The organism is Bradyrhizobium sp. UFLA06-06 (assembly GCF_054820065.1).
Genome location: NZ_JADFUD010000026.1, coordinates 1 through 56,370 on the forward strand (window position 1 = coordinate 1; position 56,370 = coordinate 56,370).

A 56,370-nucleotide genomic window follows, 5' to 3' on the forward strand; every position below is an offset into this window, starting at 1 on the left:
CGGACGGGCCCATTTCCGCGATATTGAGGTAGATTTCCAGGATCCGCTGCTTGGGCAGCACGAGATCGATCCAGAGCGCCAGCGGCAGTTCCAGCCCCTTGCGGACAACGCTGCGGCCGGACCACAGGAACAGGTTCTTGGCGACCTGCTGGGTGATGGTCGAGCCGCCGCGGGCCACCTCGCCATCCTCGGCGTCGTCGAGCACCTCGCGCAGCGCGCCCCAATCGATGCCCCGATGCTTGCAGAAATGAGCATCCTCCGAGCCGACCACGGACCGCGCCAGGTAGGGCGACATGGCGCCGAAATCGATCCAGTGCCGCGTGACCGGAGCCCCGCGCAGGGTCCGCCAGGCCATCAGCGCCGAAACCGGATGGCCGGTGCGATAGAACGGCGCCACCAGATACGGCAGCAACAGCAGGGCCAGCAAAAGCAGCAATAAAATTCGGACGATGCGCAAAACAGGGGTTTCCGGGGAGGACCATTCCAGGAAGGATTTGGGACCCGCCCGCCAGAACACGGCCGGCGCCGTCGACGTCTGCGGGATAATTCACGGTTTTTCCAGCACTTTTAAGGCGCATTCCGTCGCAGGGCAGGAATTGACGAAGCCGATGCCATCAACGATTGTCCGGCCGAAAATCGATCTGGAGCAATTCTTAATGACGACCGGTACTGCAGAGTTTTCCAAGCGGCTGGACCAGACCGCGGAGGATACCGAAGCCCTGCTCGCCAAACTGCTGTCCGACGCGACCGAAAGCGACGAAATCGTGCGCCCGAAGCGGCTGATCGAGGCGATGCGCTATTCGAGCCTCGGCGGCGGCAAGCGGCTGCGGCCGTTCCTCGTGGTCGAGAGCGCGGCGGTGTTCGGCATCCCGCGCGAAGCCGCCCTGCTGGTCGGCGCCGCGCTCGAATGCATCCACTGCTATTCGCTGATCCACGACGACCTGCCGGCGATGGACAATTCCGATCTGCGTCGCGGCCGCCCGACCCTGCACAAGGCCTATGACGACGCCACCGCGATCCTCGCCGGCGACGCGCTGCTCACCATCGCCTTCGACATCATCACCCGCGATGCGATCCACAAGGACGCCCAGGTCCGCCTGCTGTTGACCCGCGCGCTGGCGCGCGCCTCCGGCATCGGCGGCATGGCCGGCGGCCAGATCCTCGACCTCGCAGGCGAAGGCCGCTTCGGCGACCGAGAGCCGGTCGACGTCGCGCGCTTGCAGCAGATGAAGACCGGCGCGCTACTCCGCTTCGGCTGCATCGCCGGCGCGATCCTCGGCCAGTCCTCGCAGAAGGAATATCAGGCGCTCGACGATTACGGCAAAGCGCTCGGCGAAGCCTTCCAGATCGCCGACGATTTGCTCGACGTCGAGGGCGACGCTGCCGCGCTCGGCAAGCCGGCCGGCGCTGACGCCGCGCTCGGCAAGACCACCTTCGTCACCCAGCTCGGCATCGATGGCGCCAAGCAGCGCGTCCGCGATCTCCTGGCGCGCGCCGATGCCGCGCTGTCGGTGTTCGGCGACCGCGGCGACGTGCTGCGCGCGGCCGCCCGTTTCGTCGCCGAGCGCAAGAACTAGCCGAGAGCAACGCGGGAAATGAACAGGGAGATCGACGACCGCCTTGTTCGCTTCCGCAAGCTGCCGCTGCCGGTCCGCGTCGTCGTGGGCCGGCCGCGCACGTTCGGCTCGATCGCTTTCGGCATCCTGGCTGCGCTGCTGGTGCCGGGAGCACCGCGCATCGTCACGCGCCTGCTCGCGGGCTGGGATGCCTTCGCCGCGCTCTATCTCGTGCTCGCCTATGTGATGATGCTGCGCTGTGGCGTCGCCCATATCAAGCGAAGCGCCATGCTGCAGGACGATGGCCGTTTCCTGATCCTGCTGCTGACCGCGTTCGGCGCGCTGGCGAGCCTCGCGGCTATCGTGTTCGAGCTCGGCGCATCGAAGGGCAGCCCGGCCGGACTGGCGCTGGCAATCGTCACCATCACGCTGTCATGGGCCTTGGTGCACACCGCGTTCGCGCTGCACTACGCCCATGAGTATTACCGCGGCAAGACGCCCGGCGGCCTGCAGTTTCCGAGCGGCGAGGAACATGTCGACGCCGATTATTGGGACTTCGTCTATTTCTCGTTCGTGATCGGCATGACGGCGCAGGTCTCGGACGTCGGCATCACCGACAAGATCATCCGCCGCACCGCGACCGTGCACGGCATCATCTCGTTCGTGTTCAACACCGCGCTGCTCGCCCTGATGGTGAACATCGCCGCGAGCGCGATCTAGCCGCGCCGCCTGATGAGATGCCGTCCGCAAGGCGGCCGGCAAGGACTACAAGCAGCACGCCGATAACGTCGCGCGACTTATTCCCCGCCTTGCGTCATGTGCTCCTGATATTGCGGCAGATCGTCCGTTATCGCGTACCACGGCGCCTTGGAGCCGACGAAGATGTGGGCGGTCGGCCGGATCGCCGGCGCGTCGCGCAGCGTGCCCATCGCGACGTGGACATAGGCGCCGCCGCGGACCAGCGAATAGAGCAGCGAGCCGCAGCGGCGGCAATGCGCGTCGTGGGTGAGCTCATCGCCATAGATCAGGAGCCCATCAGCGCCGCTGACCACGGTGAATTTGTCGCGCGCGATTCCCGCGAACGGCTTGAACGCCGATCCCGTGGTGCGCCGGCAGTTCGAGCAGTGACAATTGAGCGCATAGGCAAACGCGTCGGCCACCTCGTAGCGCACGTCGCGGCAGAAGCATTCGCCGGTCAGGATATGTTCGTTCGAATTTGCAGATGCGGTCACAACTCGTCCCTCACGCAGAATTTTGTCGCCGGCCATGGCGCAATCCGGCGGTTCATGGCTAAATCCTAAAGCTCTTTCCGTTCCAATTGAATCGGAACGGGGGCTTCAGATTCGAGCTTTGACGCGTCTTCACGCGAACCGGCAACCGCTTCGCTCGAAAACGCTCCAGCCGATCCAATCCTGCCGGGAGGACCAACCGATGAGCCAAGATCGATCCAGCGTCGAAAGCGTCGTGCAAACCTATTTCGACGGTCTCTACGAGAGCAATGCCGACAAGCTCGCCGAGGCCTTTCATCCGAGCGCCGATTTGCGCTGGGTGGAGAAGGGCGAGCTGAAGGTCCTGACCGTGCCGGACTGGCTTGCCTTGGTGCGCAAGCGCACCTCGGCGAAGGCCGAAGGCAAGCCGCGCGAGGACTTTATCGTCACCATCGACCGCTCCGACGACAACACCGCCTTCATCAAGGTGCGCTGCCAGCTGCCGCCGCGCTATTTCACCGACTATCTGGTGGCGATGAAGCTCGCCGACGGCTGGCAGATCGTCTCGAAGTCCTACCGCTACGACCTCAGGGATTGATCGACCGGGCGCGGCGCGCCCCGCGACGGCTTTGTGACACGCCCCAGCGGTCCGGCTCCGGCCGGACCGCATTGACTGGCGCTAGTTTCCGGGCGAATTGAGCCCGTTATGGAAGCCAAGTTTCAGATTTTTCTCACTTTGCTCGGCGTGCTGGCGGGAACCGCCCTGGTGGCACGGCGGACCGATGTCGCGCCCGCGATCCTGCTGCTGCTGGTCGGCATCGTGCTCGCCTTCGTGCCGGGCATGCCGTCGCTGGAACTGCCGCCTGAGCTGGTGCTGCTGGTGGTGCTGCCGCCGCTGATCTATTCGGCGAGCGTCGCGATGAGCTGGCGCGAGTTCAAGGCGAACCTGCGACCGATCATCCTGCTGTCGGTCGGCTGCGTGATCTTCACTGCCTTCATGGTCGCAACCGCGACCCATTATCTGATCGGCCTGCCCTGGAGCATCGGCTTCCTGCTCGGCGCGATCGTCGCGCCGCCGGACGTGGTCGCGCCGCTGGCGATCGCCCGCAAGCTCGGCATGCCCCGCCGCATCCTGGTGGTGCTGGAGGGCGAAGGGCTCGCCAATGACGCGACCGCGCTGATCCTCTACCGCTTCGCGCTCGCCGCGATCACCACCGGGCTGTTTTCGCTGCCGAAGGCGACCGGCACCTTCCTCGTCATCGTCGCCGGCGAGATCGCGTTCGGCACCGCGGTCGGCTGGCTCAGCCTGCGCGCCCGCCGCCGCGCCAGGGATCCGCAGGTCGAGATCACGCTGTCGCTGATCACGCCCTATCTCGCCTACTGGATCCCCGAGCATGTCGGCGGCAGCGGCGTGATCGCGACCGTCGCCTGCGGCCTCTACATGAGCTGGAACGGACCGCTGCTGATCTCGGCCGCGACGCGCCTGCAGGGCATCTTCTTCTGGGACCTGATCATCTATCTGATCGAGGGCCTGCTGTTCCTCTTGACCGGCTTCCAGATGCGCTCGCTGTACGAGAAGTCGAAGTCGTTTCCGCTGCACGACATCCTCACCGCGACCGTGCTGGTCGCCGTCATCGTGATCGTCGCGCGCTTCGTCTGGGTGTTTCCCGGCACCTATCTGCCGCGCTGGATCAGCCGGCGCGTGAGCGAGCGCGATCCGCTGCCGTCGTGGCGGGCGGTATTCGTGGTGGCCTTCACCGGCGTGCGCGGCGCGGTCTCGCTCGCCGCGGCGCTGGCGCTGCCCCTGACCCTGCCGAACGGGGACGCCTTCCCGTATCGCGACCTGATCCTGTTCGTCGCCTTCGGCGTGATCTTCGTGACGCTGGTCGGACTCGGCCTCACCCTGCCGCCGGTGGTGCGCTGGCTCGGCCTCGCCAAGGACGGGCGCAGCGAGCACATCGCCGAGCACGAGCAGGAGATCGCGGCGCGGCGCGAGGCGCTGAACGCCGCGCTGAAGTCGCTCGATGCCATCACCGACGACCGCGAGCTTTCCGACGAGGTGATCAAGCTGTTGCGCTCGCGGCACGAGATCCGCATCAACCAGCTGCCCGACTCGCTCAATCCCGACACCCACGACGTCTCCGCCACCGGCACCGAGCTGACGCGGGAGCTGATCGCCTCCGAGCGCAAGTTCATCCATATGCTGCTGCGCGACGGCAAGATCACCGACGAGACCAGGCGGCGCATCGAGCGCGACCTCGACCTCGAGGAAGCGAGCCTCGCCAACCGCGAATATCGCAGGATTCCGCTGTAGCCCCGATGTCGTCCCGGGCAAGCGACTCGTCCGCCGTAGCTCAACGTGCGAAGGCGGAAGCGCGACCCGGGACCCATAACCACCGATCGATGTTATTCGACCAGGTTACGGCCACAGCCCATTCCAACAATTTCCAACTGTGGTTATGGGTCCCTGCTTTCGCAGGGACGACACTGAATGTGAGGCGCCGCTGTTTCCCCACGTCGTCCCGGGCTTGACCCGGGACCCATAACCACCGTTGCCGGTTTGGCGAAGGTTGGGGCCACAGCGTGGCACAACAACAAACACCTGTGGCTATGGGTCCCTGCTTTCGCAGGGACGACAGCGAAGGTTACTCCGCGGCGGCGTTCTGGCCGGGACCGCCGACGAAGCCGGCGGGATCGCCGAACCGTTCGATCATCACGGTGGTGAGGTCCTTGGTCTTGCTGGTGACGCAGGCGCCGGAGCGCACGGTGTAGCGATCCTGGTGCTGAGCATGGGGCGGCGCCTCGCCCTTTTGCAGCGCGCGGGCCGCCTCCATCATGAGCTTGCGGAAATGCATGATGCCGAGATCGGTCGGGCCGAGATGTTCGCGGGTGCGATCGGCGATCGGGCCCTGGCTGTCCTGCACCGCGGCGTCCTGCTCGGAAACGCCCTTGATGCCGGTGTAGCTCTTGGTCCGCTGCAGCTTGCGATCGATCAGATAGTCGTTTGCCTTGTTGCGCAGCGGCACGTAGTTCTCGTCGACGACAGCCATCACGCCGTTGCCGTTGGCGTAGCCGTCGCGCTCCGCGTCCGTCAGCGGCCGGTGCGGATTCCACGCATAGGTGTAGATCCAGCAATTGGTGTCGCTGACCGGCACGAAGGTCTGGCCGAACATGTTCTCGCCCGGCATCGAGCTCGGCGCATAGCTGTGGAACGGCATCAGGAATTGGGCGATGCGCCAATAGATGTTGTCGCTGCCGGTGAGCCGCCCGCCCGCGACCGTCAGCCCCGCCTCATGCGGATTGATCTTGATCACCGGCCGCGGATCCTCGGCGATCCAGCGCATGTGATCGGTCGCGACCCGCGTCAGCGGGTTGACGAAATGCTTCTTGATGTCGAGGATCTCGTTCTCCTCCTTCTCGAAGGAGAGATGCGCGAAGGTGAAATGCGCGGTGTCGATCGAGCCTTCCACCGCCTGCACCCAGTTGCAGTCCTGCCACTTCTTGGTGACGAAGCGGTGCGAGGCCGGCAGCAGCGCCATCTCGAGCGCCGGCAGTTCGGGCATCTGATCGGCCGGGCCCATATAGGCCCAGATCATGTCGCCCCATTCGCGCACCGGATAGGACTTGATCCGGATCAGGTCCTTTGCGTTGAGGTCGGGATACGACGTCGGCATGTCGACGCAGCGGCCGTCGGTGTCGAACTTCCAGCCGTGATAGACGCAGCGGATGCCGCATTCCTCGTTGCGGCCGAGCCAGAGATTGGCGCCGCGATGCGGGCAGTATTGGTCGATGACGCCGACCACGCCTCTGGTGTCGCGGAAGGCGAGCAGCTCCTCGCCCATCACCACGATCTTCTTCGGGTCGCTGTCCGGCTCCGGCAGCTCCTCCGACAGCAGCACCGGAATCCAGAACCGCCGCAGCAACTCGCCCATGCCGGTCCCCTCACCGGATTCGGTGAGGAATTTGTTGTCTTCAGCGCGGAGCATGGGCGGTCTCCCGATTTTTCGTTGTAGTTCGTAGGATGGGTGGAGCGCAGCGATACCCATCACTTGCATCCACGCGATGAGACGATGGGTTTCGCCTCGCTCTACCCATCCTACGCAGCTACCCATCCTGCGCAATCCTCACACCGGCCGCTCTCCCTTCACGGTGACGCGGGTGCCGGAGCGGGTGTGCGGCCAGTAGTCCCACATCGCGCGATGCTGGGCGCAGCGGTTGTCCCAGAACGCGATCGCGTTCTCGGTCCAGCGGAAGCGGCACTGGAACAGCGGGTTCTCGGCGTGCTGGTAGAGATAGGCCAGCACGGCGTCGCTCTCGTCGCGCGGGATGCCGACGATGAAGCGGGTGAAGCCGCGATTGACGTAGAGTGATTTCTTGCCGGTCACCGGGTGGGTGCGGACCACAGGGTGTTCGGCGCGGGGATATTCCCGTTTGTCGGCGACGCCGTAGTTCGCATACAGGCCACGATAGGTCTGCTCGCCGTCATGCAGCGCGGTCAGCCCGTCGAGATAGGCCTTCATGCGGTCCGACAGCGCCTCATAGGCGGCGTACATGTTGGCGAACAGGGTGTCGCCGCCGCGCGGCGGGCACTGCTTGATGTAGAGGATCGAGCCCATCGGCGGCTCGAGGTCGCAGGACACGTCGGTGTGCCAGCCCTCGCCATTGGCGCGCGGGGAATCCTTGTCGGCGTAGATCTTCATCAGCGCCGGATCGCCCTCATTGGGCGCGGCGGGGTGCACGTGCAGCTCGCCGAACTTGCGGCCGAAGGCGAGATGCTGGTCGGGGCTGATGTGCTGGTCGCGGAAGAAGATGACGAGGTTTTCGGCGAGCGCGCGATGGATCTCGTCCATCTGGCGGTTGGAGCGCGCATCGTCGCCGACCAGCTTGCCGATATCGACGCCGGAGATCTCCGCGCCGATGATCGGCGTCAGCTTCTCGACGCCGATGGTCTCATAGGGCTCGGATTGGTCGGCGAGGTGGCGGTAGCGCGGGCCTTGCTTGCCGGACAGCGAGCTCATGGGCGTTCTCCCGATGGTTCTTGTTTTGACCATCGTAGCCCGGATGGAGCGAAGCGCAATCCGCGCCGCAAGCATATCCGTCGTCCCGGACAAGCGTAGCGAAGCGGAGCGCAGATCCGGGACCCATAACCACAGGGTCGGGTTTTTGCGAAGGCTGGTAACCCGCATCTCGCGCCATAACCACGGCCTGGGGTTATGGGTCCCGGCTTTCGCCGGGACGACACTGAGTGTGGGTCACGCGTGAGTGTGGGTTACGCGCGGAGCGAAACTACTCCGCGGCGCCGGCCTGCTCCGGCAGCTTGGCGCCGTTGCCGTAACGCTGGTCGATATAGTCGATCACCAGTGCCTTGAAGTCGGCGGCGATGCCCGGGCCGCGCAGGGTGCGGAACTTCTTGCCGTCGACGAAGACGGGCGCGGCCGGCGCTTCGCCGGTGCCGGGCAGCGAGATGCCGATATTGGCGTGCTTGGATTCGCCGGGGCCGTTGACGATGCAGCCCATCACAGCGACGTTGAGCTGCTCGACGCCCGGATATTTGGTCTTCCAGGCCGGCATCTCGTCGCGGATGAAATCCTGGATCGAGCGCGCCAGCTCCTGGAACGTGGTCGAGGTGGTGCGGCCGCAGCCCGGGCAGGCCGCAACCAGCGGCACGAAGGTGCGGAAGCCCATGGTCTGCAGCAATTCCTGCGCGACCTGCACTTCCAGCGTGCGATCGCCGCCGGGCTCCGGCGTCAGCGAGATGCGGATGGTGTCGCCGATGCCCTGCTGCAGCAGGATGCCGAGCGCGGCCGAGGAGGCCACGATGCCCTTCGAGCCCATGCCGGCCTCGGTGAGGCCGAGATGGATCGCATAATCCGAGCGGCGCACGACTTCCTGATAGACCGCGATCAGGTCCTGCACGGCGGAGACCTTCGCCGAGAGGATGATCCGGTTCTTCGGCATGCCGAGCTCTTGGGCGCGGGCCGCCGACAGCAGCGCCGACTGCACCATCGCCTCGCGGGTCACCGCGCGGGCATCGCGCGGATTCGCAGACGCCGTGTTCTCGTCCATCAGCTTGGTGAGCAGCTCCTGGTCGAGCGAGCCCCAATTTGCGCCGATGCGCACCGGCTTGTTGTTCTTGTTGGCGATCTCGATGATGTCGGCGAACTGCGTGTCGCGCTTGTTCTTGAAGCCGACATTGCCGGGATTGATGCGATACTTGTCGAGCGCCTCGGCGCAGGCCGGATATTCGGCGAGCAGCTTGTGGCCGATATAGTGGAAGTCGCCGATCAGCGGCGTGGTGATGCCGTGCTTGCGCAGGCCGTCACGGATGTGCGGCACGGCGGCAGCGGCTTCCTCGCGGTCGACGGTGATGCGCACCATCTCGGAGCCGGCGCGGGAGAGCGCGGCGACCTGGGCGATGGTGCCGTCGACATCGGCGGTGTCGGTGTTGGTCATCGACTGCACGACGATCGGCGCACCGCCGCCGACGGCGACGTTTCCGACCATGACCTGGGTGGTTTGGTGCCGCGGCGCGGGGCCTGCGACGTCGTCTTGCGGCAAAATCTCGGGCTTGTTCATGGCGTCTCGAATATCAGGTTTTGGTGACATTCACCAAGGGGGCGATGGGCCCCGCGGACGGCGGGCCAAACGATCATGTTTCGGAGTGAATTCAACAGCTTATGGCGCCGATTGAGGCCAAACGCAAGCCATGCAGCGGCGTCCTGCATGCCCCGCTATATTGGACCGGATTGGGGTGAATCAAAGGGCAAAGTGACAGCTTTTCATGTGATCTGGCGCATCTTAGCATTGCCTTAAGATCATTCCGGGAGGACGTGAAATGGCCGGCCACAGCGAATTGATCACCACGGCGGAACTTGCCGAGATCCTGAACCGGCCGGACCTTCGCCTGTTCGACTGCACAACCTATCTGGAGCCGGCCCCCGCCGGCAGCAACGTTCCCTATATTGTCGTCTCGGGCCGCCAGACGTTCGAGGCCGGCCACATCCCGGGCGCGAATTTCCTGGATTTGCAGGCCGAGTTCTCCGAGGCCCGTACCGAGCTGCGCTTCATGATGCCGCCGACAGCGCAGCTCGAAGCCGCGTTCGGCCGCCACGGCATCTCGGCGGGCAGCCGCGTCGTGCTCTATTCGATCGGCACCGCAATGTGGGCGACGCGGTTCTGGTGGATGCTGCGCTCGCTCGGCTTCGAAGGTGCCGCGGTGCTCGACGGCGGCATCGACAAATGGACCGCCGAAGGACGTGACATCGAGACCGGACTTGCCGGCGGCTATCCGCCGGCGACGTTTCCGGCACGGCCGAAGGACGGCATGTTCGTCGACAAGCATGACGTGCTTGCCGCGACCACGGAGGGCGACACCGTCATCGTCAATGCGCTCGGCCCGCAATTCTACAAGGGACTGGAGCCGAGCCGTTACGGCCGGCCCGGCCGCATCCCCGGCAGCGTCAGCGTGCCGGCGGCGACCTTGATCGATCCCAAGGCCAAGACGTTCGTGCCGCTTGAGGAGGCCGAAGCAACCTTCGCCGCGCAAGGCATCACCAGGGACAAGCGCGTCGTCGCCTATTGCGGCGGCGGCATCTCCGCGACCATCGACCTGTTTCAGCTGCATCGGCTCGGCTACGACAATCTCACGCTCTACGATGGCTCGATGGGTGAATGGGCGAAGGATGAGTCTCTGCCGATCGAGAGGGGGTAGTGACGGGGCGGGGCGCGATGTCTCCTCCGTCGTCCTGGCGAAGGCCAGGACCCATAACCACCGAATTTGCTTGTGAACGGGAAAGCGGCCCCCAGCGTCGCGCAACAACCGACAGTTGGGGTAATGGGTCCTGGCCTTCGCCAGGACGACGCTGAATGTTTGGCGCGCTTACGAGAGGACACCTGCCACTAAGGCGTCAGCTTTTGTCGCAGCGGCCCGGTGGCGCGGGCGATCAAGCCGGCTTCTTGACGATCTCAAGGCCTCGGGCCGCCAATTCTTTCAAGATGCTCCGTGCGAGGTGGGAGCACTCATCCGGCTTGATCCAGCACGCGCTCCGCCAGTCCGGATCATCCTCCTTGGAGTATGCGGTGAACGCGGAGCGAATACCGGCTTCAATTGCATCGGTGGCATCGATTGGCATCAGCGCGCCTCCACGGCCTTCCTCCCATGGGAGGGTTCACGGAGTATCGGTGGCAGTGTTGATGTAAATCAACACCGCATCAAGCGGCCTCATTCGCCGCCGATGATGTGCCGCGCTCTCACGCCGGCACATTGGGATCCGGCGTCACCTTCGGGTCGGGCTTGTTGACGAGATAAAGCCCGGCGACCACCAGCAGCGCGGCGACGCCGAACACCGCCGTCAGTGTGTCGTGCATGATGAAATAGGCCGCGACGACGCCGAACAGCGGCGTGACGAAGGTGAAGGCCGACAGCTTGCTCGCGGAGTAGGTTTTCACCATCGCAAACCAGATGACAAACGTGCAGCCCACCACCCAGACCGCCTGATAGGCGAGCAGCGAGATCGACAGCGCGCTCGGCACATGCTCGATGCGCTCGCCCGCGATCCTGTCTCTTATACACATGTTCGTCGGCAGCGTCAGATGTGTATAAGAGACAGTCGCCGAGCAGCACCTTGGCATCGACGTTCGGCTGCGGCACGCCGATCGCGAGCGCGACGCCGGCAAAGCTCAGCGCAAGCCCGCTCCACTGCACGGTCGAGAGACGCTCGCCGAGGAACTGGTGCGAGCCGAGCGCGACGAAGAACGGCGCGGTGTAGAGGAACACCGAGGCACGCGAGGCCGAGGTGAAGACGAGGCCGGTGAAGATCAGCACGAACTCGCAGCCGAACATCAGCCCGGCGATGATGCCGGGCACGAGCGTGCCGTCGCGCTCGAAGAATTTGACGCCGCGCAGGTGGCCGACGATCAGCATCACCGGCAGCGCGCCGGCGGAGCGGATCAACGCCTGCAACATCGGCGGCACGTCGGGCAGCGCGAGTTTCACCGCAAGCTGGTTGAAGCCCCAGCTCACGCACAGCATCAGCATCACGGCGATGGCGCCGGGCGGCAGCCCGTGTCCGACGCTGACGGGCCTCGTGACGCTGGCGGAGATCGCTTGGGTCGACATGTTTCCTCGCGGGCCGGCTTGGTGCCGTGTTGTTAATTGCCGGTTGGGCTCCCTCGCCCCGCTCTTGCGGGGAGAGGGTTGGGGTGAGGGGCCGTCGCCGCAAATTCGATAGAGCCGAGCGTGCGGAGAGTCCCCCTCACCCGAAATTCGCTACCGCGAATTTCGACCTCTCCCCGCAAGCGGGGCGAGGTAGCTCGAAAGCAGTGCGAGTTAGCTGAAACCATCGCGCATCACGTCTTCTGGCAATGCGCGCAGGTGCCGGCGATCTCGACGACGGAGAGTTTCGGGATGAACCCCGAGGCCCGCGCCGCCGCGGTCAGGCTTTGCGCGACGGGGGCGGCCGGGATCTCGCCGACCGAGCCGCAATGGTCGCAGATCAGGAACGCCACCATCGAGGTCTCGTCATGGTCATGCGCGCAGGCGAGGAAGGCGTTGCGACTCTCGATGCGGTGGACGAGGCCATTCTCCATCAGGAAGTCGAGCGCGCGGTAGACGGTAATCGGTGCCGGCCGCGGCATCGTCTTGGCCAGCTCGTCGATCACCTCATAGGCGCCGAGCGGGCGATGGCTCGACAGCAGCGCCTGCAGCACCTGACGGCGGATCGGGGTGAATTTCTGGCCGCGGCGCGCACACACCTGCTCGGCATGCGCCATCGCGTCCGCGGCGCAGCGGCCGTGATCGTGGTCGGGGGCAGGAAATGTCGGCTTGGCTAGGCTCATTGCCTCGATATGTAGCATTTGCGCGCCCGTTCCCAAAGCCCGGCTCCCAGCCCCGGGCCGCCGCCGCGTTGCAGCCATGCCCGCAATGCGGGGCAGCCTCGCGTTAACCCGGCATGCAGAAATCATAAGCAAGCTTATTATATCCCAAGCTTATGGAGGCAGGATCGATGCGCGGTTCGGTGGACACCGATTTCTTGTTTACGCTGGGCGAAGTGTTCCGGCTGATCCGGGTCTACGCCGACAAGGAGGCCGCGCGCTACGGCATCACCCGCGCGCAATGGGCCGTGCTGTCCAAGGTGGAACGCCAGGAGGGGTTGAAACAGACCGAGCTCGCCGAGCTGCTCGAGGTGCAGCCGATCACGCTGACGCGGCTGATCGACAAGCTCTGCGACAATGGCTGGATCGAACGCCGCAGCGACGAGAACGACCGCCGCGTCAACCGCCTCTATCTGAAGAAGGCCGCCCGCCCGCTGCTCGGCAAGCTCGCCGGCCTCCGCTCCGAACTCACCGCGACCGCGCTCGAGGGCATCAGCCCCGCTGACGCGTATCGCCTGCTCACCCAATTGGAATCGATCAAGGAAAACGTTCGCAATGCCGTCCAAACCCCAGCCGGCGAGCCCTCCCGAAAGGAACAGCGCTATGGCTGAACCCGTCCTCAAGCTGGCGCCCGAGCAGAAGAGCAATCCGGGCGAGCCTGCGCCGTCGGGCAAGGCCAGCCGCGCGCCGCGCCGTCGCCTGATGGCGGGCCTGCGGCGCTATCGCCGGGTGCTGCTGCTGGTCGTGCTGCCGACGCTCGCTGCGATCGGCGGCATCGTGTTCTATCTCAATGGCGGCCGCTATGTCGGCACCGACGACGCCTATGTCGGGGCGCAGAAGGTGCTGATCACGCCGGAAATCTCCGGCAAGATCGACAAGATCGTCGTGAAGGAAGGCCAGCACGTCAAGAAGGGCGACGAGCTGTTCGAGATCGACCCGGTGCCGTTCCGCCTCGCGGTGGCGCAGGCCAAGGCCGCGCTCGACCAGACCAGGACCGCCTATGACAACCTGGTCGACAACATCAAGATCAACGGCAGGATGCTGGAATTCGCCCAGCAGAGCATCGAATTGAAGAAGCGCGACGTCGAGCGCAAGTCGACGCTGGCCAAGCAGAATTTCGGCTCGCAGCTCGACCTCGACAACGCGGCGAATGCGCAAGTGACGGCCGAGAGTCTGGCGCAATACATCAGGCAGCAGATCTCCAAGGACAAGACGCAGCTGCTCGGCGATATCGACCTGCCGATCGAGCAGTTCCCGCCCTACGCCCAGGCCAAGGCCAAGCTCGACGACGCCCAGCGCAATCTCGACCACACCGTGCTGCGCGCGCCGATGGACGGCGTCGCGACCCAGGTCGACCAGATCCAGCTCGGCCGCTTCGTCGCCGCCGGCTCGCCGGTGTTCTCGGTCATCGATGTCGACCATCCCTGGGTCGACGCCAATCCGAAGGAGAGCGACTTCACCTATGTCGCGGTCGGCCAGCCGGTTGAGCTCGACGTCGACGCGTTCCCGAACCATCAGTTCAGGGGCAAGATCGGCTCGCTCTCGCCCGGCACCGGCGCGCAATTCGCGATCCTGCCGCCGCAGAACGCGACCGGCAACTTCGTCAAGGTGGTGCAGCGTGTGCCGGTGCGGATCTACTTCGACGAGAACGATCCGTTCGTGAAGAAGCTGAAAGCCGGCATGAGCGTCTACGCGACGATCGACACCAACCACCGCCGCACGCTGGCCGGCCTGCTCGGGCTGGCGCCGGCCTCGGCGCACCCGGACCACGAATAGAGATAAGAAGCGGTCGATAGTCGACCGCAGAGACAGTGCGCCCCCTCTCCCGCTTGCGGGGGAGGGCCGGGGTGGGGGCTTTCTCCACGAGTCATGTTGTGGAGAGAGCCCCCACCCGGCGCTACGCGCCGACCTCCCCCGCAAGCGGGAGAGGTGACTCCAACGCTCGAACAGGACCGACCTGAATGAATGCACCGTCACCATCAGCCGTGCCCGGCATGCGCCGGAACATGGTGACGATCTGCGCGATGACCGCGACGATCATGCAGGCGCTCGACACCACGATCGCCAACGTTGCGCTGCCCTATATGCAGGGCTCGCTGTCGGCCTCGCAGGACCAGATCAACTGGGTGCTGACCTCCTACATCGTCGCGGCCGCGATCATGACCGCGCCGGTCGGCTGGATCGCCAACCGCTATGGCCGGAAGCGCATCTTCATCATCTGCTCGGCCGGCTTCACGGTCGCCTCGGTGTTCTGCGGCCTGGCGCAGGACATCAACCAGATGGTGCTGTTCCGCCTGCTGCAGGGCGTGTTCGGCGCGGCGCTGGTGCCGCTGTCGCAGGCCGTGATGCTCGACTCCTACGCGCTGCATGAGCGTGCCAAAGCGATGTCGATCTGGGGTATGGGCGTGATGATGGGCCCGATCATGGGGCCCTCGCTCGGCGCCTGGCTGACCGAGACCTATTCCTGGCACTGGGTGTTCTTCGTCAATTTGCCGTTCGGCGCGATCACCGTGCTCGGCCTTGCGGTCTTCATGGACGAAACCAAGCAGGACCTCAATCTGCGCTTCGACTGGTTCGGGTTCGGCGCGCTCGCGGTCGCGATCGGTTCGCTTCAGCTCGCGCTCGACCGCGGCGAGCAGCTCGGCTGGCTCGAATCCAACGAGATCATGATCGAATTCATCGTCTCCGCGGTCGGCTTCTACTATTTCTTCGCCCATTCGCTGACAACCAGCCGGCCCTTCATCCAGTTCGCGCTGTTCAAGGACAAGAACTTCCTCGGCGGCTGCGTGTTCATGACTGTCATGGGCCTCGTGCTGTATTCGACCATGGCGCTGTCCTCGCCCTATCTGCAGAACGTGGTCGGCTACCCGATCATCACCGCGGGCCTGTTGTTGGCGACCCGCGGCGCCGGCACCTTCGTCGCGATGATGCTGGTCGGCCGCATGATGCGCTATATCGAGGCGCGCACGCTGATCATCTCCGGCCTGGCGCTGACCGCGGCCTCGCTGTTCCAGATGACCGGCTGGACCGACATGACCCAGGCCAACGAGATCATCGTCGTCAGCGTGGTTCAGGGCTTTGGCTTCGGCCTCGTGTTCGTGCCGCTGTCGACGGTGGCGTTCATGTCGCTGCCCAACCATCTGCGCACCGACGGCACCTCGATGCTGACGCTGCTGCGCAACGTCGCAAGCTCGGTCGGCATCTCGATCGTGATCGCGCAGCTGACGGAAGGCGGACGGCGGATCTACGCAAAGCTGTCGGAGCAGATCAATCCGTTCAACCACGCGCTGCAGATGCCCGACGTATCGGGCATGATCAACCTCAACACCGACGCCGGCCGCGCGATGGCCGACAAGATGGTGGCGGCGCAGTCGCAGATCATCGCGTTCTCGCACGACTACCAGCTGGTGATGCTGTTCATCCTGGTCTCGATCCCGCTCGCGCTGATGATCGGCTCGACCAAGGCCACGCTGCGCTCGCAGTCCGCGCCGTCGGACCATGCCGCGGTGATGGAGTAGGTTTCAACGTCTATGTGTCCGATAGCGCGCCCCTCACCGCTTTATCGGTGTCATCGCCCGGCTTGACCGGGCGATCCAGTACGCCGCGGCCTATCGGCTCAAGCACTGCGGCCTCTGGAATACTGGGTCGCCCGGTCGAGCCGGGCGACGACAGTCTTTGTTGCGGCCAACCCTCCTAAAGCGCAAGACGCCGCAGCCGCAAGCCGCGTTGACTTTCCGACCTCGCCTCCCAATACTCCGCGAAAACAAGCAAGACCCGTCACACAACTGACGGTTTCAGGGGAGGACGCGATGCCGACTTCACGCAGGACGCTGCTGAAGACTTCAGCGGCTGCCGCCGCTGCTTTCAGCTTGGATTGGACACGGGCGCAGGCGCAGGCCGAAACGGTCCGGATCGGTGTGATCTACGACCTGACCGGCCCGTTCGCCGCCGGCGGCTCGGTCGCCTCCTCGATCGGCACCCAGATCGCGATCGACCTCGTCAACGAGAAGGGCGGCGTCGGCGGCAAGTACAAGATCGCGCCGGTCAACGTCGATTCCCAGAGCAAGCCCGATGTCGCGATCAACGAGGCCAATCGCCTGATCGACCAGGAGAAGGTCGACATTCTCAACGGCGTGTTCGCGAGCTCGCACGCGGTGCCGCTCGCCGCCAAGGTCGAGCAGCAGAAGCGGATCCTGTGGATCACGACCGCGGTCTCGACCGCCGTGTTCAAGGACAAGAACCTGCAATACGTGTTCCGCGCGCAGATCCATTCCGACCAGTATGGCCAAGCCTTCGCGAGCTTCATCAACGAGCACGCCAAGACCAAGCTTGGCATGGAGCCGAAGGACGTCAAGGTGGCGCTGATCCACGAGGACGGCCCCTATGGCGTCGGGGTCGCGGCCGCCGACGAAGCCTTCGCCAAGGAGGTCGGGCTGCAGGTCGTGCTGAAGGAGGGCTATTCCGCCTCCGCGCCCGATCTCTCGGTGCTGGTCACCAAGCTGAAGCGCGCCAAGGCCGACGTGATCTCGCATGCCGGCTACAATCCCGACATCACGCTGTTCCTGCGCCAGGCGCGCGAGAGCGGGCTGAAGTTCAAGATGTTGTTCGGCGCCGGCGCCGGCTACAGCCAGCTCGACAAGCTGCGCGCGACCTTCGGCGCCGACATCGACAATTTCTGCAACATCGATCCGGTGCCGGCGCAGCTGCTCGATCCGGCCAAGCTCGCGCCGGGAATCGGCGACCTCACCAAGACCATGGTCGCGCGCTACCGCGAGAAGACCAACGCGACCGAGGTGCCGCCGCACTGCTCGATGGGCTTCAACCAGACCTGGATCCTGCTCAACAATGTGCTGCCGGTCGCCAAGGAGAAATATGGCGGCTTCGATCCGGAGGCGATCCGCAAGGCGGCGCTCGACGTCGACATCCCAGCAGGCGGCACCATCCAGGGCTATGGCGTGAAGTTCTATCCGCCGGGCACGCCGCTGTCCGGCCAGAACGAGCGCTCGACGCCGGTCGTGATGCAGAACGCCGGCGAGCGCATCACCGTGGTGTGGCCGACCAATATCCGCACGCAGGATCCGGTGTTCCCGCTGCCGAAGGGCTCGGTGTACGGGGCGTAGGGTGGCGACGAGGCGAGACTGCCGCCGCGTCGGGGCTGCGCTCCCTCGCCCCGCTCTTGCGGGGAGAGGGTTGGGGTGAGGGGCTCTCTCCGCGCGGCGGTGCGAGTTTTGAGACCTGTACCCCCTCACCCGGATTGCATCTGGCGATGCAATCCGACCTCTCCCCGCAAGCGGGGCGAGGTAAGAAGATGTCGCCTTGCCGCTCGAGCGAATGACGCGGTGACAACCCCTCATCCGGCGCGCTTACGCGCGCCACCTTCTCCCACAAGGGAGAAGGGAAGAGCGCGCGCCTACAGCACCACCCGCCTGCCCTCATCCGCCGCCCAATAGCCGGCGTAGTTCACCCTGGTCGTCTCATACGCCAGCGCGAGGTCCGCGAGCGGTTGCCGCCCGGTCGTCACGCACTCCATGAAATCCTGGATCTCCTGCAGGTAGCCGCGGGTCCATTCCTCCTCGAGACAGACATATTGCCAGCCGGTTTTGCGATCGACCTTTTCGGTGATGTAGACGGACGCGAGCTTCTCCTCGGAGGTCTGGTAGCTCGTCAGATGCGTGTTCGGGGTGATGTTGGCGAATAGCGAGCCGCCGCTCGTATAGGTCTCGATCAGGTTGCGCACGCCGCCCATGATCATGTCGCCCGAAAACACCGTGGCCTTGGTGCCGTCGGAGAAGGTTGCGGTCAGCGTGCCCCAATCCTCGACATCGACCGGATTGGCCTTGATGTAGGCGCGCTCTTCGGATTTAAGGCCGGCGGTGACATTGCCGACGTCGCAGGTCACGCTCGCGACCGTGATGGTCTCGCCGCGCGCGCGCGCCTCGACCTGCTTGAGATAGAGCAGCGCCGACAGGGGATGGCAGCCCATCCGGATCAGCGAGCCGCCGCCGGTCATCGCCCACTCGGCGGCATGCGCCGCATGCGAGCCGGAATGGCTCTCCTCGCCCTTCATGAACAGGATCTTGTCGCCTGTGGCGCGGATGATCTCCGCGGTCTTGGTCACCGCCGGCGCGTAGATCCAGTCCTCGGCATACATGAAGAGTTTTCCGCTTCGCTCGATCACAGCGCGGGTTTTCTCCATCTCCTCCATCACCCGCTGATACATCAGCGCCTTCGGCACATGCCTGCCGATCGGCGCCTTGTCGCCGTCGCGGCCGAAATAGCCGCTGAACGGCTTCTCGCAGATCACGTGCTTGCCGGCCTGCATTGCCTCGACGATCATCCCAGCATGCAGATTGGGCGGCGTGCAGATGTCGATGACGTCGATATCAGCGTCGGCGATCAGCTCGGCAAAGCTGCGATAGGCATTCGGGATTGCGTGCTTGCGGGCGAACTCGTTGACATGATCGCCGCGCGCCGCGACCGCCCTCACCTCGACGTCGACGCCATAGACGCGCCGGTAGGCAACCATGTGCAGCTCCGACACGAAGCCGCAGCCGGCCAGCCCGATCCTGATTTTTGTCATTTGATGTCTCCGCCCTTCAGGCGGGCGGAGAGTAGCGTGCGGCCATCACCGCGTCGAACGCATTTGCCATCACGGCGTACGGCGGCGTCAACCCCGTGAACAGCTCGAACGCATCGCCCGACGCATTGATCGCGAGGTCGCGTCCGGTCAGAACATCTGCGCCCCTTTCCTTCGCCATGGTCAGCAGCGGCGTCCAGAGCGGCGTGTAGACCGCATCGGCGATCCACATCGAGCGATGAAGCAGCGCATCCGGCACCGGCGTGTCGCGGCTCGGCAGCATGCCGACCGGCGTTGCGTTGACGAGACCGACGGCGCCGTGCGCCGCGGTCACGATGCTAGCGGCGTGGACCACATGGCGATCCGCCAATTGGGCGGCAAGCTGCGCTGCCCTGACGCTATCGGCGTCGAAGATGCGCAGTTCACCGACACCGAGGCCGGCGAGCGCGAAGGCGATCGCCTTGCCGACGCCGCCGGCACCGATCAGCGCGATCGGGCCGCGCGGCGCTGATGCAAGCAGCGGCGCGATCGCGCGTACAAAACCTGACGCGTCGGTGTTGTGTCCGACCAGCCGCGCACCATCGGCGACGATGGTGTTGACCGCGCCGATCGCGCGCGCATCGGGTGCGAGGTCATCGAGCAGCTCGACCACCGCCTCCTTGTAGGGAAAGGTGACATTGACGCCGGCAAAGCCGAGCCGCCTGATGCCCTCCAGCATCGCGCGCAGATCGTCGCGATCGGCGCCCTTGACCTCGATCAGCTGGTAGTGACAGCGGACGCCGAGCGCTGCTGCGGCCTCTTCATGCATCGCGGGCGCCGCCGAATGCGCGATCGGATAGCCAATCAGCCCCGTCAGGAAACGGTCGCGCATTGTCCCTCACGTCAGTCACGCTCAGCTCATGGCGTCGAGCCGAGCATAGCTGTCTTCCATGCCGTGCTCCATGCCAGTCGCGAGCATCGCCGCGCGCGTCTCCGCGTCCGGCAGCGTCATTCGCATCGTCATCAAGGTGCCGTCGCCGTCGGGCGTGAAGCGCGTCTCGACATGATTGTCAGGCGTCGGATCCGGCAGATGCATGCGCTCGACATGGACGATGCGGCTGAACGGTTCGAGCGCGACATATTCGCCGGTCAGATGGAAGCCGCCGCCCTTGCCGTCGATCCATTCGTAGCGGATCCTGCCGCCGGGCTTCGCCTCGCTGATGCAGACCGGCATGGTCCAGCCGTCGGGACCGAGCAGCCATTTCTGCAACAGCTCCGGCTTGGTATGCGCGCGATACACCGCCTCCGGCGGCGCGACGAAGCGCCTGGTCACGACGACATAGCGGTCGCCTTCGGTCTTCAGCGTCAACTTGCTCATGGGGATACCCTTCACTGCTGAGGCTTCATTGCGGCCAGCACGCCGTCCAGCCGGTCGTAATTGGTTTCCAGCGCGCGCCGCAGCATGCCGAGCCATTGATCGATCTCGGCAACCGCCGATGGCGCGAGCCGGCACGGCCGCTTGGTGCCTTCGATGCGCCGCACGATCAGGCCGGCGCCCTCGAGTACCTTGAGATGGCGGGAGATCGCAGGCTGGGTCATGTCGAACGGCTCGACCAGCTCCATCACAGTCGCCTCGCCCAGCGCGAGGCGCGCCAGGATCGCCCGGCGGGTCGGGTCGGCGAGCGCGGAAAAGGCGGCGTCGAGATTGGCCATGCTTGATCTGAAATCAGTTATATAAATTATTAGTTATATAACTGATTGCGCATGGTCAAGCAAAATCCGCTGCGGCGAACGCGCGCAGCGGATTTCGGTCCCCTTCAATGCTGGAATTGCGCGCGGCTCGCGGCGCGCAGCTAGACGTCGAAGAACACCGTCTCGTTGTTGCCCTGCAGATGGACGTCGAAGGTGTAGGCGTTGCCCGTGCCGGCCTTGCGCCTCGCGATCAACGTCGGGCGACGATCGGCCGGCACCAGCGCCAGCGTGGAATCAGCGGCGTTGCCAGCTTCGTCCTCGAAATAGATCCGGGTGTAGAGATGCAGCAGCATGCCGCGCGCGAACACCGCAAGCCCGATGTGCGGGGCCTGCGGCTTGCCGTCGGCATCCGGCACCACGCCCGGCTTGATGGTGTCGAAGGCGTAGGCGCCGTTCTTGTCGGTGCCGCAGCGGCCAAAGCCCTTGAACGAGGAGTTCGGCAACGCGCGCGCATCCTGCGGATCGGAGAAGCGGCCCTGCGCATCGGCCTGCCAGATCTCCAGCATGCAATCCGGGATCACGGCGCCGTCGCCGTCATAGACCTTGCCCTCGACGCGGATGCGCTCGCCCGAGACGTCGCCCGTCAAGAGGTTGTTGGTGAAGGCGTCGTTCCATTCATACTCGCCGTTCGGCGTCAGGCCATACTTGAAATAGGGACCGACGGTCTGCGAAGGCGTGATTCCATCAGGACGCGGGTTCGGCACGTTACTTGGTCTCCATCGGCGTGGCATTGCGTCCGCGCAGCACGATATCGAAGCGGTAGCACAGCGCCCATTCCGGCTTGGTGTTGTCGAGATCGAACGAGGAGATCATCCGCGCCCGCGCCTTCGCATCCGTCACCGAGTTGAAGATCGGATCGAACGGAAACAAGGGGTCGCCGGGAAAGTACATCTGGGTGACGAGCCGTGAGACGAAGGAGTGGCCGAACACCGAGAAGTGGATATGCGCCGGTCGCCAGGCATTGTGGTGATTACCCCAGGGATAGGCGCCGGGCTTGATGGTGATGAACTTGTAGTAGCCCTTGGCATCGGATTGCGTGCGGCCGGCGCCCGTAAAATTCGGATCGAGCGGCGCCGGGTGCTGATCGACGACATGAATGTAGCGGCCGCAGGCATTGGCCTGCCACAGCTCGACCAAGGTGTTGGGCACGCCGCGGCCGTCCTCGTCGAGCACATGGCCGTGCACGATGATGCGCTCGCCGAGCGGCTCGCCCTTGGCCTGGATGGTGAGATCGTTGTCGTGCGCCCGCACGGTCTCATGACCATAGACCGGCCCGGTCAGCTCCGAGAGCGTGTGCCGCATCGGGATCAGCGGCTTCGTGGGCGCACGCTTGATCGCGCTGCGGTACGCAGGCGACAGGCGCGCAGGATGGACGCTGTTCGAAGCGATCGGATAGATCAACGTCATGTGCTTTCTCCAGACCGGATTGCCGCCCGCGCCGGATATCAGGCCGGCGCCTTGAAATCGTAGGAGATGCGCCCGGCCGGCAGATAGAACAGCGCGATGACCGCGCCGCCCCTCACCTCCGGATAATGCCGGCTGCCGGGATCCGGCGCCGTCCAGCCCGGCCCCTGCCAGCCCTGCAATCCCTTCAGCTGCGCGCCCTTGTCGAGGGGAACGACGAGGTTGAGCTCGCCATAGGGATGGCCATGATATTGCCCGCGCAGCACGTCGTGATCGTCCTCGTCCTTGAAGCGGCGCGGATCGGCGCTGTTCATGTAGACCGCGGTGATGCTGAACTGGAACGTCTCGGGGACTGGCTCAAGGATGCGGCTGCGCCGATAGTTCGGACCTTCCACCTCCTGGTTTGCGGCCCAGCCCTCCTCGACTCCCATTTTGATGAGGCGGGCCAGATCCTGGTACAGCGCGCTGTCCTCTCCATAGGTCTCGTTGAGCCATCGCTCCATCGCCGCACTCGGCGTCATGTCCTTGACCTCGCGCAGAAACGGAATGCTGCGTTCGATAAGCTGTTCCCGGCTTCCCATGACTTTCTCCTGTCTAATCCTCGAAACCCTTGAAGGAGGCGAATGCCTCCAGTTCCGCGCGCGGCATCAGCCGCGTGCGCGACCGCTCCCTGGGGTGGCCCATCGAGATCCCGCAGGCCACCATCTGCTCGGTGGGGATCGACAGCAGCGGACGCAATATCCGATGGAATCTGGCGAAGGTTTCCTGCGGACAGGATTGCAGCCCGCGTCCGACCGCCGCCAGCATCACGTTCTGGATGAACATGCCGAGATCGAGCCAGCTTCCCATCGCCAGGCGCCGATCGATGGTGACGATCAATCCAACCGGCGCGCCGAAGAACATGAAGTTCTTTGCGGTCTGCCGGCTCCTCGCCGCAGTATCGCTTTGCGCGATCCCGAGCGAGTCATAGAACAATCGCCCGAACTCCTGACGACGGCCGAGATACGGCTCGGGGAAGGCGCTTGCGTAGTATTGATATTCGGAGACGTGCTCGCCCGGCTCGTTCTCATACGCATGCAGAAGCGCAGCCGACACCTCGGTTTTGACGACGCCGGCGAGCACGTAGACGTGCCAGGGCTGGATGTTCGCACCGCTCGGCGCGAACCGCGCCACGCGCAGGATCTGCTCGATGGTCGAGCGCGAGACCGGACTGCCGGAGAACTCACGGCACGACAGCCGGCCGGCGATCACCTCGTCGATCGGATTGCGCGCAGCGCCGCACGCCGCGTCCCGGTCGATCATGACTTCTTCACGAGCAAGCATCCGCCATCCTCCATCGGTCTGAAGGCCTCTTCCCCCGGGATCGTGGCCAGCAGCTGGTAGTAGTCGAACTGGTATTTCGACTCCTCCGGCGACTTGACGCGGAACAGATACATGTCGCGGACCAGCCGGCCGTCCGGACGGATCCTGCCGTTGCGGGTCATGAAATCGTTGACCGGCAATTCGCGCATCTTGGCGGCGACAGTCGGCCCATCGAGCGTGCCGGCGGCTTCGACCGCCTTGAGGTAGTGCATGACCGCACCATAGGTGCCGGCGTGGATCATGGTGGGCACCTTCTTCGTCTTCTCGATGAAGCGCTTCGACCACGCGCGCGTCTCGTCGTTGAGGTCCCAGTAGAACGCCGAGCTCAGCATCAGGCCTTGCGCGCTCTGCAGCCCGAGGCTGTGAATGTCGGCGATGAAGACGATCAGGCCGGCAAGCTTCTGCCCGCGCGTCACGCCGAACTCGCCGGCCTGCTTCACGGCGTTGATGAAGTCGCCGCCCGCATCGGCGAGCGCGATCACGTCGGCCTTGGACGCCTGCGCCTGCAGCAGGAAGGACGAGAAATCGGGCGTGTTGATCGGGTGTTTCACGGCGCCGACGACCCTGCCGCCGGTGGCATCGATCACCTTGCGGCTGTCGGCCTCGAGCTGCGCACCGAGCGAGTAGTCGGCCGAAAGAAAGAACCAGGACTTGGCGCCGAGGCGCGAAATCGCCCTCGTCGTCCCCTGCGACAGCGCATAGGTATCGTAGGTCCAGTGGATGCCGGTCGGCGAGCACTCGTCGCCGGTCAGCCGGGACGTTGCCGCGCCGGTGGCGAGGAACAGCTTCGTCTTGTCGCGCGTGATGCCCTGCACCGCCAGTGCGACCGCGGAATTCGGGACGTCGAGGATGGCCTCGACATTGTCGTTCTCCAGCCAGCGCCGGGCAATCGCCGAGCCGATATCCGCCTTGTTCTGGTGATCGCCGGCGACGATCTCGATCGGGCGCCCGAGCACCTTGCCCTTGAAATCGTCCACGGCCATCTGCGCCGCGACCACCGAGCCCTGGCCGCCATTGTCGGCGTAGAGCGACGACATGTCGGTCAGCACGCCGAGCCTGACCGGCCCGCTCTGTGCAATCGCCGACGTCCCTGTCGCCACCAGCATCAACGCCAGTCCGATCGATTTACGCGCGCCACTTCGGGCCGACATCACCCAGGCCTTCATCGCTTTTTCTCCTCCCAACCCGGTGCCGGCAATCTTGGCCAGAACGCCGCGTTGCGGAAGTGAAAGTCTTGCAGAGTGATCCTGAACCGGCTTCAGATGGCTGGTGGTGACGACACGGCAATACGCTCGTGGAGAATCCGCTCGGTTGCATCCGCCAGACGGCTGGCCTTAACTGCCGTCGATCGTGGAATTTTGCCGAGGCGAGCGATCCGCTACAGACAGGACTCGCAGCGTGTCCGTTTCCTTCAAGACCCTGGATCTCAATCTGCTCAAGGTGTTCGACGCAGTCATGGAGGAGCGCAGCGTGCTGCGGGCCAGCCAGAAGGTCGCGCTGAGCCAGTCCGCCGTCAGCCACTCGCTGGCGCGACTGCGCGAAATGCTGGACGACGACCTGTTCGTGCGCACGGCCACCGGCATGCAGCCGACGGCGCGCGCGTTGACGATGGCGCCGCAGGTCCGCCAGGCGCTGCGATCGCTGGAGGCCGCGGTCGAGCTGCCGACCTTCGCGCCGGCGGCCTCCACAAAACCGTTCACGCTGGCCGCCAACGACTTCACGACGATGGTGCTGGCGCCGCCGCTGCTGAAGATCCTGGGTCGGGAAGCTCCGGCGATCGACCTCACCATCAAGCCGGTGACGCGGATCGATCTTGCCGAGCAGATCGACCTCGGCCGCATCGACGTTGCGATCGGCGTGTTCTCGTCGCCGCCGAGCCGCTTCCGCACGGCACTGCTGTTCGAATATGACGACGTGCTGATTGTCGGCAAGAAACGCAAGCTTGGCCGGCTCGACAAGGCAAAGCTCGCGACCTTGCCGCTGGTCGTGGTGTCCTTTGGCGGCGAGCAGGAGGGCGCGATCGGCGGCTTCATCTCCGAGCGCGGGCTCGCCAGGCGTTCGGAGATGTACGACCGCCCCGCGCTCGAACGGGCGCTGTCCGACAGCGACCGGCCGCCACGGATCGCGGTCTCGCTGCCGCACTTCCTTGCCCTGCCCGCACTGCTGATCGATTCCGAACTTGCTGCCATCGTCCCGCGGCCGCTGGCGCGTGCGCTCGAGCAGGCGCATGCGATCACGACCTACGAACTGCCTTACACCACGACGCCGGTGGAGGTTCGGCTGCTCTGGCACGAACGCGTCGAGGACGAGCCTTCGCACGAATGGCTTCACGAGGTGCTCCGGCGCGCCACCGAAGAACTCAGGCGCGGCCGCTAAAGCGCGATGAGATTGGAGTGAATCATCATCGCGCTCTAGCTTGTTGTTTGAGCATGATCTTTCGGAAAACCGCTTCGCACTTTTCCGGATCATGCTCTAGCGGCTGGCCACGCTTCACCACAATTCGCGGCCTTCATTGCGCGGCCATGGTACCGGACATCGGAACCCAGCGCTCGCCGTCGAAACGCTGCGGCCGCAGCGACGTGATCAGGCGATAATCATCCGGGCTGGTGTTGACGGTGATGCCCGGGATCAGGCCCGGCAGCGCCAGGTTTTTCAGCGCGGTGGCCTGCTTCATGATGTTCTGCCGGGACAGATCATCGCCGCAGGCCTCGATGACCTTGGTCATGAGAACAGCGACGTTCCATCCGGTGAAGTTGAGCTGATCCTCGATATCGCCCTCGGGATAGTATTTTTTCATGAAGGCCAACCATTCCAGATAGGCGGGATCGTTGGCCCATTCGGGATCGCCGACCGACTTGGTCGGCGTCGCCGAGATCGCTCCCCTGGCGTTGTCGAGGCCGGCAGGCTTGAGGATCGTCGGCACGAAGTTGCTGCCGATCGGGAGGAACTGCTGCGCGCGCCAGCCGAGCTCGCCCGCCTTGCGGATCGCCTGCGATGTGAATTTGCCGGTCGACGCATTGAGAAAGACGTTGGCATTGGTGCTCGCCAGCGCCACGATCTGCGAATCGACCGTGGGCGACGTGACTTCGTAGGGCGACGCCGCGACAATCTCGGCCTTGGGATCGAGGCGGGCCAGTTCGGCCTTGAAGCTGCGGAGATATTCGCGGCCGTAGTCGTCGTTCTGGTACAACACGGCGACGCGCGCACCGGGCGTGTGCTCGGCCACCAGCCGCGCATAGATCGCAGCCTCGGTGCTGAACAACGTCATCCCCGAGATCGTGTAGGGACTGGTCTTCGGGTCGGCAAAGCGTTCGCTGGCCGCGAACACGAACAGCTGAGGGATCTTCTTGGCGTTGAGATATTTCTGCACCGCGGCGTTCTGCGCCGTTCCCATGCTGCCGAAGATCGCGACCGCCTCGTCATTCTCGATCAGCCTGCGCGTCTGCTCCACCGCCTTCGGCGGGCTGTAGCCGTCGTCGAGCGAGATCAGCTTGATCTTGTGGCCATTGATGCCGCCGCGATCGTTGATCATCTGGAAGTAGCGGGTCTGCACCTTGCCGACCGCGCTCAGGGCCGACGCCGGCCCGCTATAGGGCATGGTCTGGCCAAGGATCAATTCGGTCTCTGCAGCGCCGGCCGAGCCGCAGGCCGCGACCAAGGCCGCGGATATGACAGCGCGAAGTCCGCGCATGTGCTCCTCCCCTGTTTCTTACCCGGAATATTCTTCCTAGGAAGATAATTGTCAACCCTCGACGAAGAGCGGCAAATGGCCGCTCCGCGGAGCGATGCGCTTGTGTAAGGCAATCGCAAGAACTTGCGAGGCGACACGCCAATTCGACGGTGTTAGATTGCTGCGATGCATGGTGCCGGCGCCCTTGGCGCAGGACGAAGGGGACTGGAAGGGAATGAAGAAGAGCAGCGTGTCACGCCGCGCCGAAGCTGCGATCAAGCAGCCGCCTACGCCCGACAGCACCCTTTACGACGACATCGAGGCGGCCTGGCTCGCGCAGCGCCCCGACCTCGATCTTGCCGCGGCCTGCACCTTGCTACGGCTGGAGCGCGTCAACCAGCTGCACGAAATGCGCCTGCAGGACATAGCGAAGGCCGTCGGCCTGCAAACCGGCGAGCTCTACGTCCTGCTGGCGCTCCGGCGCTCGGGCAAGCCGTACGAGTTGCGCCCGACCGACCTGTTCCGCGCCCTCCTCGTCACGTCGGGTGCCATGACCAAGCGCGTGGCCCGGCTCCAGGAAGGCGGCTTCGTCCTGCGCGTTTCGGCCAGCGACGACGGCCGTTCGGAACTGGTCCGTCTCACCGCCAAGGGTCTTGCAACCGCCGACCGCGGCATTGCCGAGGTGGCGAGGGTTGTCGAGGGCGTGACCGAGGCGAGCGGACTGACCAAGGCGGAGCTCGCCATGCTGGACCGCTGCCTGCGCAAGCTGCTCGCGGTCAGAGCCGTGAAAGCACCGAAGAAATCCGGCCGGCTTGCGGCGGCGGATTAGCCCTGCCGCCGGCAACTTCATGCGACAGCCTTGTTACCGGCCTTCAGCAGCGACTTGAGATCGCATGAGCTGTCTGCTGCCTGCTCCGGCGTCGGCGAAATGCCCGCCGCGATCAGCCGCCGCGCCACCATCTGGTCGCCGGGATGGTTGATGCTGTCGACTGCGACGAGCTTGCCCTGCCGGTAGTTGAACACAGAGAACCGGCCGGCTTCGATCGCGCCGCGGATCACGATCCGGTCGCTGCGCGCCGAGTGCCCGACGATCTGAAGCTTGAGATCGTGTTGATCCGACCAGAACCGCGGCACGCTGTCATAGGGCTCATGGCTTTCCGCGATCGCAAGCCCCGCGGACCGTCCCTGATCCTGCGCGTGCTGAACCGACTCCAGCCTGATCCATCCGCCCGCGAAGCGGCTGTAGTGATTGGCGCAGTCGCCGGCGGCGTAGATGCCCGGGCATGCCGTCCGGCCGTGCTCATCCACCACAATGCCATTGACGCAATCGAGCCCCGCGGCAACGGCGAGCTCATCATTGGCGATGCCGCCAATGCCGACCACGACGAGATCGGCGCCGAGACGCACGCCTCCGTTCAGCTCGACCGCCGCAACCCGTCCGCCATCACCAATCATTGCCGAGACGGCCGTGCCGAACTTCACCCTAACGCCCGCTCGAACGTGACGATCGAGCAGGACGCGCGACACCACCGGAGAGACCGCCCGCTCGAGCAACCGCGACGCGGCCTCGATCACCGTCACCTTCTTGCCGAGCCTGGCCGCCGAGGACGCCACCTCGAGCCCGATGAAGCCGCCGCCGACGATCGCGATCTCGCTGGCCTCGCCGAGCCGCGCCTTGAGCTCGACCGCGTCGGCGATCGACCTGAGATAACAGACCCCGTCGAGTTCGGCGCCGCGGACCGCGATCCTGCGCGCGCGCGAGCCGGTGGCAATGACGAGGCGCTCGAAGTCGAGGACCGCGCCGCCGGCCAACACGACCCGGCCGGCACTGCGATCGATCCCGACAACGCGGTTGCCAAGACACAGCTCGATCCTGTTGTCGGAGAAAATAGCCTCGTCGTGCATCAGGAGACCCTGCGCGCTGATCTCGTCGAGCAGGAAATCCTTTGACAGCGGCGGCCGCTGATACGGCAGCGCGATCTCATCGGCGATCACGGTCACCGGCTCGGCATAGCCGGCTGCACGCGCGGTAAGGGCTGCCTGAATGCCGGCATAGGAGGCGCCGATGACGACGAGGCCGCTCACGGCTTGACGTCCGCACCGCCATCACCGGCAGTTTCCAGGGCAGCGCCGCCGTCGAGTTGCACATAGACCTCGCCGTCGCGGATCTCGACCTTGAACGCCTCGATATCCCTGTAGCCGCTCGACCGGCATTTGCCGTCGCGGACATCGAACATCGCGCCGTGCAGCGGGCATTCGATCACATGCCCTTCGAGGAACCCTGTCGACAACAGCGCGAACGCGTGCGAGCAGACGTCGTCGGTTGCGAAGATGTCGTCGTCGATCTTGTAGAGCGCAACGCGCCGGTCGCCGACCCTGAAGCCCAGCGGCTCCCCTTCCGACAGTTTTGCGGCGGCGCATAGATGGTGCCAGATCATGAGGTGAATCCCCTGCGCTGAAGCTGAGACAGGGGGCGCGGGCACGCTGCCCGCGCCCCGCGCGTACGATCGGATCAGCGGGGAATCTGCCGCCAGTCCTCGGCAGCGGAGGCGAGCCGGCCGCCGACCGCGCGGATGTCCTTGTAGGACATGGACTCGCTCTGGCCGCTTTTCGGTGCCTTGCCGTTCATGAAGCCGCGCACCTCGTCGAGCAACTGGCGGCGCACCCTGACAATCGCCTGGTCCGCCGAGCAGAGATATTCCTGCGAACGGTCGACGATCGGCCCCATGCTGACCATGACAACGAAATCCTCGATGACGATCTCATGGAAGCCGGTGCTGTTGCCGGCATCCATGATCTGGCGGTTCTGCCCCCAATTATTGCTTTGATCGCCCGGCAGGCCGCCGGCCATCGGCCACTGGTTGGAGCGCTGCACCTTGCGCCAGGAATCCACCGGCTTCTCGGGATTGTAGAAGATGTACCACTGGATCAGGTTCTCGTCGTCGATCGGCACCGCGATGATCGCGGTGCGATCCTGCTGCGGTCCGGAGAAGATCGGCGCGATCAGGCCATAGTAGGGCATCACGAACTCGGTGACGCGGGCAAGGCACGACCCATCCGGCGCGGTGCGCAGCGCCGCGGCACGGAAGCCATAGGACTTCTTATCGAACTCGTAAGCGACTTCGGTGTTGACGCGGGTCGCGCCGAAGTCGCTCGACGAGGTCGCGGTCCAGCTCTGGTGCAACAGCGCGACGTGCGAGGAATCGATGGTGGCCTCTACGCCTTGCAGCCAGTTCGCATTGAGCTCGATGCCGGCCGCGTAAACCTGATCCGGCGGCAGATCCATCCACTCGAAGTCGGGCGCGGGCGGCGCCGCACCCTCGCCGAGCCAGACCCAGATCAGCCCGGCGCCTTCGCGCACCGGATAGGCTTTCCCTTTCACGGTCTTGGCGAATTCCTTTGGATTGTTCGGCTCGTTGGGAACGTCGAGCACCTCGCCCTGTGCACTGATCTTCCAGCCGTGAAACAGGCAGGTCAGCGAACAGTCGTCGACCCGCGCCAGCGCCAGCGACGCGCCGCGGTGCGGACAGGCCTCGTCGAGGAAACCGACCGAACCGTCCTTGCCCCTGAACGCCACGAAGTTGCGGCCGAACAGCTTGACACGAACCGGCGCCTCTCCCTTGCGGACACGCACCGAGAGAACGGCCGGCAGCCAATAATGCTGCCGCAGCATCCGTCCCATCGGCGCATCACCCGTGACGCGGCACAGCAATTCGTTCTCTTCCCTCGTGACCATCGCGAAACCTCCCTGATTGACGCCTTTGCCGTTTTGGGCCTATTATCTTCCCAGGAAGATTATTGTCAAGTTATCTTCCAAGGAAGCCATGTTGGGAGACATCATGACCAAGGGACGCCTCAAGGATCGCATCGCGCTGGTGACGGGAGGGAGCCGCGGGGTCGGCAAGGGCGTGGCGATCGGCCTTGCCGAGGCCGGCGCGACGGTGATCGTCACGGCCCGGACGCGCAACAGCGGCGGATCGGAATGGCCGGGTTCGCTCGACGAGACCATCGCCGCGATCGACGAGGCCGGCGGCCGCGGCATCGGCCTGCTATGCGATCATTCCGACGATGATTCGGTGAAGCAGATCTTCGACCTGATCCGGCGCGACCACGGCCGGCTCGACGTGCTCGTCAACAATGTGTTCGCGGCGCCGAATGTGATGCCGGTGAATGTCCCGTTCTGGCAGGTGCCGGCCTCGCTATGGGACACCATGCATCGCGTCGGCCTGCGCTCGCATTTCATCGCAAGCCAGTTCGCCGTCCCGCTGATGCTGCCGCAAGCGCGCGGCCTGATCGTCAATACCTCGTCGGGCGGCGGCGTCAGATACACGTTCAACGTTCCGTTCGGCGTGCAGAAATCAGGCGTCGACCGGATGGCGCGCGACATGGCGCATGAGCTGCAGCCGTTCGGCATTGCCGCCGTCTCGATCTGGCCCGGCTACATCAAGAGCGAGAAGCTTGCGGCGCAGCCCGATCGCGTCCCGCCGGCGCTCGCCAAACTGATTTCAGAGCGCGGCGAGACGCCGGTGTTCGCCGGACGCGCGGTGGCGGCACTCGCCAGCGATCCCGACGTGATGGCCAAGAGCGGCCAGATCGTGCTCGCCTCGGAGCTGGCGGCCGAATACGGCTTCACCGATGTCGACGGCAAGGTCCCGCCCCCGCCGAGCCGAGATCCCGCACCGCTCGCCGTGTTCAAGCCAGGCGTCACGACGTGAGATCGGCCCGGGAGGCGACCACGCATCGCGCGGTCGCTGCGCGCGGAGACACCGGATTTCGCTAGACGTCGAAGAACACCGTCTCGTTGTCGCCCTGCAGATGGACGTCGAAGGTGTAGGCGTTGCCGACGCCGGCCTTGCGTCTGGCGATCAGCGTCGGGCGGCGATCGGCCGGCACCAGCGCCAGCGTGGAATCAGCGGCGTTGCCGGCTTCGTCCTCGAAATAGATCCGGGTGTAGAGATGCAACAGCATGCCGCGCGCGAACACCGCGAGCAGAATATGCGGCGCCTGCGGCTTGCCGTCGGCATCCGGCACTGAGCCCGGCTTGATGGTGTCGAAGGCGTAGGCGCCGTTCTTGTCGGTGCCGCAACGGCCAAAGCCCTTGAAGCTCGAATTCGGCAACGCGCGCGCATCCTGCGGATCGGAGAAGCGGCCCTGCGCGTCGGCCTGCCAGATCTCCAGCATGCAGTCCGGGATCACGGCGCCGTCGCCGTCATAGACCTTGCCCTCGACGCGGATGCGCTCGCCAGACACATCTGATGTCAGCAGGTTGCTGGTGAAGGCGTCATTCCATTCGTATTCGCCGTTCGGCGTCAGGCCATACTTGAAGTATGGGCCGACGGTCTGCGAGGGCGTGATTCCATCAGGACGCGGGTTCGACACGTTACTTGGTCTCCATCGGCGTGGCATTGCGTCCGCGCAGCACGATATCGAAGCGATAGCACAGCGCCCATTCCGGCTTGGTGTTGTCGAGATCGAATGAGGAGATCATCCGCGCCCGCGCCTTCGCATCGGTCACCGAGTTGAAGATCGGGTCGAACGGAAACAGGGGGTCGCCGGGAAAGTACATCTGCGTGACGAGCCGCGAGACGAAGGCGTGGCCGAACACCGAGAAGTGGATATGCGCGGGCCGCCAGGCATTGTGGTGATTACCCCAGGGATAGGCGCCCGGCTTGATGGTGATGAACTTGTAATAGCCCTTGGCATCGGATTGCGTGCGGCCGGCGCCGGTGAAGTTCGGATCGAGCGGCGCCGGATGCTGGTCGACGACGTGGATATAGCGGCCGCAGGCATTGGCCTGCCACAGCTCGACCAGCGCGTTGGGCACGCCGCGGCCGTCCTCGTCGAGCACGTAACCATGCACGATGATGCGCTCGCCAAGCGGCTCGCCCTTGGCCTGGATGGTGAGATCGTTGTCGTGCGCGCGCACGGTCTCATGACCATAGACCGGCCCGGTCAGTTCCGAGAGCGTGTGCCGCATCGGGATCAGCGGCTTCTGCGGCGAGCGCTTCACGGTGGAGCGATAATCCGGCGACAGCCGCGCCGGATGGGCCGCAAGCGATTGCAGCGGGTACAACAAGGTCATGGCGAATTCCTCCGCGGCCCACGCGCCCGGTGGGCTCACGTCAGATCATTATAATGCATAACCAAATTGGGGAAGGGCTGTTTTCAGCCCCTCCAAGCCATTGGCTTAATTCAGCTTTTCGATCGCGACCGCAACGCCCTGACCGACCCCGACGCACATAGTTGCCAAGGCAAGCTTCCCGCCCCGCTTCTCCATGCCGTGCACGGCGGTTAGGACCAGCCGCGCGCCGCTCATGCCGAGCGGGTGGCCGAGCGCGATCGCGCCGCCATGCGGATTGACGAAATCGGCGTCTTCCTTGACGCCGAGCTGGCGCAGGCAGGCGATGCCCTGCGAGGCGAAGGCCTCGTTGAGCTCGATCAGATCGAAGTCCGACACCTTGATGCCGAGACGCTCGACCAGTTTCTTGGTCGCCGGCACCGGACCGATGCCCATGATGCGCGGCGGCACCGCGGCCGAGGCAAGGCCGAGGATTTTTGCGCGCGGCGTCAGGCCGTGCTTCTTCACCGCGGCTTCGGAAGCGAGGATCATCGCGGCGGCGCCGTCATTGACGCCGGACGCATTGCCCGCGGTCACCGTGCCCGGATTGCGCACGATCGGCTTCAGCTTGGCGAGCCCTTCGAGTGTGGTCTCCGGACGCGGATGCTCGTCCTTGTCGACGGTGATCGGGCCGGCCTTGCCGCCGGGCACCTGGATCGGAATGATCTCCTCGGCGAAATAGCCCGACGCGATCGCCGCGCCCGCGCGCTGCTGCGAGCGGATCGCCATCGCATCCTGATCGGCGCGCGACACCTGGAATTCCTCGGCGACGTTCTCGCCGGTCTCAGGCATCGCATCGACGCCGTACTGCGCCTTCATCAGCGGATTGATGAAGCGCCAGCCGATCGTGGTGTCGTAGATCTCGGACGAGCGCGAGAAGGCTTCCGCGGCCTTGCCCATCACGAACGGCGCACGCGTCATCGATTCGACGCCGCCCGCAATCGCGAAATCGATCTCGCCGGCGCGGATGGCGCGGCCCGCGGCGCCGACCGCATCGAGGCCGGAGGCGCAGAGCCGGTTCAGGGTCTGGCCGGGAACCGACTCCGGCATGCCGGCGAGCAACAGCGCCATGCGCGCGACGTTGCGGTTGTCTTCGCCGGCCTGGTTGGCGCAGCCGAAATACACCTCGTCGACCTCGTTCCAATTGAGTGTCGGGTGTTTGGCCATCAGCGCCTTGATCGGGGCCGCGGCGAGATCGTCGGCGCGCACCTTGGCGAGCGAGCCGCCGAAACGGCCGATCGGGGTCCGGACGGCATCGCAAATGAACACATCACGCATTGAATCTCTCCCTGAATGCCGCGACTTAGGCGCTGGATCGGCTGGAACTTGAGATCGGTTTTAGGAGCGTGCCCGCGACAGGTCAATTGACGTGGCTGCGTGGCATCAGCGCATTCCCGTGAGGCCTCGTCATATTTCAGGCCGTGGAGAGGGTGGAAAACCCCCTCCTCGCGGATAGGACCGCGCGACGAAATTTTGTAGTTTCCGCCACCTCATGACCATTCAGCAGCCGATCCCCGTTCCGCCCGAGCCCGCTCCCGCCGCCGAGGCGCCGTCGCGCGTCACGCCGATGATGGAACAGTATCTGGAAATCAAGGCCGCTCATCCCGGCCTGCTGCTGTTCTACCGGATGGGCGACTTCTATGAGTTGTTCTTCGAGGATGCCGAGATCGCCTCCAGGACGCTCGGCATCGTGCTGACCAAGCGCGGCAAGCATCAGGGCATGGACATCCCGATGTGCGGCGTGCCGGTCGAGCGCTCCGAGGATTACCTGCATCGCCTGATCGGCGCCGGGCATCGCGTCGCGGTGTGCGAGCAGACGGAAAATCCCGCGGAGGCCAAAGCCCGCGGCAACAAGAGCGTGGTCCGCCGCGGCGTGGTGCGGCTGGTGACGCCGGGCACGCTGACCGAAGACACGCTGCTCGACGCCCGCACCAACAATTACCTGATCGCGATCGCGCGCGCCCGCGGCTCGGCCGGCGCCGACCGGCTCGGGCTCGCCTGGATCGACATCTCGACCTCCGAATTCATGGTGACGGAGTGCACGACCGCGGAGCTCGCGGCGACGCTGGCGCGCATCAATCCGAACGAGGCCATCGTCACCGATGCGCTCTACAGCGACAGCGAGCTGGCGCCGACCATGCGCGAGCTGCCCTCGGTGACGCCGCTGACCCGCGACGTGTTCGACAGCGCCACCGCCGAGCGGCGGCTGTGCGACTATTTCGCGGTCGCGACCATGGACGGCCTGTCGGCGATGTCGCGGCTGGAAGCGACCGCCGCCGCCGCGGCCGTCACCTATATCGACCGCACCCAGGTCGGCAAGCGTCCGCCGCTGTCGCCGCCGGCGCGTGAGGCCGCCGGAACCACGATGGCGATCGACCCGGCGACCCGCGCCAACCTCGAACTGACGCGCACGCTGGCCGGCGAGCGCCGCGGCTCGCTGCTCGATGCGATCGACTGCACCGTCACCGCGGCGGGCTCGCGCCTCTTGGCGCAGCGCCTTGCCGCGCCGCTGACCGATGTCGCCGTGATCGCGCGGCGGCTCGATGCCGTCTCGGCCTTCGTCGCGGATTCCTCGGCGCGCGAGGACATCAGGACCGTGCTGCGCGCGGCGCCCGACATGTCGCGCGCGCTGGCGCGGCTCTCGGTTGGCCGCGGCGGCCCGCGCGATCTCGCCAGCCTGCGCGACGGCATCCTCGCCGCCGACCAGGCGCTGGAGCTGCTGGCGCAGCTGTCCAATCCGCCGGCCGAGGTCTCCACCGTGATGGCGGCCTTGCAGCGTCCCTCGCGCGATCTGGCGCAGGAATTTTCCCGCGCGCTCTCCGAACAGCTGCCGCTAATCAAGCGCGATGGCGGTTTCGTCCGCGAGGGCTATGAGGCCGCGCTCGACGAAAGCCGCAATTTGCGCGATGTCTCGCGCCTCGTCGTCGCTGCGATGCAGGCGCGCTACGCCGAGGACACCGGCATCAAGACGCTGAAGATCCGGCACAACAACGTGCTGGGCTATTTCGTCGAGGTCACCGCGCAGCACGGCGACAAGCTGTTCGCGCCGCCGCTGAATGCGACCTTCATCCATCGCCAGACGCTGGCCGGGCAGATCCGCTTTACCACGTCGGAACTCGGCGAGACCGAAGCCAAGATCGCCAATGCCGGCGAGCGCGCGCTCAATCTCGAGCTCGAAATCTTCGAGCGGCTCAGCGCAATAGCGCTCGCGGCGAGCGACGATCTGCGCAATGCCGCGCATGCCTTTGCGACGCTCGACGTCGCGACGTCATTGGCCAAACTTGCGATCGACGACAATTACGTGCGGCCCGACGTCGACGGCTCGCTCGGCTTTGCGATCGAGAGCGGACGGCATCCGGTGGTCGAGCAGGCACTGAAGCGCGACGGCCAGCCGTTCATCGCCAATGCCTGCGATCTCTCCCCGGCGCCCGCACAAAAATCCGGCCAGCTCTGGCTGATCACCGGTCCGAACATGGCGGGTAAGTCGACCTTCCTGCGGCAGAACGCGCTGATCGCGCTGCTGGCACAGATCGGCTCCTATGTGCCGGCGTCGCGCGCGCGGCTTGGCATCGTCGACCGGCTGTTCTCGCGGGTCGGCGCCGCCGACGATCTGGCGCGGGGACGCTCGACCTTCATGGTCGAGATGGTCGAGACCGCCGTGATCCTGAACCAGGCGAGCGAACGGTCGCTGGTGATCCTCGACGAGATCGGCCGCGGCACCGCGACCTTCGACGGCCTGTCGATCGCCTGGGCCGCGATCGAGCACCTGCATGAGAGCAACCGCTGCCGCACGCTGTTCGCGACGCATTATCACGAGCTGACCGCGCTCTCGGCGAAACTGCCGCGGATGTTCAACGCCACGGTGCGGGTCAAGGAATGGCAGGGCGACGTCGTGTTCCTGCACGAAGTGCTGCCCGGCTCCGCCGACCGCTCCTACGGCATCCAGGTCGCAAAACTCGCCGGCCTGCCACCGGCCGTGATCACGCGCGCCAAATCGGTGCTGGCAAAGCTTGAAGCCCAGGACCGCGGCCAGACCGCGCGCGCTTTGGTCGACGATCTGCCGCTGTTCGCCGTGCCCTCCCGCGCCGCCAGCGAGGACAAACCGCCGAGCGAAGCCGATCTGCTGGTCGAGGCGGTGAAGGCGCTGCATCCCGACGAGATGTCGCCGCGCGAGGCGCTGGACGCGCTGTATGCGCTAAGGGCGAAGCTGCCGAAGGGATAGCCCCGTAGCCCGGATGCAGCGAAGCGAAATCCGGGCTACGCAGTACCGAAGGGATACACGCTGCCGTAGGATGGGTAGAGCGAAGCGAAACCCATCAATCGTTGTATGGCGAAGCATGATGGGTTTCGCTGCGCTCTACCCATCCTACGCTTTCTGCGCCAGCCGCTTCCTCCGCCCGATCCGCCACAGCACCAGATTCCAGACGATGCAGGTGGCGAGCGCGCAGCAGAGGCCGATTGGCGAGCCGAAGTGCAGCACCGCGACGTGCAGCACCGCAACCCCGAGGCCAAAGCCCATCAGGCCCCAGGCGCTGTTGGCGAGCACGGCGGCGGTGGCGGGGCCGCCGATGCGCGGATGCAGGATCAGCATCATCGAGGAGAATACGATCGGAAACAGCGCCATCACGCCGGTGACGCGCGGGCCGACCCAGCCTGACGCCGTGACCACGGTGCCGACCAGGCTTGCGACCAGCGCGGCGCGCAGCGGAATATCATACCAGCGCCGCGCGATCAGCGGCATTTTCACGACGTGCCGATAGGGCCGGAGCAGCGGTATGCAGATCGCAAAGGTGATGGCATTGGCGATCAGCCCGGCGGCGAGCGACCACTCGAACTGGCGGATGATGGTGGCGAGCACCAGCCACACCGCAATCGCGCTGCCCGCGCTGATCCACATGCTGAAGCGCTGCGCCAGCACGGCGTAGGTCAGGCCCATATAGATCGTGGCGGCGTTGACCGGCAGGCTCGCCAGCGCGCCCTCGGCGATGAAGGCGGCGTCATGGTCGAGCGCGAGGAAGGTGTAAGACGGCCCGGCCGAGATCGGCAGGGTTGCGATCAGCGCGCCGATCACCGGTCCCGAACGCTCCGTGATGATGGACGCGCTGACCACGAATGCGGCCGCAACCGCCATGCGCAGCACGAGGATCAGGACGAAGTGGAGTTCGGGGGACATTCAGTGTCGTCCCGGCGAAGGCCGGGACCCATAGCCACGACTATTCGTTGGGTACGAAAGTCGTCGAACGGCGGAGTATCAATCGATGGGACACGGCGTATGGGCCCCGGCTTTCGCCGGGGGCGACGCGCTACACCCGCTGCATCGTCACCGACACCTTCGGGCCATTCTTGATGGTCTGATAGACCACGCAATAGCGCTCGGTGAGTTTCAGCAAGAGGTCGAGCTTGTCCTGCGGCGCATCGGTGCCGATCTCGAAGCGGAGGCGGATTTCGCGGAAGCCGACCGGGGTCTCCTTGTCGACGCCGAGCGTGCCGCGGAAATCGAGATCGCCTTCGGCGAGGACGTTGCCGACCTTCAGCGGCACCTCGACGGCGGTCGCAACCGACTTCAGCGTGACACCGGCACAGGCGACCAGCGCTTCCAGCAGCATGTCGCCGGAGCAAAGCTCGAGCCCGGAGCCGCCGGTAGCGGGGTGGAGGCCAGCGATCGCGAGCGCACGGCCGGTCTCGACCTTGCAGGCGATGCTCTCATTGTCGATCGAGCCCTTGGCCTTCAGCGTGATCACGGCGGCCTGGGGGTCGGTCTTGTAGCGCTCCTTGATCGGAGCCTGCATTGCGCGGAGTTCGGCGGAGTCCATGGGTCTGCTCCCGGCTATTCTTCTTTATGCCGATGTAAGGCCTTAACGCGCGGATGTCACCACCACATCGCCTCGCCGGCGCTCGATTTGTCCGTGACGTCCCGCACCGAACGGTCGAGCGAGCGGTCGAGCGCGGTCAGCACGCGGCGCTTGAAGGTGTCGAACAGCTCCGATTTGCGGTCGCGCGGCCGCGCCAAATTGATGGTGATCTCCTCGAACAGCCGGCCCGGCCGCGGCCGCATCACCAGCACGCGGTCGGCCAGCACCACGGCCTCGTCGACGTCGTGGGTGACCAGGATCAGGGTCGGCCGGGTGTCGGCCCACAGATCGAGCAGATGATCCTGCAGATCGCGCCGCGTGAAGGCATCGAGCGCCGAGAACGGCTCGTCGAGCAGCAGCACTTCGGGCTGCGGCACCAGTGCGCGGGCGATCGCGACCCGCTGCGCCTGGCCGCCGGACAGTTCGCGCGGCCAGGCCGCGGCCTTGTCGGCAAGGCCGACGCGGGCGAGCGCCGCCGCGACGCGCGCGCGCCTCGCCTCGACCGGAAGGTCGGCGAGGCCGAACCCGATATTGTCGGCGACGCTGAGCCAGGGCAGCAGCCGCGGCTCCTGGAAGATGATCCCGATCTTGGCGTGCGGCGAGGTGATCACCGCATTGTCGAGCGTCACGCTGCCCGTGCTGGCACGATCGAGGCCGGCGATGGCGCGCAGCAGCGTCGACTTGCCGCAACCGGAGCCGCCGATGATCGCGATGATCTCGCCGGGCGCAATCTCGGCCGAGAAGCGTTCCAGCGCGTGGACGCCGTTCGGATAGGTCTTGCCAACTTCCTTCAGCGCCAGCATCACTGCCCTCCCCGGGCGCCGAACGCGTCCTGCCAGCGCAGCAGCGGCGCGGCCACGACCTCGATCAGCCAGTCGGTGGTCTTGCCGAGGACCGCGAAGATCACGATCGCGGCGAGGATCTGCGCCGGCTTGCCGAGCTGCTGGCCGTCGAGCAGAAGGTAGCCGAGGCCTTCGGAGGCGCCGATCAGTTCGGCCGCGACCACGAACATCCACCCCAAACCAAGCCCGACCCGCAGCGCCACCACATAGGCCGGCAGCACGGCGGGCAACAGGATGCGACGGATCATCGCCGGTCCGGAGAGGCGGAACACGCGGCCAACCTCGACCACCTTGCGATCGACCGAGAGGATGGCGCCCATCACGCCGAGATAGATCGGAAAGAACACGCCGACCGCGATCAGCGCGACCTTCGAGGTCTCGAAAATGCCGAGCCAGAGCACGAACAACGGGACCCAGGCGAGCGAGGGGATCGCGCGCAAGGCCTGCACCGTCGGGTCAAGCAGCCGCTTGGCGAAATCCCAGTAGCCGGAGATCGCACCCATGATAGTGCCGGCGACAACGCCGAGCGCAAAGCCCGCGCCGACGCGCCACAGCGTCGCGAGGATGTGGCGCGACAGCTCGCCGCTCCTGGCGAGCTCCACGATGGTTTCGAACACCTTCGACGGCGGCGGCACCAGGCGGCCGTTGGAATAGCCGAGAAAGACGACGAGTTCCCAGCCCAGCGCCAGCGCGACCGGCAGCACGAGCCCGAGCACCGGGCGCGCATGGCGCGACCACCGCGCAGGCGCACTAGGCGGGGCCGTCTGTTCCAGCGCGGGCAGGTCAACGGTCATGGCCATAGCAAGAACTATTCTTCCGGCGGGATTGCAAGGTGGCGCCCGCCCAACTCCATCCACGTCGTCCCGGCTTTCGCCGGGACGACGTGGTTAGTTTGACGGCGGTGGTTAGTTGGTCGGCAGCGGGACCTGATCGTCGATCAAGGAATCCAGCGCGGCCTTGACGTCGGTCTTGGCGTCGATCACTCCGGCCTGCTGCAAGGCGAGGCCGGCGGCGAGGATCGATTCGCGCTGGGGGCTACCGATCCGGCTGTGGGTCAGCTCGGTGCGCTCCTTGAGCTGCTTGTCGACCACGGCATCCGGCAGCTTGGTCACCGCGATGAAGGTCTTCTTCAGCTCGTCATAGTTGGCCAGCGAATATTTCCGCGCTTCCTCGTAAGTCGCGAGCACGCGGCGGACGATATCCGGATGCGCCTTCAGGAATTCCTCGCGGACATTGAGGATGCCCCAGGTGTTGGCTTCCGCCTTGCGGTAGAATAGTTTTGCCCCGTCCTCGACCTCCGCCTGCGCCATCATCGGATCGAGGCCGGCCCAGGCGTCGACGTCGCCGCGGATCAGCGCGGTCTTGCCGTCGGCGTGCTGCAACAGCACCGGCGTGATGTCCCTTTCGGTGAGGCCGGCGCCGAGCAGCGCACGAACCAGGAAGATGTGCGGATCGGTGCCACGCGTCACCGCGACGCGCTTGCCCTTGAGATCGGCGACGGACGCGATCTTGGAATCCCTGGTCGTGACCAGTGCGGTCCATTCGGGACGCGAATAGACATAGATCGACTTGATCGGGTTGCCGTTGATCTTCGCGACCAGCGCGGCCGAGCCCGCGGTCGAGCCGAGATCGATCGAACCGGCGTTGAGGAATTCGAGCGCCTTGTTGGAGCCGGCCGACTGCACCCAGACGATGTTGATGCCGTCCCTGGCGAACTCCTTTTCCAGGAGGCCCTTCTGCTTCAGGACCATCGACACCGGATTGTAGGTCGCCCAGTCGATCCGGATCTCCTTCAGCGCGTCGGCGGCGCGCGCCGCGCCGGGCAGCAAGGTCGAGACCGCGAGCAGCGCTGCGAACGTGCGCCGGGAAAATTTTTGCATTCGTCGACCCCCTCGATCAGATTATGAAACAATCTTTTATTTCAATGAGTTAGCCTTGCGGTCAACGAGAAAATCTCTACCCTTTACGGGATGGCGCGAGAACGATCTTGCTCAAAGCGTCGTGGAGAGAGCATGGAGCCGCTGTCCTTATACTTTGGTCAGTGACAGCAACAGCTCTGTCCGATATCGGATGAACCTATGGACAGCGTCGTAGCCGAGGCCCGCCCTGAAGCGGATGATCGTTTCGAGACCGTTCGGATCACCGCGGCGGTCAATGCACTTGCCGAACAGCACGCCGGCCGCGAGGACCAGTTCCGCGCCGCGATGGCGCAGCTGCTCAAGGCCGAGCTGATCGCGGCACGCGCCACGGCGCAGGCGCTGCTGCTGAAGGACCGTCACGGCCGCCGCTGCGCCGAACGGCTCTGCTTCGTGCAGGACGAGATCATCCGCATCCTCTACGCGGCGGCGACCCGTCATCTCTACCACTCGCCGATCCCCTCGGGCGCCGAACGCATGGCCGTGGTGGCGACCGGCGGCTATGGCCGCGGGCTGATGGCGCCGGAATCCGACATCGATCTGTTGTTCATCCTGCCCTACAAGCAGACCGCCTGGGGCGAACAGGTTGCCGAAGCCATTCTCTATTGCCTCTGGGACATGGGGCTGAAGGTCGGTCACGCCACGCGCTCGGTCGATGAATCGATCCGTCAGGCGCGCGGCGACATGACGATCCGCACCGCGATCCTGGAAACGAGGTTCCTGACCGGCGACCAGCCGCTTTATGATGAGCTGGTCGAGCGCTTCGACAAGGAAGTGGTGCAGGGCACCGCGTCGGAATTCGTCACCGCCAAGCTCGCCGAGCGCGAGGAGCGGCACCGCCGCGCCGGCCAGTCGCGCTATCTGGTCGAGCCCAACGTCAAGGACGGCAAGGGCGGCCTGCGCGACCTGCATACGCTGTTCTGGATCGCCAAATACGTCTACCGCGTGCGCGAGACCGACGAGCTGCTGGAACGCGGCGTGTTCGACGCGCAGGAATACCGCACCTTCCGCCGCTGCGCCGACTTCCTGTGGTCGGTGCGCTGCAATCTGCACTTCTTCGCCGGACGCGCCGAGGAACGGCTGTCGTTCGACATGCAGCGCGAGATCGCGGTCCGCCTCGGCTACACCTCGCATCCCGGCATGCAGGACGTCGAGCGCTTTATGAAGCACTACTTCCTGATCGCCAAGGACGTCGGCGACCTCACCGCGATCCTGTGCGCCAAGCTCGAGGAAGAGCACAACAAGCCGGCACCGGTGCTGAGCCGGATGGTGGCGCGGCTGCGGCCCGGCACCAAGCGGCGGCGGGTCAACGGCAGCGACGACTTCATCGTCGACAACAACCGCATCAACCTCGCGGCACCCGACGTGTTCAAGCACGATCCGGTCAATCTGATCCGGATCTTCCGCCTCGCGCAGCAGAACAACCTCGCCTTCCACCCCGATGCGATGCGCACGGTGACGCGCTCGCTCAAGCTGATCAACACCCAGCTGCGCGAGAACGACGAAGCCAACCGCCTGTTCATGGAGATCCTGACCTCCGACAACGCGGAGATCGTGCTGCGGCGGATGAACGAGACCGGCGTGCTCGGCCACTTCATCCGCGCCTTCGGCAAGATCGTGTCGATGATGCAGTTCAACATGTATCACCACTACACGGTGGACGAGCATCTGCTCCGCTGCATCGGCTTCCTGCAGGACATCGAGCGCGGCGGCAACGAGGAATTCACGGTCGCCAGCGACCTGTTCCGCAAGATCCGCCCCGAGCACCGCCCGGTGATCTATATCGCCACGCTCTTGCACGACATCGCCAAGGGCCGGCCGGAAGACCATTCGATCGCCGGCGCCAAGGTGGCGCGGCGGCTGTGCCCGCGGCTCGGCTTCTCGGCGGCCGACACCGAGCTGGTGGCGTGGTTGATCGAGGAGCATTTGACGATGTCGACGGTGGCGCAATCGCGCGACCTGTCGGACCGCAAGACGATCGAGAATTTCGCCGCCGTGGTGCAGTCGGTCGAGCAGATGAAGCTGCTGACGATCCTGACCACCGCCGACATCCGTGGCGTCGGCCCGGGCGTGTGGAACGGCTGGAAGGCGCAGCTGTTGCGAACGCTGTATTACGAGACCGAACCGGTGCTGACCGGCGGCTTCTCCGAGGTCAACCGCGCCCAGCGCATCGCGGTGGCGCAAGCCGAATTCCGCCGCGCCTTCACCGAATGGCCGGAGGCCGAGCTCAACGCCTATATCGGCCGGCATTACCCCGCCTACTGGCTCAAGGTCGAGCTGCCGCGCAAGATCCGCCAGGCCCGCTTCATCCGCGCCAGCGAGCAGGCCGGCCACAAGCTCGCGATCAATGTCGGCTTCGACGAGGTCCGCGCCGTCACCGAGCTGACGATCCTGGCGACCGACCATCCCTGGCTGTTGTCGATCATCGCCGGCGCCTGCGCCTCTGCCGGCGCCAACATCGTCGACGCCCAGATCTACACCACGACCGACGGCCGCGCGCTCGACACCATCTCGATCTCGCGCGAATACGACCGCGACGAAGACGAGGGCCGCCGCGCGACGCGGATCGGCGAGATGATCGAGCATGTGCTGGAAGGCAAGCTGCGGCTGCCCGAGGCGGTGGCGAAGCGGGCGGTGCGCAGCAAGGCGCGGCCGTTCATCGTCGAGCCCGAAGTGACCATCAACAACCAGTGGTCCGACCGCTACACCGTGATCGAGGTCTCCGGGCTCGACCGGCCCGGCCTGCTCTACCAGCTCACCACCGCGATCTCGAAGCTCAACCTCAACATCGCCTCGGCGCATGTCGCGACCTTCGGCGAACGCGCCCGCGACGTGTTCTATGTCACCGACCTGCTCGGCGCCCAGATCACGGCGCCGACCCGGCAGGCCGCGATCAAGAGCGCGCTGCTGCATCTGCTGGCGAGCGAGGACCAGGCGGCGAAGCCGGCGGCGTAGATCAAGGCGTAGGGGGGGCGTGCAACACCGTCATCCTGAGGAGGCCGCGCAGCGGCCGTCTCGAAGGATCGACGGCCACGTTCTTTCCGCAAGAGAGTGGGAGTGTGCCGAAGCGACCGGGCCGTCGATCCTTCGAGACGCGCGTTCCGCGCTCCTCAGGATGACGGGATCGAAAGCCGTTTCCACCGAAAGAGCGAAGCCCCGACTCCCGCGGATCAACCGAACAGCCGCATCAGCAGGGCCTTGCCGACCGGCGCCGCGCGCACGCCTTGGAAAGCGCGGACATATTCGCCGGCATAGAATGCGCGCACGACATTGACCCGCGTCGCCACCGCATCCTCGAAGCGGACGCCGAAGCCGTCGCGGGTGCACCGGACCACGGTCGCGGCCACGTTCTGTCCGTAGACATTGCATTTGATCAGCGAGCCGATGGCGGGCGGGACGGGATCGATGAAGCGCGCGCCCGAGATCGAGATGTCGGCCATCCGGATCAAGCGCATCTCGTTGCCGTGATGGATCAGGATCGGCTCGTCGCGCTCGAACCGCTCGGCCTTGCGGCGCCGCGGCTGCTCGATGCAGATGAAGCACACGATCGCGAGCACGACGCAATTGTACAGGCTCCAGGCCAGCGCCAGCCCACCATAGGCAATGCTGTCGCCGCGCAGGTGCAGGATGAAGGCATAGGCGATCGCCAGCAGCGTGATCAGCAGGGCAGCGCCATAGAGCCGCAGCAGCGGCCATTCGACGAAGCGGCGGTTGCGATCGCCGCCCTTGGCCGTCACCTTGAACTTGTGGCCCTGCGGCCTGGCGAGGCCGGTCACGACCGCCTTCAACACCGCGGGCGCCGCGATGTATTGCGACACGTCGGTCATGATCGCGAGCGAGCGGCCGCGCGAGATCCAGGCCATCGTGAAGGCGTGCCAGACATAGAACGGCAGGAAATATTTCAGCAGTTCGAACAGGTCGGCATGGACCGCCTTGATCCCGAACAGCAGATAAAGCCACGGCACGACCAGGCCGAAAACCTTGGTGCTGTAGACCGCCGCCCAGCTCATGAAGGCGTCGACCAGCGACAGCCGGTCCATGAAGGCAAGCTTCGATTGCCGCGAGAACGGCCCGCTACGGCCGCGGAAGATCTGCATGAAACCGAGACACCAGCGACCGCGCTGCGTGATGTATTCCTTCAGTCCCTCCGGCGCGAGGCCGATGGTCAGGCGCTCGTTCAGATAGACCGTGCGCAATCCCTTCTCCTTCAGGCGCAGCGTGACGAGGTAATCCTCCGTCACCGAATCGGTCGGGAAGCCGCCGATCTGCATCCTGTCTCTTATACACATCTGACGCTGCCGACGAACTATGTGTATAAGAGACAGGGGTTGATGAAATGCTGCGGTGTCTGCACGACGCCGACGCTGCCGTCCTGCATCAGGCTCATCGCCCGGGTCAGGAAATCCGGCATCGGGACAAAATCCGCATCGAGGATCGAGATGAACTCCGGCCGCTCGGCCAGCCCGGAAACGTGCTGGAGCGCATGATTGATGTTGCCGGCCTTGGCGTGGCGGTTGTCCGGGCGGGCCAGATAGTTGCAGCCGAGTTCCTGGGCGAGCCGGCGCAGCCAGAGCCGCCGCCCGTCGTCGAGCACCCAGACGCGGTAGTTCGGATAGTCCAGCCCGGTCGCGCCGATGATGGTGCGCTCCAGGATCGCCTTCTCCTCATTGTAGGTGCAGATGAAGACGTCGACGAGCGGCGCGGCCGCGCTCGCTCTGGATCGACGCAGGATCGCATTGACCTCGGGTGAGCGGTCGATGGTCCGGCTGAGGAACAGCAGCGACAGGCACACCGCGATCATCGAGGCCGCCTCGGCCGCAACGAAGGGATAGCCGACCAACGCATCGGCGGTGAGGCCCGGAGGCGGCAAGGTGTGGGTTACCCGCCACGCGAAATAGTGGACCAGCAGGACGAACGACATGCCGGTCATCATGACGCGGGCCAGGGTCTGCTCGCGGTGGAGCAGGGGCAGGATTGCAAGACAGGCGCCGAAGGCGACCAGCCCGGGCGCAAATGCCGCCATCATGACTTTGCCGCGTCCGCGTTGAACACCACACGTCCGGTGCGGCCGACCGCGCAATCCTTGCCCGTGGTGTCGAGCGCCGGCATCGAGACCGTCACCCGATACGGCTCCTTGTTCAGCGCATCCGGATTGATCGCGAGGTTCGCGGGCGCGCCCGACGCGCCAGTGAGATTGACGATCTCGCCCTGGAGCGCGGCGCTGCCGTCATTCGGCTCGAAGCTCGCATGCTCGCCGAGCTTCAGCCCGTTGTAGACGCTCTCGGTGACGTTCGCGGTGACCACCGCGCCGCTGCAGTCGAGCAGCTTGAGCAAGGGCTGACCGGCCCTGACGTCCTCGCCGGGCGAGGTCATCATCTCCCAGATCCGGCCGCCGACCGGGGCCTTGATGTCGGCTTCGGCCCGGTTGACGTAGTGCAGCTGCTCGGCGGCGATCTCGTGGGTCAGCCAGTCGATCTCGGCATCGGCATGCGCCAGATCGGCGCGCAGGTCGCTGACGCGCTGGCGCATCTCCTCCTCGCGCTGCACGGAGCTCGGCCGGTCATTGTAGCTGTCGCCGAGATAGGTGCCGTTCCTTGCCGCGGTGAGCTCGACCTTGGCGGCGTCGAGGCGCCGTCGAGCGCCGATTTCGGTCTGCTGCGAGATCGCCTGCTCGCGCGTCAGGCGAGCCATTTCGACCGTCGACACGCTGCCCGATTTGATCAGCGACGACGCCCGCTCGACGGCGGCCACGGCCTCCTCCCGCCGCGCGGCGGCGGCCTCGATCGCGGTCTGGATTTCGGCGATCCGGGCCTCGAGCTGGAGGATGCGGCCGTCACGGAACTGGCTGGCCTGGCGGGCAAGATCCTGTTGCGCCGTCTCGGCGGCCGCAAGCTTGGCGGCCAGACTCGGGCGCTCATTTTCCAACCGGGACATCTGTCGCCGGAGATCATCGAGCCGCGCACGATCGCCGCGCGCATTGACGACATGAAGGATCGCATCGCCCTCGCGAACCACGCTGAGCTGCGTGGATTTCTGCGGCTTCGCGCTCACGGTGCCGTCGATCGGCGACCGCAAGGTCACGATCCTGGCATTGACCACGGCCTCCACGCTCGAGGTCTGCAACACGGCCCTGAGCGGCAACCATCCGAAGACGGCGACGATGGCAAGGCCGATGCCGACCTTGAGCAGGCGGCGAACCATCCGGCCCGAGCAGGCGGGCGCTTCGGGATGGGGACCGCTATCGCTGATCGGCTCATCATGCTCCGGCTGCAGCCGTTCCTGCAGATCGCGCTGCAATCCCCGTGCGCCCTCGGCCTCTTCCCTGGCGACGGAATTGTTGTCTTCGGGAAACGGCTTGTGCTGCTGTGCCTGATTCATGATGACCGGCCCCTGATCTGTCAGTGCGCGAACCAACGCACAGCTCTGCAGAGCGATGCCGTTGCCGGACAGATCCAATAATCAGGTGCTTCAAAAGCGGCTAAAGCGAAGGGGGCATCTTTCGAAAAAATTGCCGCAATTTGCCGTGGTCGGGACCCTCGCGCGGGAGCCGCGCCGTCGGCGGGCCGTTCCCGGTGCGCCATTGCGCAGCTGAGGCGCCTGCAGGACTGAGCCCGGAATCCATCAGGCCGGGGCTAGGCGGGGAATGGATTCCGGGCTCTCACGGAGGCTGTGATCGGACCCGTCTTGCGCGACCCAGGCGTGAGCAGCCAGCGCTTCGGTCCCGGCAGCCTGCCGGACTTGGAATTCAGGGTGTGCTACCGCCCTGAATCCGGCACGTCGAATTGCGGCTGCAGCGCCGCCAGGCTCGCTCCCAGCAAGACCAGATAGCTGGCCTGACAGACCACAACGCCCAGATCGAATGCGTCCAGCAGATCGATCCACGGGCTGTCGGCCAGCGTGCTTGCTGTTTGCCTGCCACCATCGATAACGGAAGGCTGGAAGCTGCGATCGCGTCTCCGAGGCCTTGCCTCGTGGTCGACGTCGTCGGAGCAAACGATCAGATGCAGGCGCGCGCTGGGCATTTCAATCTCCGTCTCTGATTGGCGATTGGTGAACCCCGGAAATCTCTACCGTCATCGAGTTACCCAATAAGCGTAGTCACCGGGATGGAACGGGCCATTGAACGGAGGTTGATCCGACCGTTACATTCGGTGGGGACGACTCATACTTGAGTTTAGGTCGCAACCTGGACCTGAGCGCGCTCGACGGCTTCGCTTTCTGCGCGATCTCACGGATGTGGACCGCCAAAAAGGCCGGCGTGATCCCGTCCGGGCGGCAAGAAAGCTGCTAATATACAGTCTGTTGGGAGGGCGACGTTGTCGCCGCTGATGGTAGCAGTCACCTAGCGACGCAGCGCGGCCCGTGATGATGGCCAAGTGCTGGTGCGCCGATGATCCGCGACCCGACCACGAAGTCCTGGTCGGCCGAGCAATGGCTGCTCGGCGGCATGGTGCTGGCCTTGGCGGCAACCTGCATGGGGCTGTTGCTTGGTCCGCAGCCGGCAGCGTCCGCCCATCTGATTGCCCTGGCGCTGCTCGTCGCGTCGCTGACCGCCGCATTGCTGATGATCCGCCTGGTTGGCCGTTCGCAAAGGCGGATGGAAGCCATGTTGCGCGGCCGGGCCAGCGGCGAGGAGCGCGCGATGGAGGCGCTGCGCAACAGCGAAGCGCAATGGAAGGAGGTATTCGAACACAACCCGGTCATGTACTTCATGGTCGACGCAACGGGCCTCGTGCTGTCGGTCAACACGTTCGGCGCGGCACAGCTCGGCTACACCGTCGACGAGCTGCTCGGACAATCCGTGCTGCGGGTCTTTGCCGCCGAAGACCGGGATATGGTCCAGCGCAACGTCGCGGCATGCCTCGACAACATCGGCCAGACCCACAATTGGGAAATCCGGAAGGTCCGCAAGGACGGTTCACGGCTTTGGGTTCGCGAAAACGCCAAGGCCGTGCGGCGGCTGGGCGATCAGCTGATCGTGCTGATCGCATGCGAGGATATTACCGAGCGCAAGCACGCCGAAAATGCGCTGCAGCAGAGTGAAATGTACCTGACCGAAGCCCAGCGATTGAGCCACACCGGCAGCTTCGGCTGGCGCGTCGCCAGCGGCGAGATCATCTGGTCCGAAGAGACGTTCAGGATCTTCGAATTCGACAGGGCTCCTTCCATCACACATGCCACGGTGCTGCAGCGCGTCCATCCGGATGATCGCGCCCGCGTGCAACGGACCATCGACCGTGCCTCGCTCGACGGCAACGACTTCGAGCACGGCTATCGATTGCTGATGCCCAATGGGGCGATCAAGTTTGTTCATGCCAGGGCGCATGCGGTGACGAACCTTTCAGGCGACACCGAATTTGTCGGAGCGGTCACCGACGTGACCGCCCGCAAGCGAGCCGAGGCGGAATTGCACGAAGCGCAGACCAACCTCGCGCACGTCACGCGCGTGACCGCGCTCGGCGAGCTCGCCGCGTCGATCGCGCATGAAGTGAACCAGCCGCTTGCCGCCGTGGTCACCAATGCCGCGGCATGCCTGCGGTGGCTCAACCGGGCGGCCCCCGATCTGAACGAAGCTCGCGGCGCGGTCAGGTCGATCATCAGCGACGGCAACCGCGCGGGCGAGGTCATCCAGCGCGTCCGCGCGATGGTAAACAAGACGACCGATCAGAGGGCGCCGCTCGACATCAATGACGTCATCAACCAGGTGATCGGCCTGGTGCAGCATGAACTGCAGAGCCATCTCGTATCCTTGCAGCTCGACCTCGCTCCCGTGCTCCCGTCTGTCGTCGCCGACCGTATCCAGCTGCAGCAAGTCATCCTCAACCTGGTCCTCAATGGTATCGAGGCCATGCAGCCGGTCACGGACAGGCCGCGGGAACTCGTGATCCGGACACGCCATGACGAGGCCGGGCAGATCGTGGTCACGGTCACCGACTGTGGCGTCGGGATCGCCGCCGAGAATGCCGAACGGCTGTTCGACGCCTTCTACACCACCAAGGCCAGCGGCATGGGAATGGGATTGTCGATCTGCCGATCGATCGTCGAGGCCCACCGAGGCCGTCTGTCCGTGGCCGCAAACATCGGCCCCGGCACGACGTTCCAGTTCACCTTGCCACTGCGCGAAGAGGATCATGCATGGTGACCGGGCGCGCGGCATCGCCTTCGGGTCTGGCAAGCGCCGAAGATCCGATCGTCTTCGTCGTCGACGACGACGCGTCCGTGCGCGACGCACTGAGCAATCTCTTCCGGTCCGTCGGCTTGCGGACCGCAGCGTTCGGCTCGGCGCATGAATTTCTGCAGCGCAAGCCCCCGGATGTCCCGAGCTGCCTGATCCTCGACATCAGGTTGCCGCGGGTGAGCGGGCTGGACTTTCAGGCGGAGCTGGCGAAGGTCGGCATCCACATTCCGATCATCTTCATGACCGGCCACGGCGATATCCCGATGACGGTCAGGGCCATGAAGGCCGGCGCGGTGGACTTCCTGACCAAGCCGTTCCGCGATCAGGACATGCTGGATGCCGTCACGACGGCGATCGAGCGCGACAGGAATCGTCGCGATGAGGCCAAGGTTCTTGCGAACCTGCGCGCCGCCTTCGCGACCCTGACGCCGCGGGAACGCCAGATCATGAGCCTCGTCACCGCGGGGCTCATGAACAAGCAAGTTGCCGCTGAAATCGGCGTAGCCGAGATCACGGTCAAGATCCATCGCGGGCACATCATGCGGAAGATGGCGGCGAAATCGTTGCCCGACCTGGTCAGGATGGCACAGATGCTCGGCATCGGGCAGGCATCCGGCGGGGCGCAAACCTAAGTATGATTCTCCGGCCCCGATTGGCGACGCACTGTGGTCGGCACAAGATCGCACCACCAGGGGCCCCTCCGGGCCGGGAAAACCTCCTTGCCAAATCCGCCAGTGATATCAATCATCGACGATGACATGTCGGTTCGCACCGCGACCGACAACCTCGTCAGGTCGCTGGGCTACGCGGTCGAGACCTACGCGTCGGCCGAGGAATTTCTGCACTCGCCTCGCCTGAACGACACATCCTGCGTGATCGCGGATGTCAGGATGCCGGCCATGAGTGGACTCGACCTGCAGAGCCACCTGATTGCCAGCGGACGCCGCTTTCCGTTCATTTTCGTCACGGCGTTCTCCGTCGAAAGCGATCGCATCCGGGCGCTGAAGGCTGGAGCGATCTGCTTTCTGAGCAAGCCCTGTGACGGGGACGTCCTGATCAAATGCCTCGATACCGCCCTCGCGCAGCACAGCACAGCGCCGGGTGCGTGAGTTGAATCAGCCATCACCGGGCCGGCTATACGCAAGGATGATGCCACAAAACATCTGGACAAGTTGCGCATGGATGGCGGCGGCGCGAGAGTTCGCATCGTCGTCCTTCGGGAAGATCGACGGCAAGGACAGCACCAGACATTTTGATTGGCAGATGGCAATTCCTCGGAGGGAGGTCGCCATGCGTGCGGAACCGCGCTGCGCCCAGTGTGACAGCGAAGAGCCCAAGATCATCTGTTTGCGAAATCCGGCGGGTGAACGCTATTGCGGACGCCTGTGCCTTTACAAAGGTCAGGAGAATTTCATCCGCTGGTTCACGCGTTCGAATGCGGAGGCGGTGTCATGACAGCCCGTTGCGGAAATCCGGGATGCAAACGGCCTTTCGGGCTGATCCGGCATAGCTGGTATTTTGAGCAATTTTGCTCGACGAAGTGCCGCGACGTCCACAAGCGGCAGCTGGAGCGCAACAAGGCCTATTGGAAGTGGCTGTATCCCTTCCCCAGAACCGGCGCCCCATCGAAAAGCCGATCTGACGGCGAGTGCCAACAGCGCCTGAGGGAATCTCCATGACGACGGTCGATGCGATGCTGGCAGGAGCGATCCTCGCGTGGGTGCCCTCGTTCGTTGTCTTCCTCTATATCGTGCGCGATCTGCGCAACATGCCCCGCGAAGATCTCGATTGATCGCCGCACCGGCGGCTGAAGTGGGCCGCTACACCTCCACGCCCTCGTGACGCAGCAGCCAGCGCTTGCGCTCCAGCCCGCCGCCATATTTGACCAGCGAGCCGTTGGCGCCGATCAGGCGGTGGCAGGGCACGACGACGCTGATCGGGTTGGAGCCGTTGGCATGGCCAACCGCGCGCATCGCGTTCGGCGCGTTCAGTTTCGCCGCCAGCGCGCCGTAGCTCATGGTGGTGCCCGGCGCAATCTTCGGCAGCGCGTGCCAGACCTTCTGCTGGAACGGCGTGCCCGCGACGCGCCATTCGACATCGGTGAGCCGATCGAGATCGCCCTTGAAGTAATCGCCGAGCGCCTTGCGCATCGCAGCCGGCGCGCGGCCGTCCCGCAGCGTCACGGCGCCATAATGCAGCCGCAGCAGGTCGAGCATGCGCCCTTCATAGTCGTCCCAGTCGAGCGCGCGCAGCACGCCGTCATCATCGGTCACCAGCAGCGCCGTGCCGATCGGGGTCTTGAGGCGGTCGAGGTTGAAGGTCTGTGCAGTCTTGCGGTCGGCCATCGTCATCGCTCTCGGAGTTGCTCGGCATACAATTCACCGCCCGCATGCTAGCGTCCACCCGAATTCCGGTGAGAGCGTTTTTGGGCGAAGTGGACACCGGTTCGCGTGAAGAAAACGCGTCAAAACAAGAATCTTGAGCTTCGATTCTGATTCAATCAGAACCGAAGCTCTGGGGGACCGCAATATGCTGTTGCTTGCCAATGTTCTGGTCGCGGTGGTGGCCATGCTGCACGTCTATTTCCTTGTGCTCGAGATGTTTCTCTGGACCAAGCCGCTCGGGCTGAAGACGTTTCGCAACTCGATCGAGAAGGCAAACGATTCTGCGGTGCTCGCCGCCAATCAGGGGCTGTATAACGGCTTCCTCGCCGCCGGACTGATCTGGGGCCTCATACATGGCAATCCGGCCTTCGCGTTCCAGATCAAGACATTCTTCCTGCTCTGCGTGATCGTCGCCGGTGCCTATGGCGCCGCCACTGTCAGCCGCCGCATTCTTTATGTGCAGGCGGCTCCCGCTGCGTTGGCACTGATCCAGCTCTGGCTGGCCTAAAGCGCGGGCGCGCTTTTGTTTTCTTGAGCATGATCCGCTCGGAAAACCGCTCACGCTTTTCCGGATCATGCTCAAACGCGACATCGCGCGCAGGGTGCATCGTCTTGCAATGCCCCCGACGTTCCTCCATCATCCCTGACAACGGTGACATCCGCCGGCCGTCGCTTGCGGACAAGATCACCGGCAACAGGGAGGTCACGGACATGAGAAGCGTGCAATTGCTCGCTGCGACGGCGCTTGCGATCGCGTTGTCGGTTACATCGGCCACCGCGCAGAAGAAATACGACGTCGGCGCGACCGACACCGAGATCAAGATCGGCCAAACCGTGCCGTTCTCAGGCCCTGCATCCGCCTATGCCGGCATCGGCAAGACCCAGGCCGCCTATATCAAGATGATCAACGAGCAGGGCGGCATCAACGGCCGCAAGCTCAACCTGATCCAGTATGACGATGCCTATTCGCCGCCGAAGGCGGTCGAGCAGGTGCGCAAGCTCGTCGAGGGCGACGAGGTGCTGTTCACGTTCCAGATCATCGGCACGCCGTCGAATGCCGCCGTGCAGAAATACCTGAATGCCAGGAAGGTACCGCAGCTGCTCGCCTCCACCGGCGCGTCGCGCTTCTCCGATCCGCAGAATGCGCCGTGGACGATCGCGTTCAACCCGAACTACCAGTCGGAGGGACGCATCTATGCCAAATACATCCTGGCCAATCACCCGAACGCCAAGATCGGCATCTTCTACCAGAACGACGATCTCGGCCGCGACTACATCACCGGCCTGAAGAGCGGGCTCGGCGACAAGGCCGCGAGCATGATCGTCACCGAGGTGTCCTACGAGCTGACCGACCCGACGGTCGATTCCCAGATCGTGAAGCTGAAGGCCGCCGGGGTCGATTTGGTGTATGACGCCTCGACACCGAAATTCGCCGCACAGGCGATCCGCAAGATCGCCGATCTCAACTGGAACCCGGTGCACATCCTCGACATCAATGCGAGCCCGGTGTCGGCGACGCTGAAGCCGGCCGGTCTCGACATCTCCAAGGGCATCATCTCGACCAATTACGGCAAGGATCCCGCCGACCCGCAATGGAAGGACGATCCCGGCGTGAAGGCCTATTTCGCCTTCATGGACAAGTATTATCCGGAAGGCGACAAGCTCAACACCGTCAACACCTACGGCTACTCGACGGCCGAACTCCTGATCCAGGTGCTCAAGCAGTGCGGCGACGACCTCACCCGCGAGAACCTGATGAAGCAGGTGACCAGCCTGAAGAAGTTCGTGCCGAGCCTCGCGCTGCCGGGCATGTCGATCACGACGGGACCGAACGACTACCGCATCAACAAGCAGATGCAGATGATGAAGTTCAACGGCGAGCGCTGGGAGCTGTTCGGCCCGATCATCGAGGACACCGGACCGGCGGGCTAGGTCGCGACGGGACTCCACTCCCTCTCCCCGTTCTTACGGGGAGAGGGTTGGGGTGAGGGGCTGCTTCCGTGCACCGCTCCAGTAGCTGCGCCCGCGGAGCCTCCCCTCACCCGCATCGCATCTTCGATGCGATGCGACCTCTCCCCGCAGGCGGGGCGAGGTGAAGCGGAGCTCGGCACTGCCCGCTCCACCCTTCTTTTCGCACCGCCCCCTACTTTGGTTGACTGAAATCGCTCACCCTTTCGGCAGCGCTCGTCTTGCGTTGCAATAACGGTTCCTCCAGTATCCCGGCCCAGCGATGGCGACCGCGGGACCTTGAACCCGCGGACAAGATCATCGGCCAACCATCAGTCACGTGAGGGAAACAGCATCATGAGGAACGGGATTTTCCACCTGGTCACGGGAACGGCGCTCGCGATTGCGCTGTCCGCAAGTCCGGCCTTTGCGCAGAAGAAATACGATCCCGGCGCAAGCGACACCGAGATCAAGATCGGCCAGACCGTCCCCTTCTCCGGACCGGCCTCCGCCTATGCCTCGATCGGCAAGACCCAGGCGGCCTATTTCAAGATGATCAACGATCAGGGCGGCATCAACGGCCGCAAGATCAACCTGATCCAGTATGACGACGCCTATTCGCCGCCCAAGGCCGTCGAGCAGGTGCGCAAGCTCGTCGAGAGCGACGAGGTGCTCTTGACCTTCCAGATCGTCGGCACGCCGTCGAACGCCGCCGTGCAGAAATATCTCAACGGCAAGAAGGTGCCGCAGCT

The 56,370-nt window shown here is 65.0% G+C and carries 52 protein-coding genes and 2 pseudogenes (1 of these 54 only partly in view); 21 read left to right on the plus strand and 33 right to left on the minus strand.

What is annotated here, in order from left to right:
- A partial coding sequence (locus IF803_RS22235; protein WP_461193474.1) for a transglycosylase domain-containing protein occupies nt 1-457 on the minus strand: 457 nt, incomplete at its 3' end.
- Between the two features lie 199 nt (nt 458-656).
- Here IF803_RS22235 and IF803_RS22240 point away from each other — a divergent pair.
- Both IF803_RS22240 and IF803_RS22245 read left to right on the plus strand, forming a co-directional pair.
- Nucleotides 657-1,577 carry a polyprenyl synthetase family protein gene (locus IF803_RS22240; RefSeq protein WP_304557356.1) on the plus strand — a complete coding sequence of 307 codons (921 nt, stop codon included), beginning with the start codon at nt 657-659 and terminating at the stop codon, nt 1,575-1,577.
- A gap of 18 nt (nt 1,578-1,595) precedes the next feature.
- The gene (locus tag IF803_RS22245; protein WP_411783784.1) at nt 1,596-2,276 is read left to right on the plus strand and encodes a DUF1345 domain-containing protein; all 681 of its coding nucleotides are present in this window, start codon (nt 1,596-1,598) and stop codon (nt 2,274-2,276) included.
- Between the two features lie 77 nt (nt 2,277-2,353).
- Here the strand turns inward: IF803_RS22245 and IF803_RS22250 are convergent, their stop codons facing one another.
- Complete coding sequence (locus IF803_RS22250) at nt 2,354-2,788, minus strand: GFA family protein (protein WP_461193475.1); 435 nt, start codon at nt 2,786-2,788, stop codon at nt 2,354-2,356.
- A gap of 199 nt (nt 2,789-2,987) precedes the next feature.
- Here IF803_RS22250 and IF803_RS22255 point away from each other — a divergent pair, with 199 nt between their 5' ends.
- Both IF803_RS22255 and IF803_RS22260 read left to right on the plus strand, forming a co-directional pair.
- The gene (locus tag IF803_RS22255; RefSeq protein ID WP_016847513.1) at nt 2,988-3,362 is read left to right on the plus strand and encodes a nuclear transport factor 2 family protein; all 375 of its coding nucleotides are present in this window, start codon (nt 2,988-2,990) and stop codon (nt 3,360-3,362) included.
- 108 nt (nt 3,363-3,470) lie between these two features.
- Nucleotides 3,471-5,078, plus strand: a complete 1,608-nt coding sequence (locus IF803_RS22260) for a Na+/H+ antiporter (RefSeq protein WP_461193476.1) — start codon at nt 3,471-3,473, stop codon at nt 5,076-5,078.
- A gap of 331 nt (nt 5,079-5,409) precedes the next feature.
- On the opposite strand, the gene IF803_RS22265 is transcribed toward IF803_RS22260, so the two are convergent.
- The 3 genes from IF803_RS22265 to ispG form a co-directional block, all read right to left on the minus strand.
- On the minus strand, nt 5,410-6,750 hold the full coding sequence (locus tag IF803_RS22265; protein ID WP_461193477.1) for a Rieske 2Fe-2S domain-containing protein: 1,341 nt from the start codon (nt 6,748-6,750) through the stop codon (nt 5,410-5,412).
- 138 nt (nt 6,751-6,888) lie between these two features.
- A complete protein-coding gene (locus IF803_RS22270) occupies nt 6,889-7,782 on the minus strand; it encodes a TauD/TfdA dioxygenase family protein (protein ID WP_038387091.1) in 894 nt (297 codons plus the stop codon).
- Nucleotides 7,783-8,050: 268 nt separating this feature from the next.
- The gene (gene ispG / locus IF803_RS22275; protein WP_461193478.1) at nt 8,051-9,340 is read right to left on the minus strand and encodes a flavodoxin-dependent (E)-4-hydroxy-3-methylbut-2-enyl-diphosphate synthase; all 1,290 of its coding nucleotides are present in this window, start codon (nt 9,338-9,340) and stop codon (nt 8,051-8,053) included.
- 259 nt (nt 9,341-9,599) lie between these two features.
- On the opposite strand from ispG, the gene IF803_RS22280 reads away from it, so the two are divergent.
- On the plus strand, nt 9,600-10,475 hold the full coding sequence (locus tag IF803_RS22280; protein WP_461193479.1) for a sulfurtransferase: 876 nt from the start codon (nt 9,600-9,602) through the stop codon (nt 10,473-10,475).
- A gap of 232 nt (nt 10,476-10,707) precedes the next feature.
- On the opposite strand, the gene IF803_RS22285 is transcribed toward IF803_RS22280, so the two are convergent.
- The 3 genes and pseudogenes from IF803_RS22285 to IF803_RS22295 form a co-directional block, all read right to left on the minus strand.
- The gene (locus IF803_RS22285; protein WP_038387623.1) at nt 10,708-10,896 is read right to left on the minus strand and encodes a hypothetical protein; all 189 of its coding nucleotides are present in this window, start codon (nt 10,894-10,896) and stop codon (nt 10,708-10,710) included.
- A 118-nt stretch (nt 10,897-11,014) separates the two neighbouring features.
- Nucleotides 11,015-11,801 (minus strand): annotated as a pseudogene (locus IF803_RS22290) (DMT family transporter).
- A 311-nt stretch (nt 11,802-12,112) separates the two neighbouring features.
- Entirely contained in the window at nt 12,113-12,601 is a 489-nt protein-coding gene (locus IF803_RS22295) for a Fur family transcriptional regulator (RefSeq protein ID WP_026191999.1), read from the minus strand.
- Between the two features lie 167 nt (nt 12,602-12,768).
- Between IF803_RS22295 and IF803_RS22300 the strand changes: the two genes are divergently transcribed.
- From IF803_RS22300 to IF803_RS22315, 4 genes are all read left to right on the plus strand, one after another.
- Nucleotides 12,769-13,248, plus strand: coding sequence for a MarR family winged helix-turn-helix transcriptional regulator (locus IF803_RS22300; RefSeq protein ID WP_085970781.1), 480 nt, complete (start codon nt 12,769-12,771; stop codon nt 13,246-13,248).
- Nucleotides 13,241-14,413, plus strand: a complete 1,173-nt coding sequence (locus IF803_RS22305) for an HlyD family secretion protein (protein WP_461193480.1) — start codon at nt 13,241-13,243, stop codon at nt 14,411-14,413. Before IF803_RS22300 ends, IF803_RS22305 begins: the two co-directional genes overlap by 8 nt.
- Nucleotides 14,414-14,598: 185 nt before the next feature.
- Nucleotides 14,599-16,155: an MDR family MFS transporter gene (locus IF803_RS22310; RefSeq protein WP_038387626.1), complete on the plus strand. Its 1,557-nt coding sequence runs from the start codon at nt 14,599-14,601 to the stop codon at nt 16,153-16,155.
- 291 nt (nt 16,156-16,446) lie between these two features.
- Entirely contained in the window at nt 16,447-17,757 is a 1,311-nt protein-coding gene (locus IF803_RS22315; RefSeq protein WP_461193481.1) for an ABC transporter substrate-binding protein, read from the plus strand.
- A gap of 290 nt (nt 17,758-18,047) precedes the next feature.
- Here the strand turns inward: IF803_RS22315 and IF803_RS22320 are convergent, their stop codons facing one another.
- The 9 genes from IF803_RS22320 to IF803_RS22360 form a co-directional block, all read right to left on the minus strand.
- Nucleotides 18,048-19,217, minus strand: coding sequence for a Gfo/Idh/MocA family protein (locus IF803_RS22320; RefSeq protein ID WP_461193482.1), 1,170 nt, complete (start codon nt 19,215-19,217; stop codon nt 18,048-18,050).
- Between the two features lie 16 nt (nt 19,218-19,233).
- Nucleotides 19,234-20,085 carry a shikimate dehydrogenase gene (locus IF803_RS22325; protein WP_461193483.1) on the minus strand — a complete coding sequence of 284 codons (852 nt, stop codon included), beginning with the start codon at nt 20,083-20,085 and terminating at the stop codon, nt 19,234-19,236.
- Nucleotides 20,086-20,106: 21 nt separating this feature from the next.
- A complete protein-coding gene (locus tag IF803_RS22330) occupies nt 20,107-20,571 on the minus strand; it encodes an SRPBCC domain-containing protein (protein ID WP_461193484.1) in 465 nt (154 codons plus the stop codon).
- Nucleotides 20,572-20,582: 11 nt separating this feature from the next.
- Complete coding sequence (locus IF803_RS22335; protein WP_461193485.1) at nt 20,583-20,906, minus strand: ArsR/SmtB family transcription factor; 324 nt, start codon at nt 20,904-20,906, stop codon at nt 20,583-20,585.
- A 140-nt stretch (nt 20,907-21,046) separates the two neighbouring features.
- Nucleotides 21,047-21,649, minus strand: coding sequence for a protocatechuate 3,4-dioxygenase subunit alpha (gene pcaG, locus IF803_RS22340; RefSeq protein ID WP_461193486.1), 603 nt, complete (start codon nt 21,647-21,649; stop codon nt 21,047-21,049).
- A 1-nt stretch (nt 21,650) separates the two neighbouring features.
- Complete coding sequence (gene pcaH / locus IF803_RS22345; protein WP_461193487.1) at nt 21,651-22,352, minus strand: protocatechuate 3,4-dioxygenase subunit beta; 702 nt, start codon at nt 22,350-22,352, stop codon at nt 21,651-21,653.
- 38 nt (nt 22,353-22,390) lie between these two features.
- Nucleotides 22,391-22,930 carry a 4-hydroxylaminobenzoate lyase gene (locus tag IF803_RS22350; protein ID WP_225164047.1) on the minus strand — a complete coding sequence of 180 codons (540 nt, stop codon included), beginning with the start codon at nt 22,928-22,930 and terminating at the stop codon, nt 22,391-22,393.
- 13 nt (nt 22,931-22,943) lie between these two features.
- The gene (locus IF803_RS22355; RefSeq protein ID WP_461193488.1) at nt 22,944-23,672 is read right to left on the minus strand and encodes a nitroreductase; all 729 of its coding nucleotides are present in this window, start codon (nt 23,670-23,672) and stop codon (nt 22,944-22,946) included.
- The gene (locus IF803_RS22360; RefSeq protein ID WP_439711131.1) at nt 23,648-24,877 is read right to left on the minus strand and encodes an ABC transporter substrate-binding protein; all 1,230 of its coding nucleotides are present in this window, start codon (nt 24,875-24,877) and stop codon (nt 23,648-23,650) included. Before IF803_RS22360 ends, IF803_RS22355 begins: the two co-directional genes overlap by 25 nt.
- 232 nt (nt 24,878-25,109) lie before the next feature.
- Here IF803_RS22360 and IF803_RS22365 point away from each other — a divergent pair, with 232 nt between their 5' ends.
- A complete protein-coding gene (locus tag IF803_RS22365) occupies nt 25,110-26,087 on the plus strand; it encodes a LysR family transcriptional regulator (RefSeq protein ID WP_028344383.1) in 978 nt (325 codons plus the stop codon).
- Between the two features lie 133 nt (nt 26,088-26,220).
- Here the strand turns inward: IF803_RS22365 and IF803_RS22370 are convergent, their stop codons facing one another.
- Nucleotides 26,221-27,402: an ABC transporter substrate-binding protein gene (locus tag IF803_RS22370; RefSeq protein ID WP_461193489.1), complete on the minus strand. Its 1,182-nt coding sequence runs from the start codon at nt 27,400-27,402 to the stop codon at nt 26,221-26,223.
- A gap of 214 nt (nt 27,403-27,616) precedes the next feature.
- Here IF803_RS22370 and IF803_RS22375 point away from each other — a divergent pair, with 214 nt between their 5' ends.
- On the plus strand, nt 27,617-28,210 hold the full coding sequence (locus tag IF803_RS22375) for a MarR family winged helix-turn-helix transcriptional regulator (protein ID WP_461193490.1): 594 nt from the start codon (nt 27,617-27,619) through the stop codon (nt 28,208-28,210).
- Between the two features lie 17 nt (nt 28,211-28,227).
- Here the strand turns inward: IF803_RS22375 and IF803_RS22380 are convergent, their stop codons facing one another.
- The 3 genes from IF803_RS22380 to IF803_RS22390 form a co-directional block, all read right to left on the minus strand.
- On the minus strand, nt 28,228-29,466 hold the full coding sequence (locus IF803_RS22380) for an NAD(P)/FAD-dependent oxidoreductase (protein WP_461193491.1): 1,239 nt from the start codon (nt 29,464-29,466) through the stop codon (nt 28,228-28,230).
- Nucleotides 29,463-29,819, minus strand: a complete 357-nt coding sequence (locus IF803_RS22385; protein ID WP_461193492.1) for a non-heme iron oxygenase ferredoxin subunit — start codon at nt 29,817-29,819, stop codon at nt 29,463-29,465. Before IF803_RS22385 ends, IF803_RS22380 begins: the two co-directional genes overlap by 4 nt.
- Before the next feature lie 74 nt (nt 29,820-29,893).
- Nucleotides 29,894-31,117 (minus strand): Rieske 2Fe-2S domain-containing protein, encoded by a 1,224-nt coding sequence (locus tag IF803_RS22390; protein ID WP_461193493.1) that lies wholly within the window; start codon nt 31,115-31,117, stop codon nt 29,894-29,896.
- A 103-nt stretch (nt 31,118-31,220) separates the two neighbouring features.
- On the opposite strand from IF803_RS22390, the gene IF803_RS22395 reads away from it, so the two are divergent.
- Complete coding sequence (locus IF803_RS22395; protein ID WP_461193494.1) at nt 31,221-32,096, plus strand: SDR family NAD(P)-dependent oxidoreductase; 876 nt, start codon at nt 31,221-31,223, stop codon at nt 32,094-32,096.
- Nucleotides 32,097-32,157: 61 nt separating this feature from the next.
- Here IF803_RS22395 and pcaG (IF803_RS22400) read toward each other — a convergent pair whose 3' ends face one another.
- The 3 genes from pcaG (IF803_RS22400) to pcaF form a co-directional block, all read right to left on the minus strand.
- A complete protein-coding gene (gene pcaG / locus IF803_RS22400; RefSeq protein ID WP_461193495.1) occupies nt 32,158-32,760 on the minus strand; it encodes a protocatechuate 3,4-dioxygenase subunit alpha in 603 nt (200 codons plus the stop codon).
- 1 nt (nt 32,761) lies between these two features.
- On the minus strand, nt 32,762-33,463 hold the full coding sequence (gene pcaH, locus IF803_RS22405; RefSeq protein ID WP_461193496.1) for a protocatechuate 3,4-dioxygenase subunit beta: 702 nt from the start codon (nt 33,461-33,463) through the stop codon (nt 32,762-32,764).
- 105 nt (nt 33,464-33,568) lie between these two features.
- Nucleotides 33,569-34,777, minus strand: coding sequence for a 3-oxoadipyl-CoA thiolase (pcaF, locus tag IF803_RS22410; protein ID WP_028341487.1), 1,209 nt, complete (start codon nt 34,775-34,777; stop codon nt 33,569-33,571).
- 214 nt (nt 34,778-34,991) lie between these two features.
- Between pcaF and mutS the strand changes: the two genes are divergently transcribed.
- Nucleotides 34,992-37,721 (plus strand): DNA mismatch repair protein MutS, encoded by a 2,730-nt coding sequence (gene mutS / locus IF803_RS22415; RefSeq protein WP_461193497.1) that lies wholly within the window; start codon nt 34,992-34,994, stop codon nt 37,719-37,721.
- Nucleotides 37,722-37,865: 144 nt separating this feature from the next.
- On the opposite strand, the gene IF803_RS22420 is transcribed toward mutS, so the two are convergent.
- The 5 genes from IF803_RS22420 to IF803_RS22440 all read right to left on the minus strand — a co-directional run bounded on the left by IF803_RS22420 (nt 37,866) and on the right by IF803_RS22440 (nt 42,073).
- A complete protein-coding gene (locus IF803_RS22420) occupies nt 37,866-38,672 on the minus strand; it encodes a hypothetical protein (RefSeq protein WP_461193498.1) in 807 nt (268 codons plus the stop codon).
- 130 nt (nt 38,673-38,802) lie between these two features.
- The gene (locus tag IF803_RS22425) at nt 38,803-39,312 is read right to left on the minus strand and encodes an OsmC family protein (RefSeq protein WP_304497784.1); all 510 of its coding nucleotides are present in this window, start codon (nt 39,310-39,312) and stop codon (nt 38,803-38,805) included.
- 56 nt (nt 39,313-39,368) lie between these two features.
- Nucleotides 39,369-40,154: an ABC transporter ATP-binding protein gene (locus IF803_RS22430; RefSeq protein WP_461193499.1), complete on the minus strand. Its 786-nt coding sequence runs from the start codon at nt 40,152-40,154 to the stop codon at nt 39,369-39,371.
- Nucleotides 40,154-40,987 (minus strand): ABC transporter permease, encoded by an 834-nt coding sequence (locus IF803_RS22435; RefSeq protein ID WP_461193523.1) that lies wholly within the window; start codon nt 40,985-40,987, stop codon nt 40,154-40,156. The genes IF803_RS22430 and IF803_RS22435 overlap by 1 nt, the downstream gene beginning before the upstream one ends.
- Before the next feature lie 111 nt (nt 40,988-41,098).
- On the minus strand, nt 41,099-42,073 hold the full coding sequence (locus tag IF803_RS22440) for an aliphatic sulfonate ABC transporter substrate-binding protein (RefSeq protein WP_461193500.1): 975 nt from the start codon (nt 42,071-42,073) through the stop codon (nt 41,099-41,101).
- Between the two features lie 198 nt (nt 42,074-42,271).
- On the opposite strand from IF803_RS22440, the gene IF803_RS22445 reads away from it, so the two are divergent.
- Complete coding sequence (locus IF803_RS22445; protein ID WP_038387638.1) at nt 42,272-45,064, plus strand: [protein-PII] uridylyltransferase; 2,793 nt, start codon at nt 42,272-42,274, stop codon at nt 45,062-45,064.
- Between the two features lie 215 nt (nt 45,065-45,279).
- On the opposite strand, the pseudogene IF803_RS22450 reads toward IF803_RS22445, so the two are convergent.
- From IF803_RS22450 to IF803_RS22460, 3 genes and pseudogenes are all read right to left on the minus strand, one after another.
- Nucleotides 45,280-47,135: pseudogene (locus IF803_RS22450) on the minus strand (glycosyltransferase).
- The gene (locus IF803_RS22455; RefSeq protein WP_461193501.1) at nt 47,132-48,487 is read right to left on the minus strand and encodes an HlyD family efflux transporter periplasmic adaptor subunit; all 1,356 of its coding nucleotides are present in this window, start codon (nt 48,485-48,487) and stop codon (nt 47,132-47,134) included. The pseudogene IF803_RS22450 and the gene IF803_RS22455 overlap by 4 nt, the downstream one beginning before the upstream one ends.
- A gap of 377 nt (nt 48,488-48,864) precedes the next feature.
- On the minus strand, nt 48,865-49,131 hold the full coding sequence (locus IF803_RS22460) for a hypothetical protein (RefSeq protein ID WP_028341477.1): 267 nt from the start codon (nt 49,129-49,131) through the stop codon (nt 48,865-48,867).
- A gap of 368 nt (nt 49,132-49,499) precedes the next feature.
- Here IF803_RS22460 and IF803_RS22465 point away from each other — a divergent pair, with 368 nt between their 5' ends.
- The 4 genes from IF803_RS22465 to IF803_RS22480 all read left to right on the plus strand — a co-directional run bounded on the left by IF803_RS22465 (nt 49,500) and on the right by IF803_RS22480 (nt 52,742).
- Nucleotides 49,500-51,251, plus strand: a complete 1,752-nt coding sequence (locus IF803_RS22465) for a PAS domain-containing sensor histidine kinase (protein ID WP_461193502.1) — start codon at nt 49,500-49,502, stop codon at nt 51,249-51,251.
- On the plus strand, nt 51,245-51,919 hold the full coding sequence (locus IF803_RS22470; RefSeq protein ID WP_035631798.1) for a response regulator transcription factor: 675 nt from the start codon (nt 51,245-51,247) through the stop codon (nt 51,917-51,919). Before IF803_RS22465 ends, IF803_RS22470 begins: the two co-directional genes overlap by 7 nt.
- 102 nt (nt 51,920-52,021) lie before the next feature.
- A complete protein-coding gene (locus IF803_RS22475) occupies nt 52,022-52,396 on the plus strand; it encodes a response regulator transcription factor (RefSeq protein WP_028341475.1) in 375 nt (124 codons plus the stop codon).
- Between the two features lie 37 nt (nt 52,397-52,433).
- A complete protein-coding gene (locus IF803_RS22480) occupies nt 52,434-52,742 on the plus strand; it encodes a hypothetical protein (protein WP_155258553.1) in 309 nt (102 codons plus the stop codon).
- A gap of 365 nt (nt 52,743-53,107) precedes the next feature.
- Here the strand turns inward: IF803_RS22480 and IF803_RS22485 are convergent, their stop codons facing one another.
- The gene (locus IF803_RS22485; RefSeq protein WP_461193503.1) at nt 53,108-53,632 is read right to left on the minus strand and encodes a methylated-DNA--[protein]-cysteine S-methyltransferase; all 525 of its coding nucleotides are present in this window, start codon (nt 53,630-53,632) and stop codon (nt 53,108-53,110) included.
- 184 nt (nt 53,633-53,816) lie between these two features.
- On the opposite strand from IF803_RS22485, the gene IF803_RS22490 reads away from it, so the two are divergent.
- The 3 genes from IF803_RS22490 to IF803_RS22500 form a co-directional block, all read left to right on the plus strand.
- Nucleotides 53,817-54,179, plus strand: a complete 363-nt coding sequence (locus tag IF803_RS22490; protein ID WP_461193504.1) for a DUF1304 domain-containing protein — start codon at nt 53,817-53,819, stop codon at nt 54,177-54,179.
- Between the two features lie 203 nt (nt 54,180-54,382).
- On the plus strand, nt 54,383-55,603 hold the full coding sequence (locus IF803_RS22495) for an ABC transporter substrate-binding protein (protein WP_028341470.1): 1,221 nt from the start codon (nt 54,383-54,385) through the stop codon (nt 55,601-55,603).
- 372 nt (nt 55,604-55,975) lie between these two features.
- Nucleotides 55,976-56,370, plus strand: the beginning of a protein-coding gene (locus IF803_RS22500) for an ABC transporter substrate-binding protein (RefSeq protein ID WP_028341469.1). It continues 832 nt past the right edge of the window; only the first 395 of its 1,227 coding nucleotides appear in the window; the start codon lies at nt 55,976-55,978; its stop codon lies off the right edge, out of view.

What these genes read in the sequence shown, in the direction of transcription:
- IF803_RS22240 (WP_304557356.1), top strand. Translation starts at nt 657, where the DNA reads ATGACGACCGGTACTGCAGAGTTTTCCAAGCGGCTGGACCAGACCGCG.
- IF803_RS22245 (WP_411783784.1), top strand. Translation starts at nt 1,596, where the DNA reads ATGAACAGGGAGATCGACGACCGCCTTGTTCGCTTCCGCAAGCTGCCG.
- IF803_RS22255 (WP_016847513.1), top strand. Translation starts at nt 2,988, where the DNA reads ATGAGCCAAGATCGATCCAGCGTCGAAAGCGTCGTGCAAACCTATTTC.
- IF803_RS22260 (WP_461193476.1), top strand. Translation starts at nt 3,471, where the DNA reads ATGGAAGCCAAGTTTCAGATTTTTCTCACTTTGCTCGGCGTGCTGGCG.
- IF803_RS22265 (WP_461193477.1), bottom strand. Translation starts at nt 6,750, where the DNA reads ATGCTCCGCGCTGAAGACAACAAATTCCTCACCGAATCCGGTGAGGGG.
- IF803_RS22270 (WP_038387091.1), bottom strand. Translation starts at nt 7,782, where the DNA reads ATGAGCTCGCTGTCCGGCAAGCAAGGCCCGCGCTACCGCCACCTCGCC.
- ispG (WP_461193478.1), bottom strand. Translation starts at nt 9,340, where the DNA reads ATGAACAAGCCCGAGATTTTGCCGCAAGACGACGTCGCAGGCCCCGCG.
- IF803_RS22280 (WP_461193479.1), top strand. Translation starts at nt 9,600, where the DNA reads ATGGCCGGCCACAGCGAATTGATCACCACGGCGGAACTTGCCGAGATC.
- IF803_RS22285 (WP_038387623.1), bottom strand. Translation starts at nt 10,896, where the DNA reads ATGCCAATCGATGCCACCGATGCAATTGAAGCCGGTATTCGCTCCGCG.
- IF803_RS22295 (WP_026191999.1), bottom strand. Translation starts at nt 12,601, where the DNA reads ATGAGCCTAGCCAAGCCGACATTTCCTGCCCCCGACCACGATCACGGC.
- IF803_RS22300 (WP_085970781.1), top strand. Translation starts at nt 12,769, where the DNA reads ATGCGCGGTTCGGTGGACACCGATTTCTTGTTTACGCTGGGCGAAGTG.
- IF803_RS22305 (WP_461193480.1), top strand. Translation starts at nt 13,241, where the DNA reads ATGGCTGAACCCGTCCTCAAGCTGGCGCCCGAGCAGAAGAGCAATCCG.
- IF803_RS22310 (WP_038387626.1), top strand. Translation starts at nt 14,599, where the DNA reads ATGAATGCACCGTCACCATCAGCCGTGCCCGGCATGCGCCGGAACATG.
- IF803_RS22315 (WP_461193481.1), top strand. Translation starts at nt 16,447, where the DNA reads ATGCCGACTTCACGCAGGACGCTGCTGAAGACTTCAGCGGCTGCCGCC.
- IF803_RS22320 (WP_461193482.1), bottom strand. Translation starts at nt 19,217, where the DNA reads ATGACAAAAATCAGGATCGGGCTGGCCGGCTGCGGCTTCGTGTCGGAG.
- IF803_RS22325 (WP_461193483.1), bottom strand. Translation starts at nt 20,085, where the DNA reads ATGCGCGACCGTTTCCTGACGGGGCTGATTGGCTATCCGATCGCGCAT.
- IF803_RS22330 (WP_461193484.1), bottom strand. Translation starts at nt 20,571, where the DNA reads ATGAGCAAGTTGACGCTGAAGACCGAAGGCGACCGCTATGTCGTCGTG.
- IF803_RS22335 (WP_461193485.1), bottom strand. Translation starts at nt 20,906, where the DNA reads ATGGCCAATCTCGACGCCGCCTTTTCCGCGCTCGCCGACCCGACCCGC.
- pcaH (WP_461193487.1), bottom strand. Translation starts at nt 22,352, where the DNA reads ATGACGTTGATCTATCCGATCGCTTCGAACAGCGTCCATCCTGCGCGC.
- IF803_RS22350 (WP_225164047.1), bottom strand. Translation starts at nt 22,930, where the DNA reads ATGGGAAGCCGGGAACAGCTTATCGAACGCAGCATTCCGTTTCTGCGC.
- IF803_RS22355 (WP_461193488.1), bottom strand. Translation starts at nt 23,672, where the DNA reads ATGCTTGCTCGTGAAGAAGTCATGATCGACCGGGACGCGGCGTGCGGC.
- IF803_RS22360 (WP_439711131.1), bottom strand. Translation starts at nt 24,877, where the DNA reads ATGAAGGCCTGGGTGATGTCGGCCCGAAGTGGCGCGCGTAAATCGATC.
- IF803_RS22370 (WP_461193489.1), bottom strand. Translation starts at nt 27,402, where the DNA reads ATGCGCGGACTTCGCGCTGTCATATCCGCGGCCTTGGTCGCGGCCTGC.
- IF803_RS22375 (WP_461193490.1), top strand. Translation starts at nt 27,617, where the DNA reads ATGAAGAAGAGCAGCGTGTCACGCCGCGCCGAAGCTGCGATCAAGCAG.
- IF803_RS22385 (WP_461193492.1), bottom strand. Translation starts at nt 29,819, where the DNA reads ATGATCTGGCACCATCTATGCGCCGCCGCAAAACTGTCGGAAGGGGAG.
- IF803_RS22390 (WP_461193493.1), bottom strand. Translation starts at nt 31,117, where the DNA reads ATGGTCACGAGGGAAGAGAACGAATTGCTGTGCCGCGTCACGGGTGAT.
- IF803_RS22395 (WP_461193494.1), top strand. Translation starts at nt 31,221, where the DNA reads ATGACCAAGGGACGCCTCAAGGATCGCATCGCGCTGGTGACGGGAGGG.
- pcaH (WP_461193496.1), bottom strand. Translation starts at nt 33,463, where the DNA reads ATGACCTTGTTGTACCCGCTGCAATCGCTTGCGGCCCATCCGGCGCGG.
- pcaF (WP_028341487.1), bottom strand. Translation starts at nt 34,777, where the DNA reads ATGCGTGATGTGTTCATTTGCGATGCCGTCCGGACCCCGATCGGCCGT.
- mutS (WP_461193497.1), top strand. Translation starts at nt 34,992, where the DNA reads ATGACCATTCAGCAGCCGATCCCCGTTCCGCCCGAGCCCGCTCCCGCC.
- IF803_RS22420 (WP_461193498.1), bottom strand. Translation starts at nt 38,672, where the DNA reads ATGTCCCCCGAACTCCACTTCGTCCTGATCCTCGTGCTGCGCATGGCG.
- IF803_RS22425 (WP_304497784.1), bottom strand. Translation starts at nt 39,312, where the DNA reads ATGGACTCCGCCGAACTCCGCGCAATGCAGGCTCCGATCAAGGAGCGC.
- IF803_RS22430 (WP_461193499.1), bottom strand. Translation starts at nt 40,154, where the DNA reads ATGCTGGCGCTGAAGGAAGTTGGCAAGACCTATCCGAACGGCGTCCAC.
- IF803_RS22435 (WP_461193523.1), bottom strand. Translation starts at nt 40,987, where the DNA reads ATGACCGTTGACCTGCCCGCGCTGGAACAGACGGCCCCGCCTAGTGCG.
- IF803_RS22440 (WP_461193500.1), bottom strand. Translation starts at nt 42,073, where the DNA reads ATGCAAAAATTTTCCCGGCGCACGTTCGCAGCGCTGCTCGCGGTCTCG.
- IF803_RS22445 (WP_038387638.1), top strand. Translation starts at nt 42,272, where the DNA reads ATGGACAGCGTCGTAGCCGAGGCCCGCCCTGAAGCGGATGATCGTTTC.
- IF803_RS22455 (WP_461193501.1), bottom strand. Translation starts at nt 48,487, where the DNA reads ATGAATCAGGCACAGCAGCACAAGCCGTTTCCCGAAGACAACAATTCC.
- IF803_RS22460 (WP_028341477.1), bottom strand. Translation starts at nt 49,131, where the DNA reads ATGCCCAGCGCGCGCCTGCATCTGATCGTTTGCTCCGACGACGTCGAC.
- IF803_RS22465 (WP_461193502.1), top strand. Translation starts at nt 49,500, where the DNA reads ATGATCCGCGACCCGACCACGAAGTCCTGGTCGGCCGAGCAATGGCTG.
- IF803_RS22470 (WP_035631798.1), top strand. Translation starts at nt 51,245, where the DNA reads ATGGTGACCGGGCGCGCGGCATCGCCTTCGGGTCTGGCAAGCGCCGAA.
- IF803_RS22480 (WP_155258553.1), top strand. Translation starts at nt 52,434, where the DNA reads ATGATGCCACAAAACATCTGGACAAGTTGCGCATGGATGGCGGCGGCG.
- IF803_RS22485 (WP_461193503.1), bottom strand. Translation starts at nt 53,632, where the DNA reads ATGGCCGACCGCAAGACTGCACAGACCTTCAACCTCGACCGCCTCAAG.
- IF803_RS22490 (WP_461193504.1), top strand. Translation starts at nt 53,817, where the DNA reads ATGCTGTTGCTTGCCAATGTTCTGGTCGCGGTGGTGGCCATGCTGCAC.
- IF803_RS22495 (WP_028341470.1), top strand. Translation starts at nt 54,383, where the DNA reads ATGAGAAGCGTGCAATTGCTCGCTGCGACGGCGCTTGCGATCGCGTTG.